This window comes from Halomonas sp. AOP43-D1-4, assembly GCF_052446175.1.
GTDB classification, from domain to species: domain Bacteria; phylum Pseudomonadota; class Gammaproteobacteria; order Pseudomonadales; family Halomonadaceae; genus Vreelandella; species Vreelandella citrativorans.
On record NZ_JBQSVY010000001.1, the window covers coordinates 1 to 57,671 of the forward strand.

General features: G+C 53.8%; 49 protein-coding genes (1 of these 49 running past the window's edge). 18 read left to right on the forward strand and 31 right to left on the reverse strand.

Annotated elements, in window-relative coordinates; all coding sequences use genetic code 11:
* Window positions 1-723 (forward strand): ArsB/NhaD family transporter (locus ACT3RQ_RS00005; RefSeq protein ID WP_444679727.1); only part of this gene is annotated, 723 nt, incomplete at its 5' end.
* A 115-nt stretch (window positions 724-838) separates the two neighbouring features.
* Here ACT3RQ_RS00005 and ACT3RQ_RS00010 read toward each other — a convergent pair.
* From ACT3RQ_RS00010 to ACT3RQ_RS00020, 3 genes are read right to left on the reverse strand one after another with little or no spacing between them, the layout of a single operon-like run.
* Complete coding sequence (locus tag ACT3RQ_RS00010) at window positions 839-3,172, reverse strand: AAA family ATPase (protein ID WP_444679728.1); 2,334 nt, start codon at window positions 3,170-3,172, stop codon at window positions 839-841.
* A complete protein-coding gene (locus ACT3RQ_RS00015; RefSeq protein ID WP_444679729.1) occupies window positions 3,147-3,812 on the reverse strand; it encodes an ABC-three component system middle component 1 in 666 nt (221 codons plus the stop codon). Before ACT3RQ_RS00015 ends, ACT3RQ_RS00010 begins: the two co-directional genes overlap by 26 nt.
* The gene (locus tag ACT3RQ_RS00020; protein WP_444679730.1) at window positions 3,793-5,025 is read right to left on the reverse strand and encodes an ABC-three component system protein; all 1,233 of its coding nucleotides are present in this window, start codon (window positions 5,023-5,025) and stop codon (window positions 3,793-3,795) included. The genes ACT3RQ_RS00015 and ACT3RQ_RS00020 overlap by 20 nt, the downstream gene beginning before the upstream one ends.
* A 594-nt stretch (window positions 5,026-5,619) precedes the next feature.
* On the opposite strand from ACT3RQ_RS00020, the gene ACT3RQ_RS00025 reads away from it, so the two are divergent.
* Window positions 5,620-6,540 carry a ketopantoate reductase family protein gene (locus tag ACT3RQ_RS00025; RefSeq protein ID WP_444679866.1) on the forward strand — a complete coding sequence of 307 codons (921 nt, stop codon included), beginning with the start codon at window positions 5,620-5,622 and terminating at the stop codon, window positions 6,538-6,540.
* Window positions 6,541-6,724: 184 nt separating this feature from the next.
* On the opposite strand, the gene ACT3RQ_RS00030 is transcribed toward ACT3RQ_RS00025, so the two are convergent.
* From ACT3RQ_RS00030 to ACT3RQ_RS00045, 4 genes are all read right to left on the reverse strand, one after another.
* Window positions 6,725-7,351 (reverse strand): glutathione S-transferase family protein, encoded by a 627-nt coding sequence (locus ACT3RQ_RS00030; protein ID WP_444679731.1) that lies wholly within the window; start codon window positions 7,349-7,351, stop codon window positions 6,725-6,727.
* A gap of 136 nt (window positions 7,352-7,487) precedes the next feature.
* Complete coding sequence (gene mmsB / locus ACT3RQ_RS00035) at window positions 7,488-8,393, reverse strand: 3-hydroxyisobutyrate dehydrogenase (protein ID WP_444679732.1); 906 nt, start codon at window positions 8,391-8,393, stop codon at window positions 7,488-7,490.
* A gap of 126 nt (window positions 8,394-8,519) precedes the next feature.
* Window positions 8,520-9,635, reverse strand: coding sequence for an enoyl-CoA hydratase/isomerase family protein (locus ACT3RQ_RS00040; RefSeq protein ID WP_444679733.1), 1,116 nt, complete (start codon window positions 9,633-9,635; stop codon window positions 8,520-8,522).
* A gap of 58 nt (window positions 9,636-9,693) precedes the next feature.
* Entirely contained in the window at window positions 9,694-10,848 is a 1,155-nt protein-coding gene (locus ACT3RQ_RS00045; protein WP_444679734.1) for an acyl-CoA dehydrogenase family protein, read from the reverse strand.
* A 257-nt stretch (window positions 10,849-11,105) separates the two neighbouring features.
* On the opposite strand from ACT3RQ_RS00045, the gene ACT3RQ_RS00050 reads away from it, so the two are divergent.
* The 9 genes from ACT3RQ_RS00050 (at window position 11,106) to ACT3RQ_RS00090 (ending at window position 21,647) form a co-directional block, all read left to right on the forward strand.
* A complete protein-coding gene (locus ACT3RQ_RS00050; protein WP_087108627.1) occupies window positions 11,106-11,537 on the forward strand; it encodes a MerR family transcriptional regulator in 432 nt (143 codons plus the stop codon).
* Between the two features lie 134 nt (window positions 11,538-11,671).
* Window positions 11,672-12,841, forward strand: coding sequence for an isovaleryl-CoA dehydrogenase (locus ACT3RQ_RS00055; protein ID WP_172116429.1), 1,170 nt, complete (start codon window positions 11,672-11,674; stop codon window positions 12,839-12,841).
* Between the two features lie 9 nt (window positions 12,842-12,850).
* A complete protein-coding gene (locus tag ACT3RQ_RS00060; protein WP_172116428.1) occupies window positions 12,851-14,458 on the forward strand; it encodes a carboxyl transferase domain-containing protein in 1,608 nt (535 codons plus the stop codon).
* 10 nt (window positions 14,459-14,468) lie between these two features.
* Entirely contained in the window at window positions 14,469-15,293 is an 825-nt protein-coding gene (locus tag ACT3RQ_RS00065; RefSeq protein WP_172116427.1) for an enoyl-CoA hydratase/isomerase family protein, read from the forward strand.
* Window positions 15,290-17,365 carry an acetyl/propionyl/methylcrotonyl-CoA carboxylase subunit alpha gene (locus tag ACT3RQ_RS00070; RefSeq protein WP_444638918.1) on the forward strand — a complete coding sequence of 692 codons (2,076 nt, stop codon included), beginning with the start codon at window positions 15,290-15,292 and terminating at the stop codon, window positions 17,363-17,365. The genes ACT3RQ_RS00065 and ACT3RQ_RS00070 overlap by 4 nt, the downstream gene beginning before the upstream one ends.
* Window positions 17,366-17,376: 11 nt before the next feature.
* The gene (locus tag ACT3RQ_RS00075; RefSeq protein ID WP_172116425.1) at window positions 17,377-18,300 is read left to right on the forward strand and encodes a hydroxymethylglutaryl-CoA lyase; all 924 of its coding nucleotides are present in this window, start codon (window positions 17,377-17,379) and stop codon (window positions 18,298-18,300) included.
* 53 nt (window positions 18,301-18,353) lie between these two features.
* Entirely contained in the window at window positions 18,354-20,078 is a 1,725-nt protein-coding gene (locus ACT3RQ_RS00080; protein ID WP_444679735.1) for an AMP-binding protein, read from the forward strand.
* Window positions 20,079-20,080: 2 nt separating this feature from the next.
* Complete coding sequence (locus ACT3RQ_RS00085; protein WP_444638954.1) at window positions 20,081-20,899, forward strand: class I SAM-dependent methyltransferase; 819 nt, start codon at window positions 20,081-20,083, stop codon at window positions 20,897-20,899.
* Window positions 20,900-21,074: 175 nt separating this feature from the next.
* On the forward strand, window positions 21,075-21,647 hold the full coding sequence (locus tag ACT3RQ_RS00090) for a hypothetical protein (RefSeq protein ID WP_193054109.1): 573 nt from the start codon (window positions 21,075-21,077) through the stop codon (window positions 21,645-21,647).
* A gap of 32 nt (window positions 21,648-21,679) precedes the next feature.
* Here ACT3RQ_RS00090 and ACT3RQ_RS00095 read toward each other — a convergent pair whose 3' ends face one another.
* Window positions 21,680-23,566, reverse strand: coding sequence for a monovalent cation:proton antiporter-2 (CPA2) family protein (locus tag ACT3RQ_RS00095; protein WP_444638915.1), 1,887 nt, complete (start codon window positions 23,564-23,566; stop codon window positions 21,680-21,682).
* 233 nt (window positions 23,567-23,799) lie between these two features.
* Here ACT3RQ_RS00095 and ACT3RQ_RS00100 point away from each other — a divergent pair, with 233 nt between their 5' ends.
* Genes ACT3RQ_RS00100 through ACT3RQ_RS00110 form a run of 3 tightly spaced genes read left to right on the forward strand, consistent with a single transcriptional unit; the run spans window position 23,800 to window position 26,144 of the window.
* Complete coding sequence (locus tag ACT3RQ_RS00100; protein ID WP_444621446.1) at window positions 23,800-24,072, forward strand: Trp family transcriptional regulator; 273 nt, start codon at window positions 23,800-23,802, stop codon at window positions 24,070-24,072.
* 3 nt (window positions 24,073-24,075) lie between these two features.
* A complete protein-coding gene (locus tag ACT3RQ_RS00105) occupies window positions 24,076-25,488 on the forward strand; it encodes an anthranilate synthase component I family protein (protein WP_444679736.1) in 1,413 nt (470 codons plus the stop codon).
* Window positions 25,485-26,144, forward strand: coding sequence for an anthranilate synthase component II (locus ACT3RQ_RS00110; protein ID WP_444638914.1), 660 nt, complete (start codon window positions 25,485-25,487; stop codon window positions 26,142-26,144). The genes ACT3RQ_RS00105 and ACT3RQ_RS00110 overlap by 4 nt, the downstream gene beginning before the upstream one ends.
* A gap of 77 nt (window positions 26,145-26,221) precedes the next feature.
* Here the strand turns inward: ACT3RQ_RS00110 and ACT3RQ_RS00115 are convergent, their stop codons facing one another.
* From ACT3RQ_RS00115 to cysM, 8 genes are all read right to left on the reverse strand, one after another.
* On the reverse strand, window positions 26,222-26,536 hold the full coding sequence (locus tag ACT3RQ_RS00115; RefSeq protein WP_172116419.1) for a hypothetical protein: 315 nt from the start codon (window positions 26,534-26,536) through the stop codon (window positions 26,222-26,224).
* A 162-nt stretch (window positions 26,537-26,698) separates the two neighbouring features.
* The gene (gene rluF, locus ACT3RQ_RS00120; protein ID WP_444638913.1) at window positions 26,699-27,724 is read right to left on the reverse strand and encodes a 23S rRNA pseudouridine(2604) synthase RluF; all 1,026 of its coding nucleotides are present in this window, start codon (window positions 27,722-27,724) and stop codon (window positions 26,699-26,701) included.
* Between the two features lie 36 nt (window positions 27,725-27,760).
* Window positions 27,761-28,306, reverse strand: coding sequence for a DUF924 family protein (locus tag ACT3RQ_RS00125; RefSeq protein WP_193053718.1), 546 nt, complete (start codon window positions 28,304-28,306; stop codon window positions 27,761-27,763).
* Window positions 28,307-28,380: 74 nt separating this feature from the next.
* Window positions 28,381-31,029: a phosphoenolpyruvate carboxylase gene (gene ppc, locus ACT3RQ_RS00130; protein WP_172116416.1), complete on the reverse strand. Its 2,649-nt coding sequence runs from the start codon at window positions 31,027-31,029 to the stop codon at window positions 28,381-28,383.
* 51 nt (window positions 31,030-31,080) lie between these two features.
* Window positions 31,081-31,902 carry a nucleoside triphosphate pyrophosphohydrolase gene (gene mazG, locus ACT3RQ_RS00135; RefSeq protein ID WP_444679737.1) on the reverse strand — a complete coding sequence of 274 codons (822 nt, stop codon included), beginning with the start codon at window positions 31,900-31,902 and terminating at the stop codon, window positions 31,081-31,083.
* A 14-nt stretch (window positions 31,903-31,916) separates the two neighbouring features.
* Entirely contained in the window at window positions 31,917-34,178 is a 2,262-nt protein-coding gene (relA, locus tag ACT3RQ_RS00140) for a GTP diphosphokinase (RefSeq protein WP_444630135.1), read from the reverse strand.
* A gap of 68 nt (window positions 34,179-34,246) precedes the next feature.
* On the reverse strand, window positions 34,247-35,641 hold the full coding sequence (rlmD, locus tag ACT3RQ_RS00145) for a 23S rRNA (uracil(1939)-C(5))-methyltransferase RlmD (protein ID WP_444679738.1): 1,395 nt from the start codon (window positions 35,639-35,641) through the stop codon (window positions 34,247-34,249).
* Complete coding sequence (gene cysM, locus ACT3RQ_RS00150) at window positions 35,642-36,538, reverse strand: cysteine synthase CysM (protein WP_172116412.1); 897 nt, start codon at window positions 36,536-36,538, stop codon at window positions 35,642-35,644.
* A gap of 91 nt (window positions 36,539-36,629) precedes the next feature.
* Between cysM and ACT3RQ_RS00155 the strand changes: the two genes are divergently transcribed.
* Entirely contained in the window at window positions 36,630-39,350 is a 2,721-nt protein-coding gene (locus ACT3RQ_RS00155; protein ID WP_444630133.1) for an ATP-binding protein, read from the forward strand.
* Here the strand turns inward: ACT3RQ_RS00155 and acpS are convergent.
* The 12 genes from acpS to rpoE all read right to left on the reverse strand — a co-directional run bounded on the left by acpS (window position 39,334) and on the right by rpoE (window position 50,559).
* Entirely contained in the window at window positions 39,334-39,711 is a 378-nt protein-coding gene (gene acpS / locus ACT3RQ_RS00160) for a holo-ACP synthase (RefSeq protein ID WP_193053713.1), read from the reverse strand. The two genes, ACT3RQ_RS00155 and acpS, sit on opposite strands and share 17 nt — an antisense overlap.
* A 3-nt stretch (window positions 39,712-39,714) precedes the next feature.
* The gene (gene pdxJ / locus ACT3RQ_RS00165; protein ID WP_172116409.1) at window positions 39,715-40,551 is read right to left on the reverse strand and encodes a pyridoxine 5'-phosphate synthase; all 837 of its coding nucleotides are present in this window, start codon (window positions 40,549-40,551) and stop codon (window positions 39,715-39,717) included.
* Between the two features lie 35 nt (window positions 40,552-40,586).
* Window positions 40,587-41,279: a DNA repair protein RecO gene (gene recO, locus ACT3RQ_RS00170; protein ID WP_444627300.1), complete on the reverse strand. Its 693-nt coding sequence runs from the start codon at window positions 41,277-41,279 to the stop codon at window positions 40,587-40,589.
* Window positions 41,280-41,287: 8 nt separating this feature from the next.
* Entirely contained in the window at window positions 41,288-42,187 is a 900-nt protein-coding gene (era, locus tag ACT3RQ_RS00175; protein WP_172116407.1) for a GTPase Era, read from the reverse strand.
* Window positions 42,184-42,876 carry a ribonuclease III gene (rnc, locus tag ACT3RQ_RS00180; RefSeq protein ID WP_087109215.1) on the reverse strand — a complete coding sequence of 231 codons (693 nt, stop codon included), beginning with the start codon at window positions 42,874-42,876 and terminating at the stop codon, window positions 42,184-42,186. The genes era and rnc overlap by 4 nt, the downstream gene beginning before the upstream one ends.
* A 65-nt stretch (window positions 42,877-42,941) precedes the next feature.
* A complete protein-coding gene (gene lepB / locus ACT3RQ_RS00185) occupies window positions 42,942-43,745 on the reverse strand; it encodes a signal peptidase I (protein ID WP_444638910.1) in 804 nt (267 codons plus the stop codon).
* A gap of 14 nt (window positions 43,746-43,759) precedes the next feature.
* Window positions 43,760-45,577, reverse strand: a complete 1,818-nt coding sequence (gene lepA, locus ACT3RQ_RS00190) for a translation elongation factor 4 (RefSeq protein ID WP_172116405.1) — start codon at window positions 45,575-45,577, stop codon at window positions 43,760-43,762.
* 194 nt (window positions 45,578-45,771) lie between these two features.
* Window positions 45,772-47,187, reverse strand: a complete 1,416-nt coding sequence (locus tag ACT3RQ_RS00195) for a DegQ family serine endoprotease (protein WP_444638909.1) — start codon at window positions 47,185-47,187, stop codon at window positions 45,772-45,774.
* A 66-nt stretch (window positions 47,188-47,253) separates the two neighbouring features.
* Window positions 47,254-47,700 (reverse strand): SoxR reducing system RseC family protein, encoded by a 447-nt coding sequence (locus ACT3RQ_RS00200; RefSeq protein ID WP_444621432.1) that lies wholly within the window; start codon window positions 47,698-47,700, stop codon window positions 47,254-47,256.
* Between the two features lie 67 nt (window positions 47,701-47,767).
* A complete protein-coding gene (locus ACT3RQ_RS00205) occupies window positions 47,768-48,715 on the reverse strand; it encodes a MucB/RseB C-terminal domain-containing protein (protein WP_444638908.1) in 948 nt (315 codons plus the stop codon).
* Window positions 48,716-48,881: 166 nt separating this feature from the next.
* Window positions 48,882-49,616, reverse strand: coding sequence for a sigma-E factor negative regulatory protein (locus tag ACT3RQ_RS00210; protein WP_444638906.1), 735 nt, complete (start codon window positions 49,614-49,616; stop codon window positions 48,882-48,884).
* A gap of 343 nt (window positions 49,617-49,959) precedes the next feature.
* Window positions 49,960-50,559: an RNA polymerase sigma factor RpoE gene (gene rpoE, locus ACT3RQ_RS00215; RefSeq protein WP_172116400.1), complete on the reverse strand. Its 600-nt coding sequence runs from the start codon at window positions 50,557-50,559 to the stop codon at window positions 49,960-49,962.
* 329 nt (window positions 50,560-50,888) lie between these two features.
* Between rpoE and ACT3RQ_RS00220 the strand changes: the two genes are divergently transcribed.
* Window positions 50,889-51,965 (forward strand): 3-deoxy-7-phosphoheptulonate synthase, encoded by a 1,077-nt coding sequence (locus ACT3RQ_RS00220; protein ID WP_444630128.1) that lies wholly within the window; start codon window positions 50,889-50,891, stop codon window positions 51,963-51,965.
* A gap of 69 nt (window positions 51,966-52,034) precedes the next feature.
* Here ACT3RQ_RS00220 and dinG read toward each other — a convergent pair whose 3' ends face one another.
* Entirely contained in the window at window positions 52,035-54,164 is a 2,130-nt protein-coding gene (gene dinG, locus ACT3RQ_RS00225) for an ATP-dependent DNA helicase DinG (protein WP_444638905.1), read from the reverse strand.
* 5 nt (window positions 54,165-54,169) lie between these two features.
* Window positions 54,170-55,444, reverse strand: coding sequence for an ATP-dependent RNA helicase RhlB (rhlB, locus tag ACT3RQ_RS00230; RefSeq protein ID WP_441677079.1), 1,275 nt, complete (start codon window positions 55,442-55,444; stop codon window positions 54,170-54,172).
* A 145-nt stretch (window positions 55,445-55,589) separates the two neighbouring features.
* Here rhlB and ACT3RQ_RS00235 point away from each other — a divergent pair, with 145 nt between their 5' ends.
* Both ACT3RQ_RS00235 and xthA read left to right on the forward strand, forming a co-directional pair.
* Window positions 55,590-55,838, forward strand: coding sequence for a hypothetical protein (locus ACT3RQ_RS00235; protein ID WP_172116396.1), 249 nt, complete (start codon window positions 55,590-55,592; stop codon window positions 55,836-55,838).
* Window positions 55,838-56,677, forward strand: coding sequence for an exodeoxyribonuclease III (xthA, locus tag ACT3RQ_RS00240; RefSeq protein WP_193056307.1), 840 nt, complete (start codon window positions 55,838-55,840; stop codon window positions 56,675-56,677). The genes ACT3RQ_RS00235 and xthA overlap by 1 nt, the downstream gene beginning before the upstream one ends.
* Here xthA and ACT3RQ_RS00245 read toward each other — a convergent pair.
* On the reverse strand, window positions 56,670-57,671 hold the 3' portion of the coding sequence (locus ACT3RQ_RS00245; protein WP_193056306.1) for a hypothetical protein. 63 nt of this gene lie beyond the right edge of the window; the window shows 1,002 of its 1,065 coding nt (coding positions 64-1,065); its start codon lies beyond the right edge, outside the window — the gene reads right to left on this strand; its stop codon occupies window positions 56,670-56,672. The genes xthA and ACT3RQ_RS00245 overlap by 8 nt on opposite strands.

Consider the following 57,671-nt stretch of genomic DNA (forward strand, 5'->3'; position numbering starts at 1 on the left):
GATAGGGCCAGCGCCGGCACCCTCCCTGCTGTACCGATCAAAGTGAAGCAGAGCATGGGATACCGACAGCTGACTCAGACCCAACGATACCAGGTTCACGCTTGTATTAGGGTAGGCATGGGCCGCCGCATTCCTAAACACTACGCTGTCGAAAACCTCGACCCACCGCGCTCAGCCATAAAGAACCCGCTGATATTTCGAGCAGCGTTTCCGTTGCTGGCAACGCTGCTTGTCGCCTACTTCGTGACCGCCCCGCTGGGCATTCCCATCGCGTTTGTAACGGGAACAGCCGCCGTGCTGTTAATGGCAATTGCCGGACGCTGGTGGCAAGCAGGCCACGGTGCCATCGTCTCCGTATCGGATGCGTTGCGCGGCGCCCCTTGGCAGATAGTGCTGTTCTCAATCGGCATGTATCTCGTCGTCTACGGGCTGGGTAATGCAGGGCTGACGAACTATGGCGCGATGGCGATTGATCAAGCGAACGTGCCTGCCGTCACTCAGGAATTGATGGTCTACGCCAACGTGATTGGTAATGACCTGGGACCCAAGTTCCCCCCCATTGGCAGCCTCGCCACCCTGCTCTGGCTACACGTACTAGCGGGCAAGGGATACAAAATTGGCTGGGGCCAGTATATGAAAATTGGGTTGCTGATAACGCCACCGGTGCTGCTGGCGACGCTGGTTGCCTTGGCGCTTTGGTTGCCGGTGTTGTCTGCGGGGTGAGCTGAATAGGGGTTTAGGCTGGATGGAAGCTAGGCAGGGTTTCTGGCTAGCTTCTGGTATCGGGCAGAAGCGGACTTTTAGGCAGTGCTGATATAGCGACCGAACTCACCGACTTTTACGAAGCTTCTTTAGCCAAGAGCTGCATGTTGAGTGAACTTGTTTTCAAACCTGCTCTGTTGAACCGGTAGCGCATATAGGCAGATATATCATCCTCGTGGGAGGAGATAACCAACTGGCAATGCTTGAGTTCGCAACGAAGTAGGTCGGTCAAGGAAGCAACGTTGATTTCGTCCAGTGATTGCGACGGGTCATCAATCAAAATGAGAGGCACCTTAGCATAGACCTTGTTGAGTGAGAGGAAGAAGGCAAGGCTAAGTGCGGACACCTGACCAGAACTCATGGACATGACTGCATCGTGCTCAGACTTCTCAGCAGTAAGAAACCTCAACTGCGTACCTTCGCGGCTCTCGATAAACAGGCCCAGGCCGCGCTGGTAGTTTTGGATCAGTCGGCCACTGTAGATATGGAATATGAGCTCAATAGCCGAAATCGTCTGGTCGGTATAACTCTGCTCTGTCTCCTTCAGTGTATCGCGGAGTTTTTTGATCTTACCTTGTGCTTTATGGACTGCCAGGATTTCTTTTTCGATAAGTTTAAGTTCGGAAATACAGGTTTGGAGCCGGGCATTTTGAGCCTGGGTAGCTTTAATCGATATGTACTGCTCTTTATCCCTCAAGTCTTCAGCAGTGATTATGTAGAAGTCCTGTAGGTCTTTGAAGGTGTTGTTTGTTGTTTCTCGCCAGTCCTCTGGCAGCGCTAAAGCATCAGATTCAGCCTGTTTTTTATTTCTTAGAATCTTCTTGAGCGTTTCAAGTCGCCCATCTACTACGTCATCAATTTCCGTGAATGAGTCAGTAAATTGAATGCTTTCGCTTTGCAGCTTCTCCTGTAGCTGGGTTATAGCCGGGAGCCGAAGCTTAATTTTGGCAAGTGCCGAATGAAGATTTGGTTCAAATGTAGGTTTGAGAAAGCCCAGACTGTCTTGTATATGGATGTCGATGAGCTTCAGCTCTGCGTCCATAGCAGCGATAAGGTTAACTAAATCCTTGCCGTCTTGGGATAGCGAATTAGAGATCTGCTTGGTTCTTGCTTCAATGGCATCCACCATTGATTTGTGATCTTCCCAACCAGCGCCACAGAGAGGGCAAAACTGATCGTCAGGATAAGACTTCTTATGCTCCTCAAGTAGCTGCCTTTTTAGGCGTTCCAATTCGGCTGCGACGTTCGCGCTTGCGCTGTTTTTTTCTCGTAGGCTGTTTCGAGATTCAATTTTTGACTCAAACCACTCAAGACGCCCATCTGCCCAGTTTGGTAGTGATTGGGCTTCTTCGACCTTGATTATCGAGGCACCGCGCTTGATGATAGCGGCTGAACGCTCTAATTCACCAACCCTCTTCTTGATTGCTTCAAGCCCATCAAGCTTGCCAAGGTCTTTACCGAACCGAGCCAAACTTCTAAGAGACTCCTCGTTACGAGCAATATTGGCTTCGATTGTCTCGTTGTGAACCCTGGTTTTTATCGTGGCTTTGAGTGGCAGAAGGGCAATAATCTTGCGAACTGATTCCTGATAGGTAGCATGGTCTTCCGCTGAATACGTTGAGAACAAGAGTTCTCTGTCCCATCCAGGTTGGATATCAGTCGTCGAGAGCTTTTTGTACTCAACGATCCCAGCCTCTGCCTGCAATGTATCTCTTAGGGTGGCTATCTCTTCTTTAAGTGATAAAGCTTTTGCCTTGCGCTCAGGATTGTTGATGTACCTTGTAAGTTTATTGTATATGGTGTTACAGCTTTCGATCTCAGCTTCGATATCGCTAATATTGAAGAGATTCCCTAGTTTATCCTTACGTTCATCTACTCGTGTGTGTAAAAGCCTGTTTTGCCCTTGCTCCAGATAGTTAAGGAAGGAAAAGTTCTCCCTGAAATTTTTTCCGAAAACTCCATCAAGGAAGTTGTTGTCGCGCTGATTTATCTTCGTGAAGTCAGACGACTCGAACTCTGGTAGCTCGTAAAGCTTAAAGTTTTCGTACTTGTCCGCACGATTATTTGCTGGTTTTTTGAATATCGCGGATGGACAATGTCTGGCCAAAACAAGTTTTCGATCATCATTAATAAATTCAATTTTAATACAGAAGTCGTTATCGCCGGAGCGATTGTTCCAGAATAGATTGTCCGCGTAGTTTTTCTTCTTGCCATTTAATAATGTATTGAATAGGTTTTGTATTCGACTAATCTGACCAGTGAGCAGTAGTTCGATTGCGTCGAAGATGCTTGTTTTACCATAACCGTTAGGGCCATCAAGAGTTAGCAAGGACGACTCACCAAGATCTAAGTAGATATGCTTGAATGCTTTGAAGCTAGAAATTTCAATCTTGGATATTTGCCAGTTCATTGCTAACCATTTCCTTTATAATGTCGTCGGCGTTTTTGTCTGTAACTTTCTTGATAGTCGAATACGTATCGTTCAGGCCGACTTCTGCAACGGCCTCTGCTGCCTGTAACCTCAAGGACACAAGGCTTCCTTGATGGCTAGGTAACTCCAAGAAAGGAAGCTTGATAAAGGTCTTTGCTGCGAAGCTATATTGTGTGGCGGCAAGAGGATTTTCTTTGTAGTTAAGAAATTCCTTTTTGTCAGCAATCACAGATACCAGTTTGTCGTAGGTGAAATTTGTGAGCGCGCTTTCTTCCGCAGCACTGTAATAGAGGATATATTTTTTATAAAAGTGCGGATCTTCTTCGATTGCGAAGATTTCTTCTTCGTGATCCTTGAACTCAGCCAGAATATCAAGGCGATGAATACAAATTAAATCGCAGTTTTTCTTAAAGCTTGGGTTTCTGAGAAATTCCTCAGGAGCAAGGTGATTGATCCTATTATTCAGCTCTGCTGGGTCAGGGAAGTCGTCAAGATTATGTACCACTGCGAACCTGATGGCAGATCCAGACTCGCGAATATAAAAGCTTGTAGTGTCCAGTTCGCGTTTACTCACAAAGTCATGGGCAACAAGTGCTTCATCAATGAGTTGCTTTATCATTCAGTCGCCCCTCCGCGTCATCTTGTGTTATCACGCTAATGCATAGTGACTTGGTGATGTTGCTTTCCAGCTTTTCAGTGGCCTGCTTGTCTTCGAAGTCATCCGAGTTTGTGAATTTTGTATTAAAGGTGAATGAGGCTTCCGCTTTGCTGGCAATTAGATGGTTGTACTCAAAAAGTAGTCTCAGCAGATCATCGTTGTTTTTCATTTCATGGTTCATGTCAGACTCACACTCTTTGCTTTCATCTACGTCAAGCGCTGTAGGCACGTAGAACCGATTTTCGCTGTCGAGATAATGCGGAAGATGGTTGAATATGGGTTCCACCGAAATAGCCTGTATGAGCTTGGTGTATCGCCTGATGTCGTTCGTCTGAACGACTTGAAACCGCTCGGATGGCTTCATCATCTGGCATAGGGTTGTTAATTCGTTGATATGCGTTTCGCGAATGTGCTCACACAGACGCTTGGCTCTCTCATAAGTGACGTCACTCATTGTTGGTAGCGCCTGATCCAGTCTTTCTTCTAGATGGGCTTGGAGCCTAGCTTTTAATTCAACTGTATAATAGTCCCTATTCTGATAAGGGTTTTCGTTCAGAAGGTCATCTAAAATACTTCTGGCCTTGATACGCCCCTCGTATGCGGCTTTATTTTCTGAGAGCCCATCAACTTGATTTAACTTATGGTTATGTATTGCCTTGGTGCTTATTTTTTCTGACAGTAAGCAATAGTTAAAATTTATAAGGTTATCACTGAAAGTAATGGACTGTTTCTCACATATTTTTTTTATAAGCTCTTTGGTCAGCCCTTCAATTTCACCCAGCCCGCAATGATAGTTTTCTCCGTAGCGGTAGAATTTCACTGTTTCTCCGCTAGCGCCTTTGTGATCATCGGTATTGCTTAGCTGGACGGATACATGAAAGTACCGGGTCGTCCCTTTGATTTTGTCGTATTTGATTAAAGTAGCCTGCTCCAGCGCCGGGGTGTAGCCACTACGATATTTGCTAATCTTCGCTTTAACTTGATGGGCGGTATGTAGCTTTCCATCTTTATAAATAGCGAAGTCGTCGCTACTGTCTAGTTGAAGCTCGAAGTCCAAGTCGCCATCGTAAATAAGTTTAAGTGAGTGATATAGCGCAACTTTTCCTTGATAAACGAAGCCGCTCCACGAGGATATGGCGCTGGCTGGATATTTCTCATCATCATCTTGACTCACATGAACTCCTTTCGCCGATATCGAGCTGCTACCTGCCCCCCTCTACGTGCTGTTGTAGCTAACAGTGTTGATCTAGAGTGCACAGCGCCAAAATTTTGCGTAGGTGAATTGCTTCTGCATGCCGACTCCTTATGTGCTGTCATCCTAAACGCGCAGCATTAGCTGCAACATGACTAGCTAATACTGTTCTGGTCTAATGGATCCGGACACTTTATTTAATTAGCGACAATATCAGTCATCTATTGAGGTGTCCGGATCCATTAGACTAGAACACCTTACTCAAAACACTTGCGCAGTTATCCATCTCAATTTATCGCACCGTTATTTTAAACTGTTACTGATAGGCATTCCAATAACTACATGGCCGCTTTGGGTTGAAGGCAGTCAGCCGCTATTCACTGCAGCATCAAAAAGCCACAATTAACCCACGGAAATACGCTACAAAGGCCAAATCCACTTAGCCCTAACGCTAGCAGATTGCACGCCCTCACGTCACTAGAAATTAGCCTTACATACCATTGCTCTTACGCGCCTTCATTTCCTTGTAACAAAAAGGGTAAGCTGAGCAGCAACACCGCCCTGAGTACGCACTTGATGACCTCACACTGGATACTAGGCCCAGGCGCCATCGGTCGCCTGTTAGCCCATTCGCTTTCTCCTCTTGCTGACATCACCTTAGTCGGCCGCCGCACACTGCCTACGCTGCAAACAATAACCACACCCGAAGGCGAGGCGCGTAGCCAGCACTTAAACGTGATAACCACCTCGCAACTAATAGCCAATACGCCAGCGCCTCCTGCTTTTGTACATATCACCACCAAGGCAATGGCTGCTGAAGCGGCGTTGGAAAGCGTGGCGGGCGTTATTCCCGCAACTACCCCACTGGTGCTGTGGCAAAACGGTTTCTTGGCTCAGCCGAGGCTGACTGAACGCTGGCCGGAGCCAGTGTTGTGTGCGACCACGACGGAAGGTGCTTATCTAACCGGTGATGATGGCGTGTTTCATGCGGGGCGCGGGCATACGTTTGTGGGGGATCTGACGAATCGCCATGGTGCGTTGGCACAGCGGTTAGCGCATCAGCTTAGCCGAGCGGGGCTTGCGGCTACGGCAGTGGATGATATCCATAGCCGCCTATGGCAAAAGCTGGCGGTGAATGCAGCGATTAATCCGTTGGTGGCGTTAAATGGGATTCGTAATGGCGAGTTGTGTGGCGCTGCTTACGCAGGCCGTGTTGAGGCGGTTGTTGAGGAAGTAGCGGCGATTATGCGGGCCGAGGGCATTCAAGCGCCCAACGGGGGCAGCGGCTTGGATGCTTGGCTAGCGTTGGTTTGGGACGTTATTGAGAAGACGGCGAATAATAAGGCGTCGATGTTGCAGGATGTTGAGGGTAAGCGGCTTACCGAGCGTGGTGCTATTTTGGGGCCGTTGATTGAGAGTGGTGAGCGGCGTGGAGTGGGTTGTGAAGTGTTGCTCGGGCTGGATGGTGAGCTGGCGGTGTTGGAGGCGGGGTTTTAGGCTTGCTCGGGCTTGGGGCGGCTGCGCCGCCCTTTCGCGCCGGGCTGCGGGTGCCGCGTTTCTCGCTGCGCTCGCTACTTGTTACCGCGCGCTACACGTTTGAAATTTCAAATATTTCAGATTTTGTAGCGCGGTGTAAGCGTTAGCGCACCCGCGAGGGACGCGGCTATTCGTATGAGGCGGTTTAGGTAACCGGGATCATCACAACGTCGCGGAACACGGGGCGCTCGGTTAGCTGCTGATACCAGCGTTCCAGGTGGTGGCGCGGTTGCCAGGTGAGGCCGATGTTCCATAGGTTATAAACGAAGGGCGCCACGGCAATGTCGCCCAGGCCAAACGCTTCGCCTGAGAACCATGCCTGGTTGGCGAGTGCGTTATCCAGCAGTTCAAACAGTTTTTCGCAAGCCTGCATGCCTGCTTCAATGGCGGCGTTATCGCGCTGCGCTTCGGGCGTTCTCACATAGCCCATTAAAATTACTCGGTGCGCAGGGGAAAGCGTGCTGTTGGCCCAGTCCATCCATTTTTCTGCCTGGGCGCGCTGGGCAGGCTCCTCAATCCACAAGTTTCCTTGGCCATACTGCGCGGCCAGGTAGCGGATGATGGTGTTGGATTCCCACAACAGGCTGTCGGTGGCGTCGTCCTTGAGTAACGGCACCAACCCATTAGGATTCATGGCCTGGTATTCGGGTGTGTTGTTGACCCCGTATTGGAGACCCGCCTGAATTTGTTCAAACGGTACTTCCAGCTCGTTAAGCACCCAGCGTACTTTTTTAACGTTGGTGGAGTTATCGCGGCCCCAGAGCGTAATCATAATGTTCCTTATTGATTGGTTTTTTAAGAGTGTACCTGATCACGCCATGAGATAAAGGTGGTTTGGGTGTGGGGCCGCATTTGCTCGTTCCTCACAAGACGCGTACCGCGCGCTACAACGCCTTACCCCTCGCCTATCACCCTTCACCCTTCACCCTTTCCTGATAGAGCTGCATCAGGCTTGAGAAGTCGAGCTGGCCGTTGCCGTTTGCCTTGTGCTGAGTAAACAGCGTGCGGGCGGCGGAACCCATCGGCACGGGTGAGGCACTTTGCTGGCTGATATCCATGGCAAGGCCCAGGTCTTTCATCATCAGGTCCACCAGGAACCCGCCCTGATACGCGTTGGCAGCGGGCACACTCTCCATAACGCCTGGGTAGGGATTGTAAACATTGAGCACCCAGTTGCCGCCGGAGCTTTTTCGCATAATGTCAGAAAGCACCGCAGGGTCGAGGCCATTTTTGACGCCCATGTTGATCGCTTCGCAGGTACCCGCCATCAACACCGAAAGCAGCATGTTGTTACACGCCTTGGCCACTTGCCCTGCCCCATGGTCGCCCGCGTGGAAAATGTTTCTGCCCATTACGCCTAGCACAGGCGTCACTTTTTCAAACTGGGCCTTTGACCCGCCGACAATAAACGTCAGCGTGCCCGCCAGCGCACCGCTAACCCCACCCGATACCGGAGCATCGACAAAGTCGATCCCGCGCTGTTCGCCAATGGCCGCGACGCTGCGCGCCGTGTCGGCATCAATGGTGGAGCAATCAATCACCAAAGCGCCTGGTTTGATCACCTCGAACAACGCCTCATCGCCATCAACGTAAAGCGCCTTCACGTGCTTGCCTGCAGGCAACATGGAGATAACAAAGTCAGCCTCGGCGGCGGCTTCACGCGCCGAGCCTGCCACTTCACAGCCGTGATCTTTAGCGGCTTCAAGCGCTTGTTCAGAAAGGTCATACGCACGCACGGTATGACCCTCTTTCGCCAGGTTAGCCGCCATCGGGCCGCCCATATTGCCTAAACCAATAAATGCCACAGTAGCCATAACGATTGTCCTTATTGTTAATAACAAACAGCTAATAACAAACGGCGAGTAACGAGCTGCTGGTAATAACCGTTGGTCATGAAATGTTGGCAGTGACCATTTTAGCACCCCGGCGGTACGGCTTATTTACTTCAGGTCCGCAAGCGGGCTATCGGGCCACGGCGATGCTAACAGCGCATCCATGAAGTGCTCTTCCACTTCCCCTACCGTTGAATACGTCCAGCCTGGCAATCCATCTTTATCCACCAGTAATGCGCGTACGCCTTCTGGAAACTCCCGGTGACGACAGCACTGCACAGAAAGCGCCAGCTCTGCCTGGAACACCTCAGCAAGCGACATGTGCTTGGCACGCGTTAGCTGCTCATGGATAAGCCGAATGGAGACCGGACTACCATGCGCCAGCGTCTTTTGCGCTTTGCTGAACCATTTATCCTCACTTTCTACAGCCAGTACGGCGGCCACCCTTTGCTCGACGGTATCGTGGTCCATCAGCTCGCGAATTAATGGCGCGAAGTGACGTATGGGTGTTTCCAGCGCGGCAAACTCTGCTTTCGAGGCTTTTTCAAGCTCGCGCAGCGCTTGATTGACCACGCCGTGGGCATCGGTCTTCTCACCGCTTCCCCAAGTGGCACTGGTCAGTTGCTGAAGCAATTCGTCCCGGCGATGGCTGGCAATGCCACGGTCGGCAAGGCCCAGGTAAAGGGCATCTGATGCATTGATCTGCGCGCCGGTCATGGCCAGAAAACGCCCCATGCCGTTCGGCAGGCGGTTTAAAAACCAGCTGGCACCTACATCCGGATAAAGGCCAATCGTCACTTCCGGCATGGCCAGCCGGGAGGTTTCAGTCACCACACGATGGCTACTGGCGCTGAGCAGGCCCATACCGCCGCCCATTACAATGCCGCTGCCCCAGCAAATAATCGGTTTGCGGTAAGTGTGTAGCCGATAATCCAGGCGGTACTCTCTTTCAAAAAAGCGCTCGGGAAAGCTTGGGTCAGCTTCCCCATTAATCGCTTTATACAGCGTGACCACATCACCGCCGGCGCAAAAGGCTTTTTCACCAGCGCTATCCAGCAGTATGGCAACAACCCGCTCGTCCGCCTCCCAGGCACCCAGCTGCGGCAGAATGGCGTCGATCATGTCCAGCGTTAACGCGTTGAGCGAACGCTCGGCGTTAAGCTTGATTTCAACCACCGTGTGGCCGTCCTGGGTGGCGTGTTCGGTAAACAGTACGCTACTCATTCAGCATCCTTACGTATCGGCTCGAATGGCGACCGCGATCATGTCGGCAGCCCTGTTTTTACAGCTCAGCGGCACCTTCGGCGAGTACCCGGCGCGAAATAATCAGGCGCATGATTTCATTGGTGCCTTCCAGAATGCGGTGTACGCGGGTATCGCGCACATAGCGTTCCATGGGGTACTCCTTAATGTAGCCATTGCCGCCATAAAGCTGTAGCGCCTCATCGCACACTTTAAAACCTACATCGGTGGCAAAGCGCTTGGCCATGGCGCAGTAGGTGGTAGCGTCGGCATGACCGGCATCCAGCTTGGTCGCGGCCATTCTCACCAGTTGGCGGGCGGCGACCAGCTCGGTGACCATATCCGCCAGGCGAAACTGTAGCGCTTGAAAATCCGCTAACCGCTTGCCGAACTGCTGGCGTTCCAGCAGGTAATCACGCGCTTTATTGAGCGCCTGCTGGGCGGTGCCAATAGAACAGGTGGCGATATTGATTCGCCCGCCATCCAGCCCTTTCATGGCGATTTTAAAGCCGTCGCCTTCGTTACCCAGCAGATGATTCGCGGGCACGCGTACGTCTTCAAAGGTAATCATTCGGGTGGGCTGGCTGTTCCAGCCCATCTTGTCTTCCTTGCGCCCATAACTGATGCCTTCGGCCTTGGCATCCACGGCAAATGCGGAAACCCCGCCTGCACCTTCGCTACCGGTACGCGCCATCACCACCAGAAAATCAGTGCTGCCCGCGCCGGAAATAAATATTTTGCTGCCGTTGAGCACATACGCATCGCCCTCTCGCTTGGCCGTGGTTTTAAGCGAGGCCGCGTCGGAGCCCGCATTGGGTTCTGTTAAACAGTACGAACCCAGAAGCTCGCCAGTCGCAAGCTTTGCGCCCCACTGCTTAACGGCCACTGGCTGGCCGAAGTCCGCGAGCATCCAGGTCACCATGTTATGGATGGTGAGATACGCCGTGGTAGAGGTGCAGCCCATTGAAAGCTGCTCGAAGATAATGCTGGCATCCAACCGTGAGAGACCAAGCCCTCCGATGCTTTCCGGCGCGTAAAGCGAGCAAAACCCCAGCTCGCCCGCTTTGCGGATAACATCGACCGGGAAGAAGGCCTCTGCATCCCACTGGGCCGCATGTGGCTCAAGCTCTTTTTGAGAAAATGCCCGCGCCAACTCGGCAAAGGCGGTTTGATCTTCACTCAGCTCAAAATCCATGGCGGTGCTCCGCTGAAAAGCCTTTGCCACCCTTCGCCGCCACGCATTACTCAATGGCGCCAGCATCGGCTGATCAAATTGATAGGTTAACGTATACGTCAACCTATCGCCTAAATTATCGCTGTGCAACTGCTCTGCCAGCGTTAACCGTCACAAACAGCACCTTTACGTTAACGTAAACTTGTTTTAGCCTCAGGGTAAGCGCTTCGTAAAAGCAAACCTTTAGAAAAGCAAATCTTTTAAAAAAGAGAACGACGATGAGCAAAACCTACTCGATCAGCGACCTTGCCAACGAGTTTGATATCACCACGCGCAGCATTCGCTTTTATGAAGACCAGGAGCTGCTTTACCCAGCACGGCGAGGCCAAACGCGCATTTACAGCAGCCAGGACCGCGTTCGGCTTAAATTGACCTTACGGGGTAAACGATTAGGGCTTTCACTGGCAGAGATTCGTGAGCTGTTTGAGCTGTGGGATGAAACCCGCGTGGGGAGTGAGAAGCAGCTTTTACTGATGCTGAACAAAATCAGCGAACGCCGGGCCGCCCTTGAGCAACAAATGAAAGATATCGCCATGATGCAGCTGGAGCTTGAGAACGCCGAGATTCGCTGTCGCCAGGCGCTAGATGAGCTTCACGACAAAGAGGAGTTTGACGAAAAACACACCGGAGCGCCCTCGCCCTCCTCCTGACGTTTCATAAACTCTGCCCCGTCGTACCAGCCTGACTCATTGTACAAACGCTAGCGGCGCCTCATTCCCTACCCAACAATTATTTTCGATAAACGATTTCTAATAAACAATTTCTAATAAAAAGGTGATTGACCATGCATTCTCTCTACTCAGAACTGAATTTCGGTTTGGATGACGAAATGAACATGCTGCGCGAGCAGGTCAATGCCTTCGCCGCCAACGAAATTGCCCCGCGTGCCGCGGAAATCGACCGTAATAATGAATTCCCCAACGACTTATGGAAGAAGTTTGGCGACATGGGTCTTTTAGGCATCACCGTGTCTGAAGAGGATGGCGGCAGCGGTATGGGCTACCTTGCCCACTGTATCGCCATGGAAGAAATCTCCCGGGCGAGCGCCTCTGTCGCGCTGTCTTACGGCGCGCACTCCAACTTGTGTGTGAACCAGATCAAGCGCAACGCCTCCGCCGAACAGAAGGCCAAGTATCTGCCCAAACTGATCAGTGGCGAGCACGTCGGCGCGCTAGCCATGTCCGAACCCGGCGCTGGCTCCGATGTAGTCTCCATGCAGCTGCGGGCTAAAAAAGTCGGCGATAACTACATTTTAAACGGCAACAAAATGTGGATCACCAACGGCCCCGATGCCGATGTGCTGGTGGTCTACGCCAAGACGGATCCAGATGCTGGCTCCAAAGGTATTACCACTTTCTTGATCGAAAAAGGCATGCCGGGGTTTTCCACGGCGCAGAAGCTCGACAAGCTGGGCATGCGCGGCTCCAACACCTGCGAGCTGGTGTTTCAGGATTGCGAGGTCCCCGCTGAAAACGTGCTGGGCGAAGAAGGCAAAGGTGTGCGCGTATTGATGAGCGGGCTGGACTACGAACGCACCGTGCTGGCTGCCGGGCCGGTCGGCATTATGCAGGCCGCTATGGATGTCGTAATGCCGTATATCCATGAGCGCAAACAGTTTAATCAGTCGATTGGCGAGTTCCAGCTGGTGCAGGGCAAAGTCGCGGATATGTACACCACGCTGAACGCCTGCCGCGCCTACCTGTATGCCGTCGCGGCCGCGTGTGATCGCGACCAGACCTCGCGCAAGGATGCCGCTGGCGTCATTCTCTACTGTGCCGAGAAAGCCACCCAGGTAGCGCTCGATTCCATTCAGTTGTTGGGCGGTAACGGTTATATCAACGAATACCCCACCGGGCGCCTGCTGCGCGATGCGAAGCTGTATGAAATCGGCGCGGGCACCAGTGAAATTCGGCGGATGTTGATTGGCCGCGAACTCTTCACCGAAAGCCAGTAGAGGCGCGCCATGAGCATTCTCAGCACTCAGATTAATCCGCGTAGCGAGCTCTTCCAGACCAATGAGCAGTCGATGCGTGGCGTGGTTACCCAGCTACATGAACTCACCGCCGCCGTTGCCCAGGGCGGCGGCACCAAATCTCGTGAGCGTCATGAGCGCCGTGGCAAGCTGTTTGTGCGTGACCGCATCGATCACCTGATTGACGAAGGCTCACCCTTTTTAGAATTTTCAGCGCTTGCCGCCCACAAGGTCTATGAAAGCGACGTACCGGCCGCCGGTGTGGTAACCGGCATTGGGCGCGTTTCGGGCGTTGAATGCGTCATTGTGGCCAACGATGCCACTGTGAAAGGCGGCACCTACTTTCCGCTGACGGTCAAAAAACATATTCGCGCCCAGGAAATCGCCCGCAAGCATCGCCTGCCGTGCCTTTATCTGGTCGACTCCGGCGGTGCCTTTCTACCCCGTCAGGATGAAGTCTTCCCTGACCGCGACCACTTCGGGCGCATTTTCTATAACCAGGCCACCCTGTCGGCCGAAGGCATTCCGCAAATTGCCGTGGTGATGGGCTCTTGTACGGCAGGCGGCGCGTATGTGCCCGCCATGGCCGATGAATCGATCATCGTTAAAGAGCAAGGCACTATCTTTCTGGGTGGCCCGCCGCTGGTCAAAGCGGCCACCGGTGAAAGCATCAGTGCCGAGGCGTTGGGCGGCGCTGATGTGCATGCCAAAGTCAGCGGCGTGGCCGACCATTATGCCGAAAACGATATGCATGCCCTGCAGCTTGCCCGCGCCTGTGTCTCGCGCCTGAACTGGCAAAAGCGCGGCAAGCTTGCCATGCAGGCGCCCGAGCCGCCCAAGCTCGACCCGTTGGAGCTTTACGGCATTGTGGGCACCGACCTTAAAAAGCCCTTTGATGTTCGCGAAGTTATCGGGCGCATCGTCGACGGCTCTGATTTTGATGAATTCAAACGCTACTACGGCGACACCTTAGTCACCGGATTTGCGCATATCCATGGCCACCCAGTAGGTATTGTGGCCAATAACGGCGTGCTGTTTTCAGAGAGCGCCGTCAAAGGCGCCCACTTTATTGAGCTGTGCGCCCAGCGCAAGATTCCGTTGGTTTTCCTGCAGAACATCACCGGCTTTATGGTGGGCTCCAGGTACGAGCACGAAGGCATCGCCAAGCATGGCGCCAAGCTGGTCACCGCCGTGGCGTGTGCCAAGGTGCCCAAGTTCACCGTGCTGATTGGCGGAAGCTTCGGGGCGGGCAACTACGGTATGTGCGGCCGCGCTTATGACCCTAACCTGCTATTCATGTGGCCCAACGCGCGTATTTCCGTGATGGGTGGCGAGCAGGCCGCCGGCGTACTGGCCCAGGTTAAGCGCGAGCAGTATGAGCGCGAAGGCAGCGAATGGACTAAAGAGGCCGAAGAGGCGTTCAAGCAGCCAACCCGCGAACAGTATGAGCACCAGGGCCACCCTTACTACGCCAGTGCCCGGCTCTGGGATGACGGCGTGATCGACCCGCTACAAACCCGTGATGTGCTGGGTTTAGCGCTGGCCGCGGCCATGAATGCTGAGATTGAAGAGACACGCTTCGGCGTGTTCCGGATGTAAGGGGCCTATCATGACGAATTCAACGTTAACCATAGATGCAGGTGTTGCCCGCTTAACCCTTAATCGCCCGGACGTTCACAACGCCTTTGATGACCAGCTAATTGCCGAGCTGAACGCACACCTCGACAAGCTTCAGCCGCTGATTAAAAGCGGTGAGGTACGCGTGGTGGTGCTGGGCTCTGAAGGCAACAGCTTCTCAGCGGGCGCGGATTTGAACTGGATGAAGCGCATGGTCGACTACGACGTTGACGACAATCTGGCCGATTCGCGCAAACTCGCCGCCCTAATGCACAGCCTGGATACGCTGCCCTGCCCCACGCTGTGCCGGGTTCAAGGTGCAGCCTTTGGCGGCGCCGTAGGTTTGGCCGCCTGCTGCGATATCGTTATTGCTTCCGATAAAGCCCGGTTCTGCCTTTCAGAAGTCAAAATTGGCCTCTCGCCTGCAGTCATCAGCCCCTATGTGCAGCGTGCACTCGGCGCGCGCCAGATGCGCCGCTACGCGTTGAGCGCTGAAGTCATCGATGCGTCTACGGCGCTCAGCCTGGGCCTGGCCCATCAGGTCGTTGAACACAGCGCACTGGATAGCGCGGTAGATGCCATGCTGGAAACGTTGCTCGCTGGTTCACCGCAGGCACAGCAGGCTACCAAAGCGCTGCTCCAAACGGTCAGCCAGTCGCCTGATTCTGACGCCACGCGCGAACAAACCTGCCAGGTAATCGCCAAACTGCGGGTTAGTGAGGAAGGCCAGGAAGGTCTGGCTGGATTTTTTGAAAAGCGTCGCCCCGCCTGGGCTGAAACGCCTCTATCCGGCAATGCCAAGGAGCGCCGCTCATGAGCCATCTAACGTCGTCTGAATCTAACCTGCGTACCACGCATTTTGACACGCTGCTGATCGCCAACCGCGGTGAAATTGCCTGTCGGGTAATGCGCACCGCACGCCGTATGGGGCTTAAAACCGTTGCCGTGTATTCCGATGCCGACGCCAACGCCCGCCACGTGCGCGAAGCCGATGAAGCCATTCGTATTGGCCCCGCCGCTGCGCGGGAAAGCTATTTGAATATCGAGGCGGTGATTGACGCCGCCAAGAGCACCGGAAGTGGCGCCATCCACCCTGGCTACGGCTTTCTTTCGGAAAACGGTGCGTTTGTAAAAGCGCTCGAAGAAGCGGGCATTACCTTTATCGGACCGCCCGCGTCAGCCATTGCTGCCATGGGGGATAAATCGGCCGCCAAAGCGCGCATGGCTAATGCCGATGTGCCGCTGGTGCCAGGCTACCACGGCGATAACCAGGATGATGACCTGCTCCGGGCCGAGGCCGATAACATCGGTTACCCAGTCATGCTCAAAGCCAGCGCCGGTGGTGGCGGCAAAGGCATGCGCGTGGTCGAAAATAGCGAGGCCTTTCAGGCGGCGTTGGAAGGCTGTCGCCGCGAGTCTAAAGCCGCCTTCGGCGATGATCGTATGCTGATTGAAAAATACCTGGTCCAGCCACGTCACGTGGAAGTACAGGTGTTTTGTGATCACCAAGGCCACGGCGTGTACCTGTTCGAGCGCGACTGCAGTGTTCAGCGCCGCCACCAAAAAGTCCTCGAAGAAGCCCCCGCCCCGGGCATGACGCCGGAACTACGTGCGGCGATGGGTAATGCAGCCGTACGTGCCGCTCAGGAAATTGGCTACGTGGGCGCGGGCACGGTTGAGTTTCTATTGGATGCTTCGCCAGGCCAAGGCGAGGCGTTCTACTTTATGGAGATGAACACCCGCCTGCAGGTCGAGCACCCGGTGACCGAAATGATCACCGGCCAGGATCTGGTCGAGTGGCAGCTGCGGGTGGCAATGGGTGAATCGCTGCCTAACACACAGGAAGATTTAACGATCACCGGGCATAGCTTTGAAGCACGGCTTTATGCCGAAGACCCTGATCAGGACTTTTTACCCGCCACGGGCACGCTTACTCGCTTTGCGCTCGATTTAGCGGGTACCGACCTGAAAGCCGAGCAGGTGCGTCTGGATAGCGGTGTGGAAAGCGGTGATACGGTTTCCATGCACTACGACCCCATGCTTGCCAAGCTGATTGTGCATGGCAGTGACCGGGATGCCGCCCTGGCTACGCTTAACCGTGCGCTAGCGGCCCTCGACATACAGGGCGTGGTCACCAACCGGGCTTTTTTGCAGCGCCTGGCGACTCACCCCGCGTTTAAGAACGTAGAGCTGGATACGCGGTTTATCGAGCGCCACGAGGCCACCCTGTTTGCCGCGCACCACTATCAGTCTGAAGAGTATGCCAGCGCCGCGTTACTGGCGTTACATCAGCTGGCCCAGGAGTGCGAAAGCAACTCGCCCTGGGATCGCCACGATGGGTTTCGGCTTAACGCGCCGCGCACGGTGCGTATTGCCTTGCATGATCCCAAGCATTCTCAGGCATCGGAGGACGCAAGCCCTCTGGTGGTAGTAGAAGGCAAGCGACACCCGGGCGACTCAGAGTGGCACCTAACCATTAATGGGCAAACCTTTAGCGCCAGCCTTCAACCGCTTACCGGCAATGCCGTGGCGATTACTCTTAACGGACACCGCCGCCGCCTGCAGGCCCAGCGCGATGGCAATGTGTTAATCATGGTCGACCCGCAGGGCGAGACCCGCCTTTACTGGCAGCGCATCGATGCGATTGATCACGGCCAGCATGAAGTGCAGGCGAGCTTTACCGCCCCCATGCATGGCACGGTGGTAGCGCTATTGGTTGAAGCCGGTACGAGCGTTGAAAAAGGCATTCCCTTGATGGTCATGGAAGCCATGAAGATGGAACACACCATAACCGCGCCGACTAACGGCCGCGTGGAAGGTTTCCGCTTTCAGGCAGGCGATACCGTTAGCCAGGGCGATGTATTACTCGACTTCGCCCTTGGCGAATAAGGAGCTTTACCATGGCACTGCGCCCATCCAGCCTACCCCAGCGCGTACGCCTGTTCGAAATGGCCCCCAGAGACGGTCTGCAAAACGAGCCGGGGGCCATGGTGCCTACCGCAACTAAAATCGAGCTGATTCATCGGCTTGCCAATGCCGGTATCCGCCATATTGAAGCGGCAAGCTTTGTATCGCCCAAATGGGTGCCGCAAATGGGCGATGCGGCCGAGGTCATGCACGGCATTACCCGCACTCCCGGCGTGGTGTACTCGGCCCTTACCCCTAATCTCAAGGGGCTTGAAAATGCGCTGGCTGCAGGCGCCGATGAAGTCGCGGTATTTGGCGCGGCTTCGGAGGCGTTTTCGCAGAAGAACATCAACTGCTCGATTGCTGAATCCCTTGAGCGATTCGAGCCTGTGCTCAAGCGTGCCCAGGAAGCCAATGTGCGCGTGCGTGGCTACGTGTCCTGTGTGCTGGGCTGCCCTTATGAAGGCGATATTCCTGCTGAGAAAGTCGCTCAGGTAGCCAAGGCCCTTTATGACATGGGCTGCTATGAAATTTCCCTCGGCGACACCATCGGGGTGGGTACGCCGCTGGCGGCCAAACGAATGATTGAAGCCGTATCCGTGCAGGTGCCGATTGATCGGCTGGCAGCGCATTTTCACGATACCTACGGTATGGCTATAGCCAACCTTTACGCGGTCATGGAAGAAGGCATTAGCGTGATTGATGCCGCGACCGGCGGTTTGGGCGGGTGCCCTTATGCCAAAGGTGCCTCCGGCAACGTCGCCACTGAAGACGTGCTCTACCTGCTGGAAGGTTTAGGTATTGAAACGGGGATTGATTTGCAAGCCGTGCTGGATACCGGCAACTGGATTACCCAGGCCCTGGGCCGCAAGCCGACCTCAAACGTTGCCCTGGCCAGAGGCGGACACTCAACCTAACGCCAATCAACGCGGCCTGTTCGATCAGACAATAAAAAATACGGAGAGACATTATGGCGCTACATGACCCCAGCCTATCTACCCAAGCCCTGCCCAGCTATGCCAGCAGTACCGCTGACAAACCGCTGATTGGCATGACTATCGGTGATAAATTTGACCAAATCGCCGCGCAGTATCCCGAAAATGACGCTCTGATTGTGCTGCACCAGAACATTCATTGGCGATATCGCGAGCTTCATGAAGAGGTGAACCGCTGCGCCCGCGCGTTGCTTGCCATTGGCGTGAAGTGTGGTGATCGGGTCGGTATGTGGGCGCCTAACTGCAGCGAGTGGACATTAACCCAGTTCGCCACCGCCAAAATCGGCGCTATTTTAGTCAACATCAACCCGGCCTACCGCACTCATGAGCTTGAGTATGCACTTAACCAATCCGGCGCGCGCTTTTTGGTCAGCGCGGATAGCTTTAAAAACTCTAACTATCGCGACATGCTCTATGAACTGGCGCCGGAGCTTAAAACCAGTACGGAAGGCGCGCTTAAATCGCTAAAGCTGCCCCAGCTTGAGTGCGTGATTAACTTAAGCGTCGACAAGCATCCCGGCATGTGGCGCTGGTCAGATTTGATGCTGGAGTCAGCCAAGGTTAGCCAAACCGACGTCAACGACCTGCAAAGCACGCTTCAGTTTGATGACCCGATCAATATTCAATACACCTCGGGCACCACCGGCTTCCCGAAAGGCGCCACGCTTTCTCACCACAATATTCTTAATAACGGCTTTTTTGTGGCTGAAAGCATAGGCTTTACCAGCGAAGATCGCTTGGTCATCCCGGTGCCGCTTTATCACTGCTTCGGCATGGTGATGGGCAACCTGGGCTGTATGACCCATGGCGCGGCGATGATTTACCCCGATGAAGGCTTTGACCCCGGTAAAGTACTCAAAGCCGTACACGAGCAAAAAGCCACTGCGCTTTATGGCGTGCCTACCATGTTTATCGCCGAGCTGGATCACCCCGAGTTTGCCAACACCGACCTCTCTTCACTGCGTACCGGCATCATGGCAGGCTCGATTTGCCCAGCCGAAATCATGAAACAAGTCATCAACAAGATGAACATGAAGGGCGTACAGATCGCCTACGGAATGACTGAAACCAGCCCGGTCTCTACCCAAACGGGTGCGAATGACACTATTGAAAAGCGGGTTTCCACCGTGGGCCGTACCCAGCCGCACCTGGAAAGCAAAATCGTTGATCCCGGCAATGGTGCCATCTTACCTCGCGGTGAAATCGGCGAGCTGTGTACCCGGGGCTATAGCGTCATGCTTAAATACTGGAACAACGAGCAAGCTACGCGTGAGGCCATCGACGAATCCGGCTGGATGCATACCGGCGACCTCGCTACCATGGATGAAGAGGGTTATATTCAGATCGTAGGGCGCATTAAAGACATGGTGATTCGCGGGGGCGAAAACGTCTACCCCAAAGAAATCGAAGAGTTTCTGTATACCCACCCGGCGATTTCCGATGTGCAGGTCACCGGCGTACCCGACAAAAAGTATGGTGAGGAGTTGGTTGCCTGGGTAAAACCCAACGCCACGGCGGGAGAGATTAGCGGTGAAGATCTGCGTGAGTTCTGTAAAGGCAAGATCACCCACTTCAAGATCCCCCGCTACTTTAAATTCGTCGATGAATTCCCCATGACCGTGACGGGCAAAATCCAGAAATTCAAGATGCGCGAAATCTCGATTCAGGAATTGGGGTTGGGCGACGAGTCATCATTGTGACAATGTCTTTAGCGGCGCATTATCAGCAAGGGCTACGCGATGCCGAGGTGCTAGCGCAGATTCAACGCCATTACCCTGCGGGACCTACTCTGCATCAGTTAGCACCGCTGGACCAACTTCATATAGGCGGCGTAACGGCCTCCGCCCGGCTACTCGCCCTGCTGGACCCAGCCCTTCATCTACGGGTATTGGATATTGGCGCGGGGCTGGGAGGATTAATGCGCCAAGGGTCGGCGTTAGGTTTTCACATGACCGGCCTGGACATCACCCACCGTTTTAACGCACTTAATAAAACGCTTAGCACGCTGGCATCTTCTCAAAGCGCCTCGCTAAATTGGGTAACCGGTGATGCTTGCGCCCTTCCCTTTGCCGATAACAGCTTTGATGCGCTTGTGTTTCAGCACAGCCTGTTGAACGTGCCCAACGTTAACGAGGCACTTACCGAGAGCTACCGCGTACTGCGCCCCGGTGGGCAGTTGGTAATGCACGAAGTGGTTAGCGGCCAAAATGCAGAAGCCTTGCGCTACCCTATTCCCTGGGCGGCAACGCCCGTTCACTCCTGCCTGCTTAGCCATGAAACGCTCATTGAGCAATTAAGCTGCTGTGGTTTTATTGTCGAGCATAACGTTGACTGGAGTGATAGAGCGCTTGAGTGGCGTGAACGCCAGAGAAGAAAGGAGCAAACGCCCCAGGCATCTGTCTTGTCCCCCCAATGGGTCTTTGGTGAGCGCTTTATGGAAATGGGCAAAAATCTGGTGTTTAACCTCCAAAACCGCGCAATTAATTTGGTAGAAGTTAAAGCCTCTTGCTATGCTGGTTAGGCTTTGTACGAAAACTGCTTGCGCTCGACCATACGGCGTTAAAAATCAGCTCAAAATACTCATTTACTCATGTAAACTCCGTTTTTTCGCTGATTTTTGCCTTGTCTGGCCTTCGCTCAGCGACTTTTCGTACAAACCCTAAGATAACAATCAAGACCAAGGATGAGGAACATCAATGAAACGCTTGGCTGGGGTACTCCTGTACAGCGTTGTTGGTTCAACCCTACCTTTACTCACCGCTACCGCCAATGACACGTTGCCGGTGATCGCTTATGCCTCACCCAACAGTGAACTCCTGCAACTGGACAATGGTGTGGTGCTGGAAGGCAGCGACTTAAGCAGCCTGGACACCTACACATCAGGCTTTCGAGTAACCGCTGGTTTTAGCCCTTGGCAACTCCCTCAATTGGATCTTGGCGCTGAAATCGCCTACCGCGAAAGCGAAGAAGTTCCGATTGCCTCCAGCATGTCACCAATGATTATGGATACGCTTAGTTTAGGCGGTGCCATTGTAGCGGGCGTACGTATGGGCGCTTTTAGCATGTACGCTAAATCTGGCCTGACCGAATGGCGCGGCGACACCCATGAGCTTCAGGGTGCAGACGAAGGCGGCACTGCTTGGCTTCAAGGCTTTGGTGCCACCATGACGCTTAACCAGATGGTCACGCGCTTGGAATATGAGCGCGTAGATGCGCCGACGCTAAGCCATCTCAATCAACTCAGCGCCTCGCTGCATTTGCCGTTTTAGTCATTACCTCTCAGTACGTTTGCGTTATTAACCTACCACTGGTCTTCTACAGGTACCGTCCAAATCGGCACATCCTCACGCTTGGGTTCCTGCCAGTCCTGCTGCATCGCGCTATTAAGTGACTCCTCCAGTTTCATAAATAGCTCACCATAACGCGGGCTAAAGCTGATGCCGCCTTCGATCTCTTTCCAAGCCTCAAACAGTTCGTCTTCATGGGCTTCTTCATTTTGTACAAATGACCAGGTCATTTGCTTGGCCCGCATGGGATGTACGCCCATGGCCGATAGTGCATGGCCGCCAAGCTCTAGTGCGGAATGATACGTTTCACTCACCACATCATCGGCCCCGGCTTCACGCAGTTGATAACCATGCCCACGGTCAAAAGCGCGCGCCAGCACCCACACGTTGGGATAGTAGTGTTTTACGTGTTGAGTCATCTGTACAGCACGCTCACGATCATCAATGGCGACCACCAAAAGGCGGGCGCTTTCAATCCCCGCCCTTTCCAACAGGTCAGAACGGCTGGCATCGCCGAAGTAGCTTTTAATATTGATTCGACGTGAGTTTTCGATCTGCTCCAGCTCAAGATCAAGCACTACCATCGGGATATTATTGGCCCGCAGCAGGCGGCAGATGATTTGCCCAAAGCGCCCTACTCCCGCAATGATAACGGGCGCCTGTTCCTCAATGGCATCGGCATCTCGGCCCTCTTTTGCAACCAGATAGTGCGGCAGCACCAAGCGGTCATAAGCAATAAACAGGAGCGGCGTTAAAAACATTGAAAGGGCGACGACCAGCGAGAGCACTTGCGCGGTATCTGCTGGTATCACGCTGCTTTGTACGCTGTAGGTCAGCAGTACAAAGCCAAACTCGCCTGCTTGGGCCAGGCTCAGCGCAAAGAGCCAAAAGTTGCTTCCCTTGATCTTGAATAACCAGGCAAGCGCCAATAACACGACCGCTTTAACAACAATGACGGCAATACCCAACGACACGACGGTGGCCCACTCGGCCGCCAACACATCGAAATTAATGCCTGCACCAACAGTGATGAAAAATAGCCCCAGCAGTAAACCTTTAAAGGGCTCGATATTGGCTTCCAGCTCATGCTTAAACTCACTGTTGGCAAGCACGACACCGGCCAAGAATGCCCCCAGTGCTGGTGATAAATTCACCAGGCTCATAAGTGCTGCAATACCGATAACCACCATCAGTGCCGTGGCGGTAAATACTTCGCGAAGCCCTGCGCCCACCACATAACGAAAGAGCAACGGCCCCAGGTAATACCCACCAAGTATCACCGCAGCAATGGAGCCTACCACCACTAGCGCATGGGTCCAGCCAGTCAGGTGCGCGACCAAATTGAAGCTACCATGGTCGGGCTCACCACCTGGTGCCCCCATTAATTCGGGCAGCGCTAAAAGCGGAATAAGCGCCAGCATCGGGATAACCGCTATATCCTGAAAAAGCAGAACGGAAAATGCGCTACGCCCGCCTTCGGTTTTCGCCAGGCCTTTTTCATTGAGGGTTTGCAACACAATAGCGGTAGAAGAGAGCGCAAAAATCAACCCGACGGTTAGCGCGGTTTGCCATACCAGACCTAACCACCAGGCAATCAGCGTACCTGCCGCTGCGGTAATGATTACTTGCAAGCCACCAAGGCCGACCAGGCGAACCCGCATCGCCCAAAGGCTTTTGGGGTCAAGCTCCATACCGACCAGAAACAGCATCATGACTACACCAAACTCGGCAAAGTGCTGAATGGTGTTGGTTTCCTGCCCAACCAAGCCAAATACCGGGCCAATGGTAACCCCGGCGATAAGATAGCCCAACACTGACCCCAAACCCAGCCGCTTGGCCAGTGGCACCGCAATGACTGCCGCCAAAAGGTAGATAAATGCTTGAATAAAATAGGCCGTCATACCGCACTCCTTAAACGAGATATCGCTATATTAGACGATGAGCGCCCGTTAATGCTTCGCACTTGATACGCCAGTGCCCTGCCCTTGCTGCACCAAATTACTCGTAGGGCTATTCCATCGAACGACTTGCTCTTTGAGTGACTTGCCCCTCGAACGACTTGACTTCTTCGCCAACCAATATATCGTACTAGTACACTAGTACACTAGTACGGCATTCAACTATTGGTGCGCGCATGTCTATATCCAGTTCTACCGATGATGTTTACCAAACTGAATTGATTAATTACCTTGTGGCCATTGATAGCTCTGAGGCCATGAATGAAGCACTTGAAAGCCTTCTGACGCCTGCAGAGTACCAGGAAATCAGCAAACGCCTGCAGATTTTTAATTTACTGCGTGATGGCGTACCACACCGCAAAATTGCTGAATTGCTGGGAGTCGGCATTGCGACGGTTTCTCGCGGCTCGCGCGCGCTAGGCACTTCTCACTCATTACTGGATCGCTGAATCATGACTATCCACGCTCAATCAGATGCTGGCCCGCGTCCGTTTACTCTGTCGCGTAAGCCCCACTACGTCACGCTTGCCGCAGACTGTGACTTTTTTAGCCTATTCAAAAAAATAGAGAAGCAGTTCGATACCTGTTACATGCTTGAATCGCTGGGTGAAGACAGCCACATCGCCCGTCATTCAATCATTGGATTTGATCCTGAATATACCATTTACGCGAATGGCCAAACGCTGACCATCGAGGATCGTGCCGGCAAGGCCGAGCACTACCCAAGCGATAATCCTTATGAATTACTGCGCAGCCTGATCCCGCAAAATATTATTTCGCGCAAGTATGCCGGCGGGCTAAGCGGCTATTTAGGCTACGATGCGATGCAGTATTTCGAGCCTACGCTTTCTTTAAAAGCCAATGATGACTTCGATACGTTTCGGTTTGGACTTTATAAAGATGGGCTTATCCTCGATAAGATGACCGGCGAGGTAACCTACTTCTATTACGACCATAGCCGCTCTGATTTCCTGCAAACGCTTATCGACGCTAAGGATATTGAGAGCGACGACCTAAAAATCACCGCGCTTGGCGACACCATGAGCCAAGCAGAACACGCCGCAGCGGTCGCCAAGGTCAAGCAGGATATTATCGATGGCAAGGTGTTCCAGTGTGAAGTCGGGTTTAAAAAGCGCTTTCGTATCGAGGGCGATACGGTCGCTCTGTACGACCAGCTGCGCACGATTAACCCTTCTCCTCAGATGTACTACATGAAGTTTGGTGATCAGAAGCTGATCGGTGCAAGCCCGGAGCTTCTCTTCCGCTTGCGCCAGGGTGAAATGGAAACTTTCCCGCTAGCAGGCACCACCACCCGAGGCCAAACGCCTCAGGAAGATACTCAGCTGGCCCGTACCCTGCTTAACGATCCTAAAGAGATTGCCGAGCACAATATGATCGTTGATCTACATCGCAATGATATTGGTCGGGTTGCCCAGTTTGGCACGGTCAAGGTGCGCAGCCTGATGGACATTAAGCGCTTTAGCCATGTTCAGCATATTTCCAGCGAAATCGTCGGCATTATTGCCGAGGGCGAAGACATGTTTAGCGCCTTGGCCAGCAACTTCCCTGCGGGCACGCTTACCGGTGCGCCCAAAATTGAAGCCATGAAAATTATCGATGACCTGGAAAACGATGGCCGGGGCCCTTACGGCGGCGCGGTTGGCCAGTTTTCGTTTAACGGTGACTGCACTTTTGCGATCCCGATTCGCACCGTGTTTGTCAACGGCGAGCGGGCCTATGTGCAGACCTGTGGTGGCAACGTGTTTGATAGTAACGCCGCCGATGAGTATGAAGAAATACGCCGTAAATTTGCCGGCACGCGTAAAGCCTTAGCCCCCTTTATGGATTCGGAGAGCCTGGCATGAAAGTGTTAATCATCGATAACTACGATTCGTTCACCTACAACCTGTACCAATTTATTGGCGAGATTCTCACCACAGAAAAAAACCGTGGCGCGGTGAATAACTTTGAGATCGTGGTAAAGCGTAACGACCAGGTTCAATTTACCGATATTGTGGCAATGGCGCCGGACCGTATTATTATTTCGCCGGGGCCTGGCTCGCCAGACGACCCACGCTACTTCGGCGTCTGCGCAGAGGTCATCAAAGAACTGGGGAAGACCACACCGCTGTTAGGTGTCTGCCTCGGGATGCAGGGAATTGTTCATGTGTTTGGCGGCCAAGTGGTGAAAGCACCGCTCCCCATGCACGGCAAGATCAGTCCCGTTACGCATACTCAGCAGTCGGTATTTAAAGGCGTGCCGGACCAGCTTGAGGTGATGCGCTACCACTCGCTAATTGCTGATGCAGGTTCGCTACCCGAGTGCCTGGAAGTGACCGCTGCGGTGGGTAGCCTGGAGGCGGCCCACTTTGAACAGCGAGAGCACTGGGAAGCCGCTGGGGAGTTCGAGCTGATGGGCGTCAAACACCGCGACTATCCGATCCACGGCATTCAGTTTCACCCCGAATCCTTTGCCACCGAAGGGGGTAAAGAGCTGATTGCCAACTTCTTGCTGGCATAATTCATTTTAAAATACGCCACAAAAAAAGCGGGAGGCCGTTTAATGACGTCTCCCGCTTTTTAATGTTGGCGAGTGGTTTAACGCCCCTTACCTTCATCGCCTAATGTAAATGAGGGCGGATCACTGGCTGGAAAGGTGTCATCAACCGTGTCGTCCACCCCTCCTTCCGTCCAGTCACCATTGACGTTATCAGCCGAGTAAACCGTGTAATTTTCAGCCAGTGTCCATTGACCATCACACTCTTTCAGGTCATGCCGTTCGACCCAGATACGGCTTCCCCCTGCCTTGAGTATCTCAACTTTTGTTTCAGCACTATCATCTGAAACCGTGCCTAGCGCACTACCGTCCTGGGTATAAACGGTGGCATCTTGAAGATTATGCTCTGCCATCATAAGGTCCTCCAATGATATCCAAGTATCAATACCTTAGTTGGCACTTTCACGAAGGGACAAGGTGTTTTCAGCAACTTTACCTTATCGCAATTTTTTGATTCCCAAGTCTCCTTCGCTTATTTTGAATGTTTCCTGGCTAATCCATGCAAGCGCTTAAAAAGCCTAGCGTTTCGTTTTGGGACGCGGCGCTTTTCCTCGCGCGGCTGGTTTACCTGCCCCGGGCTGCCCTTTACCAAAAGACTTACTACTACGCTTGCCTTGGGCTGCAGGTTTGCCCCCTGCTGCGGTTTTTGCGTTAGGGTGCGCTTTGGAAGTACCGGGCTTGCCCTTGGTGTTTGAGCGCGTTTTACTGCCCGCCGCTTTGCCAGCACTAGCGGATTTTGCCCCCGCTCCCGGTTTTCCCTTACGTGGACGTTGCCCACTAGGTGCCCGAGGCTTGGCTTTCGGCTTAGCCGGCGCTGCACTACCGTCAGCGCTCTCCGTCAGGGCAATGATGGTCTCCACCTCTTTGGGCGTTAAATCACGCCAGTCACCCAGTGCCAACCCCTTCAAAGACACATTCATGATCCGCGTGCGTATTAATTGGGTAACGTCATAACCGAAGTATTCGCACATCCGGCGTATCTGGCGATTTAACCCCTGCACTAGCGTGACAGTAAACACAAAAGTGGACACTTTCTTCACCTGGCACTTCTTGGTGACCTGGCCAAGAATCGGCACACCCTTTTGCATCCCCTCAACAAATTCCTCCGTAATCGGCTTGTTAACCGTTACCTGGTACTCTTTTTCGTGATTGTTGTTGGCACGGAGAATTTTATTAACCAGATCCCCATTATTGGTTAAAAAGATCAGCCCTTGGGAGTCTTTATCCAGCCGACCAATGGGGAAAATACGTGCTCCATGCTTTACAAACTCAACAATATTGTCTTTTTCACTCGATTCAGTCGTGCTCACAATACCGACAGGCTTATTGAGCGCAATCAGAATAAAGTCCTCTTCCTCCTGGGGCTCAATTTCCTGACCATTCACCTTTACACGATCACCAGCCATTACCTGGTCACCGGTTGTCGCACGACGGCCATTGATCCAGACATTGCCCTGCTCTACATAGCGGTCTGCCTCACGGCGCGAGCAAAGGCCGCTTTCACTAATATACTTATTGATTCGAGTCGATTTTCGTAATGACATAACACGCCGTAAGGCTAAAAGTGGATAAAAGCGCCGCTAGAAAGAGGAGCCAGGCTGTTCTAGAAAGGCGATTTCTTCATCGCTGGACGCTCTCCCCAATAGCATATTGCGATGAGGATAACGACCAAAGCGGTCAATAATCGCCTTATGACGAACTTCAAAATCAAGATTATTTTCAAGCCCGGGCTGGTCGAACAGCACCATTGCCTGGGCATGAATCGTTTTCGATTCACTATGCATATAGGGCATATATAAAAAGCTGCGCTCTTCAGGCGTTAACGCCATGTCGGCACCTGCTGCCACGGCTTCCTGGGCGAGAGCAAGCGCGAGCGCATCAAACGCAAACGCGCGGGCATTATCGCGGTACATATTGCGCGAAAACTGATCAAGCACAATAATTTCGGCCAAACGCCCCTGCGGTGTATCCCGCCATGTATAACATTCGCACTGGGCAACATGGCCGTGCAGCTCTCCAAAACGCGCCATGATAGCGGCGTCCATCTCGGCGTCTTTCTTAAACCACTGCGCCGGGGTTAGTTCATTAAACCAGAACTGCAACACCGCTTGAGCATCCAAATTCATTGCCGCCTCCTAAGAACATACATAAATGCCGCCAGCCGTACTGGCGGTATACGCACTTCTAATGTTGCCGCTAATTAACCCGTATTGCGCAGCCCCGCCGAGATACCTGCCATGGTCACCATTAGCGCCCGGGAAAGATCGCCGCTGATTGCACCATCGGCGTCGCGGTTACGCTGTAAAAGCTCAGCCTGCAACCCGTGCAGCGGGTCAATGTAGGGGTTACGCACATCAATGGCCTGGCGGATCAGTGGCGTCTTCTCAAGCAACTCATCCTGCTCGAGTATTTCCAGCACCACGTTTTCCAACCGCTCAAAACGCTCGCGAAGCTTTTTGCCCAGGGCTTTTAAGGATGGCTCATCCACTAGCCGGTGCTCATAGTACGCCGCAATGGCCACATCAGCTTTGGCCAGTAACATTTCCAACATATCCAGGTAAGTGCCAAAAAATGGCCATTGATCGCGCATGTCCTGGAGCAGCTCGCGTCCGCCGGGCTCTTCCAGGCGCTGCAGGAACGCTTCGCCACTGCCTAGCCATGCGGGCAGCATTAGGCGAATTTGGGTCCAGGCGAAAATCCACGGAATCGCACGCAGCGTTTCAACGCCACCGTCCTGGCGCCGCTTGGTGGGGCGTGACCCCAGCGGCAACCTACCGAGCGCCCCCTCTGGCGTTACCGCACGGAAGTAAGGCACAAAGTCAGGGTCCTCGCGCACCACGCCCACGTAACCGACGTGCGCAATGTGGGCGAGCTTATCCATCTCTTCGCGCCAGCGGGGGTCAGGCGCCGGTGGCGGTAGCAAGGTAGCCTCAAGCACCGCGCAAGCGTAAATCTCCATTGACCGCAGCGCGATATCCGGCTGGCCAAACTTGAAGCGAATCATTTCCCCCTGCTCGGTCACCCGCAAACTGCCGTTTACCGAGCCCGGCGGCTGCGACAAGATCGCTGCGTGAGCGGGGCCGCCCCCACGACCGACGGTGCCGCCGCGGCCGTGGAACAGGGTCAGGTCAACACCGTGTTTTTCACACACATTCACCAGCGCTTCCTGAGCCCGATACTGCGCCCAGGCCGCCGCCAGTTGCCCGGCATCCTTGGCAGAGTCGGAGTAACCGATCATGATTTCCTGCCGGTCATTAATCAGTGCTCGGTAACCAGGCAGCGACAGGAGCTGTTCGATAACCGCACCCGCGTGATCCAGGTCGTTGAGGGTTTCAAACAGAGGTGCAATGGGCAGCGTGACTTGGCCACCCACCTCTTTCATTAACAGCGCAACGGTCAACACATCTGACGGTTCGCCCGCCATGGAAATAATGTAGGTACCCAGTGCCTCTGAATGCTCCTGAGCGATGACCTTAAAGGTATCCAGCACTTCACGACACTCGGCAGAGCACTCCCAACGGCGTGGGATCAGTGGTCGACTAGACGCCAGCTCTTCCAGTAGGAATGCTTGACGCTGAGCTTCGTTCCACTCCTGGTAGTGTCCCAGGCCTAATGTGCTGGTGAGTTCTTCGATCACTTGGGCGTGGCGGCTGGCTTCTTGACGTAAATCCAGCTTGGTCAGCGTGACTCCAAACACGGCGACGCGGCGCAGCGTATCGAGCAAGGCGCCATTGGCAATGGTGTCCAAACCCACATCGCATAAAGAGCGGTAGCAAGCCAGCAGCGGCGCATAAAGTTGGTCGCGGGTTTCAATAATCGGCCCGCCGTCGTAGTTGCGGCCATCCAGCTTCGCCTTGGCCCAGTCCCGGGTTGCTTCCACCTTGGCTAAAAGGCGTTTAAGCAGTTCACGATACGGCTCAGCGACATCGCCCACTTCTGCTTTTAGTGCGCTATTGGCCTTCCACATGGAAAGCTCGGTTTTAAGCTGTTCCAGGTCGCGCAGGTAAAGGTCTGCGGCCATCCAGCGCCCCAGAAGTAGCACTTCCCGGGTGATCCGTGAAGTAACATTAGGGTTGCCGTCCCGGTCGCCCCCCATCCATGAAGCATAGCGAATGGGTGCGGCATCCAGCGGAAGGCGCTCACCGGCAGTATCCAGCAGTAAATTATCCAGATCACGATGGAAGTCAGGCACGGCTTGCCATAGCGAGTTCTCGATAACCGCAAACCCCCATTTGGCTTCATCAACCGGGGTTGGCCGCTCATGGCGAATTTCATCGGTATGCCATGCCTGGCTAATCAATTCTTCTAACCGCCCGTGAGCGCGCTTACCGCGCTCTGGATAGTCGCCAGAACCTTCGATGGCGGTTAGGCACTCATCAATTGCGTCGTATTTTTGGATTAGCGTACGGCGAATAACTTCTGTCGGGTGGGCAGTAAGCACCAGTTCCACCCGCATATTGGCGAGTGTTTCGACCAGCTTACGCGGTGAATTACCCGCCAGTTGGGCCCGTTCAAGCAGCCCGTTGAGAGTCGGCTGGGTACCGGGTTTGTAGTCTTCTACACGGCGAAAACGTGCGCGATAGTGCTGCTCGGCAATATTGGCAAGATTCAAGAACTGGTTAAAAGCACGTGTAACAGGTAGCAGGTCACGCTCAGGTAACTGGCGTAAATACTCAATAAGTGCGCGCTGCTGGAGTGAGTCACCTTGACGACCTTGCTTGGCATGCGCTCGGATCGTCTCAATTTTATCTACAAATGCCTGTCCCAGGTCGTCCGCTATGGTGCGTCCCAGACTATCTCCTAAAATGCGTACGTTATCGCGCAGCGATTCGTGCAGGTCGTGACTCATTGGCAAGGCCTCCTAGCGGGGTCGCGTCATTATTAATGATCAATTTATGCTTTATTCTTGATGTTTAGCCGCCTGCCAGTGAGCTTCCATCTCGTCCAGCGAGGCTTCCGTTATCGGTCGATGGGCCGCGTTTAAGGCATGCTCAACATAGCGAAAACGGCGTTCAAATTTACGATTGGTGCCACGTAAGCACTGTTCAGGATCAGCACCCAGACGGCGGGCCAAGTTGGTTACCGCAAACAATAAATCACCGACTTCTTCCTGAGCATGGCGTGTATCCCCTGTCGCCAGTGCTTCTTCTACCTCATCCAGCTCTTCACGGATTTTATCCAGAACGCCCTGCGTATCGGGCCAATCAAAACCTGCCCGGGCCGCGCGCTTTGAAAGCTTGTTCGCACGGCTTAACGCGGGCAACGTACAAGGTACGTCATCAAGTACCGAAGGCGCCTCAATGACACGTTGGGCGCGCTCTTCCGCCTTAAGTGACTCCCAGCGCTGATTAATCTGTTGGGTCTGTAGCGCTTCAGCGCTAACACCTGGCGGCCTACGCGAGCCAAGCGTACCCTCCGGAAACACATGCGGGTGCCTGCGCAGCATTTTAGCCGTCAACGTATGTACGATATCGTGAAAATCAAAGCGCTGCTCTTCTGCACCAAACTGAGCGTAATAGATGACTTGAAAGAGTAAATCGCCAAGCTCCCCCGGCAGCTCATCAAAGGCGCGCCGCTCAATGGCATCGGCAACCTCGTAGGCTTCTTCCAGCGTATGGGGAACGATGCTGTCCCAGCCTTGCTTAATATCCCACGGGCACCCTTGCTCGGGGTCGCGCAGTACCTGCATCAATGTCAGCAGGTCATCCAGATCATAGCGCATCAAGCCGCTCCATATTAGGCACCTTTTTCAGGGTCTGCGTTTCGCAGGCGGCGCACTTCGGTCACATTGGGCAGTTGCTGAATACGTGAGAAGAGCCGCCCCAAAGATTCAAGTCCATCCACTTCTAACGTAATCCTCAGGCGAGCGATGCCTTCGTTGGTATCCGTTAGCGTATTCACCGCCAGCACATTGACTTTCTCATTGCCTAGAAGGCCCGTCACATCGCGCAGTAGGCCCGAGCGGTCCCAGGCCTGGATTTCGATAGTGACCGGATAACGCGTATGGGCGCGCTCGCCCCACTCTACTTCGATGATACGTTGGGGCTCTTCCATACGCAGTTGGAGGATATTGTTGCAGTCCTGACGGTGTACGGTAACCCCTCGCCCTTGGGTGATAAACCCCACAATCGGCTCGCCCGGAACGGGGCGGCAGCAGTTAGCCATGCTGGTTTTAAGATTGCCCACGCCAAGCACGGTAATGTCACTTTTAGAGGGCTTGCTCGGCTGCTTACGCGGTTTGGCAAGTAAACGTTCCAGCTGTTCCTGATCGTCAGTCTCGCCAAATAACTGCTGGGCCTGGTGTAGTACCTGCCCAATACGCAGGTCGCCTGCCCCGATAGCGGCATACATATCATCAGCGTTTTGATAATTAACCGCGTCGGCCAATTTGGGTAGATCCAACTGGTCGACATCAAGACGGCGCATTTCTCGCTCAAAAAGTACCCGGCCCTCTTCCAGGTTTTGGCCTCTGGCCTGATGCTTAAACCATGCCTGAATTTTGGCGCGCGCTCGTGACGTGCGCACATAGCCAAGATTAGGATTGAGCCAGTCGCGGCTTGGCCCGGCTTTGGTGGCGGTCAGAATTTCCACTTGCTGGCCCGTTTTAAGCTCATAGGTCAGCGGAACAATGCGCCCGTTAATTTTGGCGCCCCGGCAGCGGTGGCCAATTTCGGTATGAACCCGATACGCAAAATCAATCGGGGTGGCAATACGCGGCAAGTCGATCACATGACCGTCAGGCGTAAAGACATAGTTGCGGTCGGGGGCCACGTCACTTGAAAGCCCTTCGCGCAGATCACCAAAATCGCCCACTTCATCCTGCCACTCAAGCACTTGACGCAGCCAAGCAATTTTTTCTTCGTAGCTACGGCTTTTCGCGTTGGTGTCGTGCCCTTTATAGCGCCAGTGGGCACATACCCCGAGTTCTGCGTCGTCATGCATGGCGAACGTGCGGATTTGAATTTCGAGGACTTTGTTCTCAGGCCCGACCACTGCGGTATGAAGCGATTGATAGCCGTTCTTTTTAGGGTTGGCGATATAGTCGTCAAATTCGTCTGGAACATGGTGCCAACGCGAATGCACAATTCCTAATACGGTGTAGCAGTCGGCGACTTCTGGCACCAAAATACGCACCGCACGAACGTCGTGTACGTCAGAAAAATCGATCCCTTTGCGCTTCATTTTACGCCAGATCGAGTAAATATGTTTGGCTCGGCCACTCACGTCATGATGGGTAATATGCTGAGCTTCCATCAACGTTTTAATCGTTTCGACCACGTCGTGGATATAGTGCTCTCTATCCAGGCGCTTCTCAGCAAGCAGCTTGGCGATCGCCTTGTACTCATCTTCGTGCAAATAGCGAAACGACAGGTCTTCAAGTTCCCACTTGATTTGCCCCACCCCTAAGCGATGCGCGAGAGGCGCATAAATGTCGGCGACTTCGCGGGCTACCTGCAGACATTTTTCAAGCGGAGCATCCTTGACCTGACGTAGCGCACAGGTGCGCTCGGCGATTTTAATAAGCGCAACGCGAACATCGCTCACCATGTTGACCAGCATTTTACGCAGGTTTTCCTGCTGGTTATGCTGGGCCATACCGTGGTTGGGCGCGAGTGGATAGCTGATGGCGGCCATTTGCAGGACGCCGTCAATTAACCTGGCAACTTCACTGCCAAACCGCTTGGAAACGGCCTCCAGACTCAACAGACCTTCGCGCACGGCGCGATAGAGCACTGCCGCTTCCAGGGTCGCCTGGTCAAGCGTTAGGTCTGCCAAAATGTCTGCCATTTCAAGCCCCATACGAAAGCTTGAACCAGGAGATAACCATTCACGATGAGTACGAGGCGCCTCACGTTCGAGTTGCTCTGCCAGTTCGCAGGCTTCAATAAGGCGCTCAGGATCACTTAGACGCACATCTTCTTGCAGGCGCGTTAACCATTGTTGTATGTCTACCCTGCCGCTATCCATTAGCGGCTGGTCTTCACGCACTTTCACCATGACTCTTACTCATCCCTTCAGGGTATTCATCTTGACGGCGAATACCGTGGCTTGATGCGATAGGCGGACTAGCCTTCGTACTCGAAAAGCATAAGCGATTCCATATGTGCAGTGTGCAGGAACATATCCGCCACTGCTACTTGCTTAATACGATAGCCTGCACGAACCAGATGCGCCGCATCACGGGCAAGCGTTGCCGGGTCACACGACACATACGCAAGCCTGGGTACGGGGTAACGGCCCAGTGCCTTGCACACTGTTTCTGCACCGTTACGCGGTGGGTCCAGCACCAGTGCGTCCAAGTGCTGCTGAGTTTTCAACAAGGCTTCAACCGCTGCGCTATCGCTTAAATCAGCCTGTTGAGCACTTACCTCTAGCCGGTTACGCGCTGCATTGCTGCTGATGCGCGCCACCATTGAAGCGCTACCTTCAACGGCATGTACCCTGGCACCGCTTGAGGCGATGGGCAGGCTAAAGTTGCCCATTCCGGCAAACAGGTCCATAACATGCTGGCCAGGCGCAGGAGCCAGCCATTTCACCACGTGCGCCACCATTTGTTGATTGACGTCAGCATTGACCTGTAAAAAATCGCCGGGAGCAAAGGTGAGCGTGAGCGATGGTTGGCCTTCTATCTGCAGGGTCTCTTCCAGCACCGGTTCAGCGCTGTACCAGTGTAGGCTGGCAGACTCGCGGCCCAGCCACGCGCCAAGCGCAACCCCTTGCTGCTTGGCAAACGCCTGCCAGCGCTCGGCATCCAGCGCATGTGCTTTCAACTGGCGAACCAACAGCACGCATTCCGACGTGGTCGCCAATAGCTCGATGTGGCCCACCAGACGCGGCGCCTCAAGCGTTGCTAACAAGGCCCTCAAGGGAGGCAAAAGCGCTTGTAAGGGCTCCACCAATACGTGGCACTGATGAATATCGACTAACCGATGACTATGGGCTGCGCGAAAGCCCAGCAACACGTTACCCTGCCCATCTATTTTGACGCCGAGTCGCGCCCGGCGGCGATAGTGCTCCGTACTGCCATGAAGCAGATGGGGGGTGCCAAGTTCAATACCCTGACGAGCAAACAGCTCGCACAGTACGTCTTGTTTATGCGTGCGCTGCGCCTCAATCGCCATATGTTGCAATTGGCAACCACCGCACTGGCCAAAATAAACGCAGGGGGGCTCAACGCGCTGTTGCGAACGGTGCAGCAGCGCTTTTACATGCGCTTCATCAAAGCGTTTGCGGTTGACATGCACGGCAGCGTCAACACGCTCGCCGGGAAGCGCCCGGTCAATAAACACGGTTTTACCTGTGGCGTCATGCGCAACTCCCCGGCCATCATGCGCCAATCGCTCAACCACCAGCGCATCACTAGTGTCAGAAGCGCTTGTTGACTTAGCAGCGGGCTTGCGTACCAGCCCTGACTTGCCTGATGCAGCGCGCGATGGGCGCCGCTTACCCAGCATGGCCATTTATAGCTCCGGGCCGAATAGGCCCATTGAGAGGTAACGATCCCCCCGATCACACACAACAAACACGATGACCGCGTTTTCGACCTGTTCCGCAATACGCAACGCACCCGCCAGGCTGCCGCCCGATGAAACACCCGCCAGAATGCCCTCTTCACGGGCCAAACGGCGCATGTTGCTTTCAGCCTCTTGCTGGCTAATATCCAGCGTAATATCTACTCGCGGAGCTTCAAAAATCTCGGGCAGATACGCCTGCGGCCAACGGCGAATACCGGGAATGCTGGCGCCATCGGAGGGCTGCAAGCCGACAATCTGAATAGCGTCGTTCTGCTCTTTAAGGTAGCGAGATACGCCCATGATAGTGCCGGTGGTGCCCATGGAGCTTACAAAATGGGTAACCTCCCCCTGGGTTTGCTGCCATATTTCAGGCCCCGTTGTACGATAGTGCGCCAAGGGGTTGTCTGGATTGGAAAACTGGTTCAGCGGCTTGCCTTCGCCCCGTTCAATCATGGCATCGGCAATATCCCGGGCCTCTTCCATACCACCGGCCTTACTGGCAGAAATCAGCGTGGCGCCGTAAGCCACCATGGCCTGCTTACGCTCCTCGGAGGCATTTTCAGGCATCACCAGGACCATGGTGTAGCCTTTGATAGCCGCCGCCATGGCGAGCGCAATACCGGTATTTCCCGAGGTTGCCTCGATCAGGGTATCGCCTGGCTTTATTTCTCCACGCGCTTCCGCTTCATTCAACATCGAAAGCGCGGGACGATCCTTTACCGAACCAGCGGGATTGTTGCCTTCAAGCTTCGCCAACAGCGTATTGTTGCGCCCGGCAGTGATCCGCTTCAAACGCACCAAGGGAGTGTTGCCAACCACATCCTCTAGCATGGGATAATTCATCACACGTTCCTTATCATTACCGTTATGCTGCATTATATCGGTGCTGTCGTACGCTGGACAGGCAACCACATTGAATCAACGAGTTTCTTCCATGTCTTTAAACACGCGTTTGCTGTTCGCGCTACTTGGCTTTCCGCTTCTGGTGTACGCCATGATGGCTATTTTGCTCATGGTGCAAAGTGATACGGCTGAACGCGCGGCGCTTCACGAGCGACTTAAAGATGCCGGTGAACTATTAACCCCAAGTTTCCAGCTTGCCATGGCAGACGCAGACTTCCAGCGTATGGAGAGGCTTTCTCGACGGCTGCTGGACCGCTATGGGCTTAGTTCTGTCAGCCTCTTCGATGAGCAAGGTAACCGTTTGTTCGTGCTAGGCCGCTCCACCCCGCCTCAGCTACGCTTAACAGCGCCCAGCGCTCCCCTGATAGAAGAAGAAGAGCATATTTGGCGACTTCTAGTCCCTCTTGATAGCGTGCTCCCCAACATAAACCCGACCGGGGTGGGCTGGCTTGAAGCCGAGGCAAACGCCCGCCCTTTGACGCTTGAACGCTACAAACTGTTGGCCAGTTTAAGCCTGGGCGGCATGCTATTAGGGCTACTGCTTTTTCTGGGTGCCTTTGCTGTCAGTCGGTATATTTCCCGGCCTATTGAGGAAGCTAACCAGGCCTTATATCGCTTATCTCGTGGCGACTATCGGCTGCAATTAACGCCTGCACGGCCAAGCGAACTTCGCCAACTAGCCGTTCATGTGAACAGCCTGGCTGAGCACTTTCAGCAGTCGCAGCGCGATATGCAGACCCAGATTGAGCAGGCGACCAGCGAATTGCAGGAATCAATGGAAACCATTGAAGAGCAAAATATCAAGCTCGACCTGGCCCACCGCAGCGCGCTCCGTGCCAATGCCGTTAAATCCGAATTTTTAGCCAATATGAGCCATGAGATACGCACGCCACTCAATGGCATTATCGGTTTTTGCCGGTTACTGAGCCGCTCCAGGTTGGATAACCGCCAACAGGGGTGGTTAGAGCACGTTCACCGCGCCTGCGACAACCTGCTAATGCTCGTCAATGACGTGCTCGATTTTTCCAAGCTTGAAGCAAATCGCCTCACTCTTGAAGAAGTCGACATTGATATTGTATCGCTTTTGGATGAAGTAATTGGCCTGCATGCGCCTGAGGCGCAACGTAAACATCTGCACCTGGTGGCAATGATTTACGATGATGTGCCTACGCCGCTTAGCGGCGACCCGCTGCGTATTCATCAGGTGCTTAGTAATCTGGTCGGCAATGCCCTCAAGTTTACCCACGAAGGCGACGTTATTGTTCGTGTGATGCTCGACACCCAAGAAGGCCAGCACGTGGTACTGCGTATCAGTGTTAGTGATACCGGCATTGGTTTGAGCGAAGAGCATCAAAAACAGCTTTTTAGCGCTTTTTCCCAGGCAAAACCCAGCCATTCACGCCAATTTGGCGGTAGCGGGCTGGGCTTATCGATTTGCCGCCAGTTGATTGAGCGAATGGGCGGCACTATCAGCGTGGAAAGCGAGGTAGGCCACGGCTCAACGTTCTCCTTTACCCTTCCACTCTTGGCTAACCAAAGCGGCGAACGCCCCGCAGAGCTTACTCTGAAAAGCCCAGTCGTACGTCTTTATGAAACCCATACGCCTACTCGCAATACGCTTGAGTACTTGCTAGAGCGCTGGGGGGCTATTCCCGTCGCCTTTACCGCTAATGAGCCCGAAGACCTACTGATGTTATGCCTGGATCAAGATGAGTTCGAAATAGAGAGGAGAGACTACTGGCGAGATTTGATTGAGCAAGCCGCCTGCCCCGTATTGATTCTGGCAAACACCACCAGCTATGACTTACCGCCTTGGGAGCTTCCTCATGGCGGGGAAATGCTCTGCAAACCTTTCACTCGCGCTCAGCTGGTCACGACATTGCGCCATTTACTGCAGCCTGCAGATAAAGAAATAGCGTCCGCTCAATCAAAAGCGCCTCCGCCTACGGACCCTTCCGTCATTGATATTTTGATTGTTGACGACAATGCCTCCAACCGTGAGCTGCTTAAGGCGCTGCTTGAAACAGATCAACTGCGTATTACGCTTGCCGATAGCGGGCATGAAGCGCTTGCCTTGGCAGTTAATTACACGGCTGACATGGTGCTAATGGATATTCGTATGCCGGGTATGGACGGTGTTGAAACCAGTCAGGCACTGCGCCGTATCAATAATCACTGGTCACGCTGCCCTATTATTGCGGTAACCGCTCATGCTTTAAGCAGTGAACGTCAGCAGTGGCTGGCGGCTGGGCTGGATGATGTACTGATAAAACCTGTTGATGAGGCGCAGCTACAACAGCTGTTGCTGCGTTTTTTGGCCGTCCCCCCTTCTCTGCCTACCGTGACATCAACGGCAGCCTTGCAACGAAAAGGCACTACTGAATTTGCCAGTGAAGCACTCGCGGCCGTCGATTTAACCATGGGCACACAGCTTGCGGGCGGCAAAGAGAGCGTTGCCTATGCACAGCTTATACGCCTGATTGACAGCCTGGATGAAACAGAAACGCAAATGCGTGCCGCCTATGCCCAGAAAAACCTGGCGATGCTACTTGACTGGGTGCATGGGCTCAATGGAGCAAGCCGTTACTGCGGCGCACCTGAGCTAGCCCTATTGGTAGAAACCCTTGAGACGCGGTTACGCACCAGCGGGCTCAGTCATGTGGAGAGCCTTCTGGAAGCGTTGTACACCGCAATGGCACGCTTGCGTACTCATCGAAGCAGGCTGGCCGATGGGTCTAACGCTCCAGAATGACAAAGGCAACCGCGTACTCCGCTTCATCACTTAGCGTGATATGGCTGGTCGTCGCGCCGGATGCCTGCATTAGCCGCTTGGCCTCATGGCTCAACTGCAAAAAGGGCTTCCCCAAGGGGTCATTAACCACTTGGATGTCCCCCCACTGCATGCCGCCTCGCAGGCCAAGCCCTAGTGCTTTTACAAACGCTTCTTTAGCGGCAAATCTTTTCGCCAAGTAAGCCACCGGTTCGCCTTTTTGCTGCCATATCGCGTATTCGTCAGTTCCCAAAATACGCTGGGCAAAACGTGGCCCATGACGCTCAACTGCCCGGGTAAAACGCGCTACCCGGGCAATATCGGAACCAATCCCCACAATCATCTGTTAGTGACCACAGCAGTCATGATGACCATGCGTATGCTCATCTGCATGCTCATGGCTATGTTCATGATCGTGAGCATCTAAAGCCGCCATCAACCCCGCTTCCTGGCCTGCAATAATAAGCCGCTTCATTTCCTGAACAGCCTCTTTGAGGCCAACAAACAGCGCGCGAGCAATAATGGCGTGTCCGATATTCAGCTCATTCACCCCAGGCAGTGCGGCTATCGCTTCTGCATTATGGTAATGAAGCCCATGCCCAGCGTTAACCACCAGCCCCAAGGAAACGGCCTGAGTCGCTGCTGCGGTTAAACGCTGATACTCAGCATTTGCGGCGTCACTCCCCAGCTTCTCTTCTGCATAAGCACCGGTGTGCAGTTCAATCGTTGGGGCACCAGCGCGATGAGCCGCATCAATTTGCGCTTCATCAGGATCAATAAACAGCGATACGTCGCAGCCTGCGTTTTTCAGCCGCTCACACGCTTTGGCAACCGCATCAAAACTACCGACCACATCCAGACCGCCCTCTGTGGTAAGCTCTTCGCGTTTTTCAGGTACCAGGCATACGTGTGCTGGGCGCACCTCTTCAGCCAACGCGAGCATCTCTTCGGTCACTGCCATCTCTAAATTCATACGGGTATTCAACACGTCCGCCAACAGTCTGACATCGCGAAGCTGTATATGGCGGCGGTCTTCGCGTAAATGCACCGTAATGCCATCTGCACCCGCTTCTTCAGCCAACAAAGCAGCCTGTACCGGGTCCGGGTAGCGGGTACCACGTGCCTGACGCAGCGTGGCGATATGGTCGATATTAACGCCCAGTAGAATACGCGGAGGATGCATAACTATCTCCATTCCAAAAAAGTCATAAGCATGAACTATGGCTGACGCCGGCGGGCCAGTGCCATCATTAGCTCCCGAGAGCGCAGTGCAGCAGACCCCAAATGCGGTGCTAGTGCCGCCCGCATGACTGACTTAAGAACGCTTGCTAGCCCCGCATGTTGCCAGTCACCCTGCTCAATATAACGCAATGCACGCCCTTCAAGCCCCTGCTCTGCGGGAAGAAAAGCACGGCTTTGTGCATCAAACCGATAGCGGGCTTGCGGGTCCAGCACATTATTATCTGGCGTACAAAAACGCGGGGTAGCTTCAAGCGCATCCAACAACGCCCACTCATACCGCCGCAAGGCAAGAGCGCGCCTGGAAGGCATTGGCAGCGCTTCAAGCAGCGCCGTATAGAAGGCAAAAACATCGGGTGCAGCGAGTTCCAGGGGCAGCAGTCGGGTGGCGATTTCATTCGCGTAAAGACCGCATAGGAGCCCCTCACCTGCCAGTAATGCCGTTTGTCCACGCGACTCCATCAACGTGAGGCGTTTCAAATCGCGTTCGCCGCGCCAGCTAACAAACAGCGGCGTAAACGGCTGTAGTCGTTGACGCGACTTGGACCCCGGCCGCTGCCCTCCGTGGGCAACGGCGCGGATACGGCCATTATTAAGCGTCAGTAAATCAACTAACGCGCTGGTTTCACGATAGGGTTTACGATGCAGTAAAAAAGCGGGTTCCGCAGACATTGCGACACTCAATCGAGGTCGTAACCCAGGCTTTTCAGGGCACGCTCGTCATCGGACCAACCGCGCTTCACCTTGACCCACATATTAAGCATGACCTTGGTACCCAGCACGCGCTCCATATCCAGGCGCGCCTCGCGGCCAATGCTCTTGATCCGGTCACCGTTTTCGCCGATCAGGATGACTTTCTGCCCTTGGCGTTCCACCAGAATCAGCGCGCTGATATGCGTGACGCGCCCGGCTTCACGGAACTCTTCAATTTCAACGGTCATCTGGTAGGGCAACTCGTCACCCAACTGACGCATGACTTTTTCACGCACCAGCTCAGCGGCCATAAAGCGCAGGCTCTTGTCGGTAATCTGGTCTTCCGGAAAGAAGTGCACGCTTTCTGGCAGATGTTTAGCCACTTCCTCTTCCAGCGTTTCTACCTGAGTGCCGTGCTTGGCTGAAATAGGCACAACGGCTGCAAACTCACGCCGCGCGCCCACTTCAGCAAGCCAGGGTAGTAAGTCGCCCTTATCCTGTAGACGATCCACCTTATTGACGGCCAGAATAACCGGTGCCTTAACATGCTCAAGACGCTTGAGCACGGCCTGGTCTTCGTCAGTCCAGCGGGTACGATCAATAATAAAGACCACACAGTCAACATCACGGAGTGCTTGGGTAGCCGCCTGGTTCATAAAGCGGTTGATGGCTTTATTACGGTCTTTGGACATGATGTGCATGCCCGGTGTATCCACGTAAATAAACTGCGTATCTTCAACCGTTTTAATACCCATTACCTGATGGCGCGTGGTTTGCGGACGCCGAGAGGTAATCGAGATTTTTTGCCCCAGAATACGATTCATGAGGGTTGATTTGCCTACGTTAGGCCGTCCAACAATGGCCACAAAGCCGCAGGATTGGCTCATGATTTGTCTCCTGGTTTTTTCTCAAGGTACGAAAGCGCTTCTTCTGCCGCTTGCTGTTCAGCATGGCGGCGACTAGGGCCTTTACCGGTGGTATGCTTGCTTAGTAGCTCAATGTAGCACTCCACGGTAAAGGTCTGGGCATGCGCCTCGCCCTTTACAGAGACCACTTCATAGCGCGGCAGCGCTGACTGACGCGACTGCAAAAACTCTTGTAAGCGTGTTTTAGGGTCTTTCTGGGTATCTTGTAACGAGATATTCTCTAGACGCTCGGCGTACCAGGAAAGCACGCGTTCCCGGACAACATCCATGCCGGCGTCCAGGTAAATGGCACCAATTATCGCTTCAACCGCATCGGCGAGAATCGACTCACGGCGATGCCCTCCGCTTTTCATTTCCCCCGACCCCAAGCGCAAGCATTCTCCAAAGGTCATTTCACGGGCGAGCTCAGCAAGCGTTTGGCCTTTCACCAAACGCGCGCGAAGGCGCGATAACTGCCCTTCCCGCGCTTGAGGGAAACGTTGAAACAAGGCTTCTGCGATAACGAAATTAACAATTGAATCACCCAGAAATTCCAGGCGCTCATTGTTACGACCACCGTAGCTTCGGTGCGTCATGGCCAGTTCCAAGAGCGTTTCGTCGCCAAAGGTATGGCCGATTCGTCGGCAAAAAGCGTTTAAAGGATTACTCACAAGGCTCCTACGTCATTGACGTTAACTATTAGTGACATGACTAACCAGGGCTGACATAAACTTATTCATTCAATGCGTCGCACCGTATTAAAGCTGGGCAACCCGCCGTCCCAATGCATCCAAACAGCAAATGCACGACCCACGATATTCTCTTCCGGCACAACCCCCCAGTAACGGCTATCGTTGGAGTGATCGCGATTATCGCCCATCATGAAGTAGTGACCTTCAGGCACTTCAACTTCGCGCATTTGCGGTCCTGGGTCGCGGGGGTTGTTGTAGATAGTATGGCGCACGCTACCCAACTGCTCTTCTAATAATAGCTCTTGTGGCGAGGCATCGGGGCCTTCTTCCAATAACGTTTTAGTGACCAGTTCGCCGTTCACATAAAGCTGTTTATCTTCGTAGCGAATACGGTCGCCCGGAAGGCCTACCACCCGTTTGATAAAGTTAACCGATGGCTCATCCGGGAAGCGAAACACCATCACATCGCCACGCTCAGGCTCACCAACCTCCAAAATACGGTTGTGAACCACCGGCAAACGCAAGCCGTAGGCAAACTTGTTCACCAGGATAAAATCGCCTACTTCCAGCGTAGGCCGCATTGAACCCGAGGGAATTTGAAACGGTTCGACAATAAAACTGCGTACTACCAATACCACCAGAAGTACCGGGAAAAAAGAGCGCGCATAATCGACCGGCCAAGGCTCTTTTAAAAGTTTTTCCTGTGTTGGTGCGTCGATGTTCCCAGCAGCGGCTTCCTCTGCTTTCGCCAACCGCTCACGACGCTTAGGCCGCAGCCAAATCATATCGATAAAATAAACGACCCCTGAAATTACAACGGCCAGTACCAGCAGTAATGAAAAATCCATAAAGGAAACCTTCCCTAGTCGTTAACCTTGAGCACAGCGAGGAAGGCATCCTGGGGAATTTCAACGCGCCCCACCTGCTTCATCCGTTTTTTACCGGCTTTCTGTTTTTCCAGCAGTTTTTTCTTACGGCTTACATCACCGCCATAACATTTTGCCGTTACGTTTTTACGCAGGGCTTTTACGGTAGAGCGCGCCACTACCTGACCACCGATAGCGGCCTGAATGGCCACGTCAAACATCTGGCGCGGAATCAGCTCTTTCATTTTTTCGACCAGCAGCCGGCCGCGGCTATGGGCATGATCACGGTGAATAATCACCGCGAGGGCATCTACCTTTTCGCTATTGATCAGCACGTCCAGGCGCACCAGCTTGGCCGCTTCGAAACGCTCGAAATTGTACTCAAGCGACGCGTAACCGCGGGAGATGGATTTCAGACGGTCGAAGAAGTCCATGACCACTTCCGACATCGGCAACTCATAGGCTAACTGAATCTGGTTACCCAGGAACTGCATGTCTTTCTGGGTACCGCGGCGCTGCTCACACTCGGTAATGACGTTACCCACAAACTCCTGAGGCACCAGAATACTGGCCCTCACGATGGGCTCACGCATCTCATCCACGTCTGCCATATCCGGCAGTTTGGAGGGGTTGGAGATGTAAGTGACATCACCATTCTTCATCGCAAGCTCGTATACCACGGTCGGTGCAGTGGTAATCAGGTCAATATTGTATTCGCGCTCAAGCCGCTCCTGGATAATCTCCATGTGGAGCGTGCCCAGGAAACCGACGCGAAAACCAAAGCCCAGGGCATCCGAGTTTTCCGGTTCATACTCTAAAGAGGCATCGTTAAGCGCGAGCTTTTCAAGCGCATCCCGGAAGTCTTCGTAGTCATCAGCACTGACGGGGAACATCCCAGCATACACCTGAGGCTTCACCTTCTGAAAACCAGGCAGACGCGGCACGTCGGGCGTTTTGGTATGCGTGATAGTGTCACCCACCGGCGCACCGTGAATCTCTTTAATGCCTGCGACAATAAAGCCCACCTCACCCGCGCGCAGGATATTGGTCTCTTTGCGCAATGGAGTAAAAATGCCCACTTCAGTGGCGTTCCAGTCGCGGCCCGTTGACTTGATACGGATCTTGTCGCCCTTGCGCAGCGTGCCATCAAACAAGCGCACTAGCGAGACTACGCCCAGATAGTTATCAAACCAGGAGTCAATGATCAATGCTTGCAGGGGGGCATTCCGATCACCTTTAGGCGGCGGAATATCACGCACCAAACGTTCAAGCAGTCCTTCAATGCCGATACCGCTTTTGGCGGACACCTGGCAAGCGTCTGTGGCGTCGAGACCAATGATTTCCTCAACCTCTTGCGCCACCTTGTCCGGGTCGGCTTGGGGTAAATCGATTTTATTGAGGACCGGCAATACTTCCAGGCCCTGCTCGATGGCGGTATAGCAGTTAGCTACCGACTGCGCCTCAACTCCTTGGCCCGCATCTACGACCAGCAGCGCCCCTTCGCAGGCATACAGTGAGCGCGATACTTCGTAGGAGAAATCCACGTGGCCTGGCGTATCGATGAAATTAAGCTGATACACCTCGCCATCGGCCGCAGTGTAATCGAGCGTCACCGATTGCGCTTTAATGGTGATACCACGCTCGCGCTCAATGTCCATGGAGTCGAGCACTTGCTCTTTAAGCTCACGCTGGGTCAATCCACCGCAGGTTTGGATCAAGCGATCAGAGAGCGTTGATTTCCCGTGATCGATATGAGCGATAATTGAGAAGTTTCTTATATTCTTTAAATTACTGCTAGAAACGTCGTGGGACATCGAGAGTGGTCTGCCTTAGTGGTACGTAAGCGGCTTTATTACCAGCCGCCTCGAGAGTTTAAAGCCCGAAAACAGCTGGCATGTTGGCCACTTTGCCTATTTCCGTTAAAAAGATAAGCGCTATTGTAGCGATATGTGCGGGATAGGAACAGCAGTCCGGCGAGAACCGCCGGACTGGGTAGGCAGAGAAGGTCTTATTCCAGGCGTAAAGCTAAAAACAGTGAGCGCCCCTCACGGTAAACACGCACTGGAATTGCCCGATCACTGGGTAGCTGTTCGACAATGTCTAACAACTCATCCGGAGAAGACACGCTGCGGTGATCAACACTTACCAGTACATCGCCAACACGGAGGCCCGCTTGAGCGGCAACGCTACCAGGCTCAATCTGACGCACTGCAACGCCCCCCTCAATATTTAGGCGCTCTCGCATCGCGTCATCCAACTCGGCAACCGAAATGCCCAAACGCACCTGATTGTTGCTTTCATCACCCTGTGTGGCTGCTTCGGAATCGGGCCAATGTCCCAGCGCTACCGTCTCCGTTACCTCTTCGCCATCGCGCATTAAGGTAAGCTCCACATCACTTCCAGGCGTAACACGGCCAATTAAGCGCGGCAGCGTGCTTGAGCGATCAACCTCTTCGCCATTGACGCCAGTAATCACGTCGCCAGCACGCAAGCCGCCTTGCGCCGCAGGGCCTTCCGGGTCAAGATCAGCAATGAGCGCCCCACTTGCGTTTTCCATACCAAAGGATTCGGCCAAATCCTGAGATACAGGTTGAATCATGACGCCTAGCCAACCGCGATCAACGCGCCCCTCTTCACGCAGTTGATCAGCAACGTCCATGGCGACATTAATGGGTATCGCAAATGAAAGCCCCATAAAGCCGCCGCTACGGGTAAAGATTTGCGAGTTAATCCCGACGACTTCTCCGTCAAGATTAAACAGCGGCCCACCGGAATTACCTGGGTTGATCGCCACATCCGTTTGAATAAAAGGAACGTAGGCATCACGCGGCAATGTGCGATTAATCGCGCTGATAATGCCTGCAGTGACGGAATGATCAAACCCGAACGGAGAGCCAATCGCGGCTACCCACTCACCCACTTTAAGATCGTCAGAATTGCCAAGATTCAAGACCGGTAATTCAGAAGCATCAATTTTTAAAAGTGCAACGTCGGTCTGAGCATCGCTGCCAACCAACTCAGCGGAAAGCTCTCGATGGTCATTCAAGCGCACCAATATCTCGTCAGCATCCTGGACAACGTGGGCGTTAGTCATGATATAGCCATCATCGCTAATCACGAACCCAGACCCCAGCGACTGACGCTCTTCACCACGCCCTTGTCCGCCACTACCTGGCGGGGCTGGAAAACTATCGCCGAAAAAATGCCGGAAAATCTCAGGTATCTCTTGCCCACCGAACCCACCCATTGAAGGGCCACTACTGCGTTGCACGGTACGGCTGGTTGAAATATTGACAACGCCTGGCGCGGCCTCTTCAACCAACTCTGTGAAATCGGGTAAATTATAGGCATAGGCATTTTGGCCTATCATCAATAATGTGGCCATGCATAGCCATAATGCGGAAGGAAGAACCAAGCGCTTCATGTAAGAGCTCCTAATAAAGCAGACATCAAACGAAGGAAGTGCAACTCACCATGAGATGCAGGACGCCTAACTGACCAATTGAGGGCGAAAGCGTTCCGTTCGCCCGCTAAGCAATTTTTTTAAAATCCCACACCCAATGAACAACGTCATAAAAAAACTGGCGGGTGCCCACCACTCAGCCCCGCCTAACGCTGCAACCCCTCCTGATAACAGTAGCGCAACCAATAACGGCAGCGCATAGACAAGCAAGGCTAACAGGGTAATATCGGAACGGCCAAGAGTAAGCGTTACGCTTGTGCCAAGCGGGTAGTGTTCGCAAAGTTGAGTGGGGGCATAAGGGGTTTTGACTTCAATACGCTGATGCTGCTGACGCGCCAACACGCCCATGCCACATCCACGGCCCTGGGCACACTGCTGGCAACTCTCTTTAACCGACACATCGACTAACAGCCCTCGCGGGGTGTAGCCAACAACGCGACCGGCACGCAGCAAGGCATCACTTTCAGATTTCATCAACGCATTAATACCTTGGCTGGACTGATTGAGCTGTAGATCATGCGCACAATGTAAATAAGAAAATTTAGTCAAACTCAACCGATTGAACAATACGCTGAAGCATTGAAGGGGGAACTTCACCAATACCGACGAGCTGCCAGTACTGCTCGCCTTCAGCATATTCGTCAACCGCTATCGACGAAACACCAATTTGGTGGACGCCGCGATTCAAATCTTGCGGCCCCGCTTGAGGCTCGGCAAAAATGCTAATGGTGGCCAAACCGTCGCTATACAAACGCTGATGCGCCTCGTCATCCTGGGAGAATGTCGGCTGAGCGACAAACCCTTCGGGCAGCCATGAAGGCTGCCAAGCGGGCTCTGTGCTGACGGGCAACGCATCAATGACAACCTGACCTGCATAACGCTCGGGCTCATTTAATTGTGTTATTTGAAAGGTTTCTAAAATACGACCCGTTGAATCGCTTAGCACGTGTTTTAACAATAAGCCAGTTGCATTATCCAACCACCACTCATGGGTATAACGCTGCTGGTCATGCGGCTCAAATCGAAGCGTTGCCGCCTCGCGCCCAGCGACTCGGACGTCTTCATCCAGCGAAATATCGTAAAACTGAGAAGCGTGGTCAACCCACCCTTCCAGAGAAGGGAACGCACCGTTTTCGCTTTTTTCTGACCAAGCCAGCTGTCCTACGCGGGAGCGACGCTCGACGCTTACAGAAGGGCCATCAAGCTGCTGAACAACTTGCTGACGAACACCATCCTGAATGCGATGAGAAAGCGCTAGCGTGCGCACATCAATGGCATTAATCGCCACGGCCCGCGCTTGAAACGTATAACAATGGCTCGCCTGTAAACTTCTTTCCAGCCACACCTGAACATTGCCAGATGCATTTTCAGAGGGCACATCCGCACACATGCCCCGTTCATCAGTTTGTGCATAGAGCTGTAAAGGCAACAGGCTAATGCTCAATAACGCAGCAGAAGCCATCCACCTGTTTCGCCAGGTCACCATCATGCGGGTTTATTCCCTTGTCTATCGGTAGCCACTCTTAGCCTGCTGTTACCTGCCATCTTTCAAATGCCTATCTCGAAAACAAGGCATTTTCCCGAGTTATACCTTACGAATACGTGTTTAAAATGCGTATTCAGGTGCCTCACTCCGGAAACATTGTCATAACAGGTTAGCGTTGGCCTAGCGGTTCAGTGACAGAAGAACGCATCAATGGCATCCAGCTTTCGCCATTGCCATAAGCGGCACCCTGAGAATGCTGCTCCAGATACGACTGCAGAAGCCTGATCTGATCAACATCAATAGTGGTACCTTGCTGTGCGGGAGCACTTTGAGCCACGGCGGCTGAAGCGAAACCCGTTTCGCTTACGTTCATTAGCCCGTTTTGCGCTTGACCATTAACCCGAAAAGGCGTTGGTTCAAACATCGGCATACTGGCAGAGGTCATTGACGCTGGCTGCGAGGCGGCAAGGTTGACAGGCTGAACCTGATCCGCTGCACCTCCGCCCGTCGAGGACGTTGCCGCAATAGTGTTGCCTGGCTCAATACTTTCACCGTCAGCACCAAAGAACTGAACACCAGTAATCACCATAAGTGATACCGCTGCTGCAACACCGGCGCCGCGAGCAAAAGAGATGTTACTTGACCGAGCAGGGGTTGACGCTGGGGCGTCAGCCATCATCGGAGCAGGTTCATCCTGTAAACGCGCCATAATACCGGCGGAAAGGTCGGCGCTCACATCAACACTCCGCTCACGCTGCATCATGCTACGAGCCAAGTGGTAACGTCGCCACGTATCTGCCGCATCAGCATCATTTGGCAGTGCCTTCAACACTCGGCGTAGTTCCAGCTCATCACTTTCGCTATCCATTAATGCTGAAAGCGATTCCCGTGTGTTTTGACTCATACTTCACACCCTCACACTGTGTTAAATGAAGCCTTACCGCAGCACGGCAAATAAGCAGCGACCGCTGTAACAACTCCACTGGCCAAGATCTGATAACAACTCGCTTAGTGCAACGCACCTCGCATGATGCTGCCTCATTCTTTGGTACATCAGCCGCTTGATGCGACATGGTAGCTCTAAAGCGTCACGGCTGCTTGTTCTCATCCGTTCAACGGAAGCAACTGATGAGTATGACGCTTTGCCTGCCAGACAGTTCACAAAAAAAGGAAAAACGTAATTTTCTGTGTCCTGACCGTTACCTGCAACTTCCAGCAGCACTGTGTTTATTCAGTTCTATCGACCACTATTCGTCGCGACTGTTCCGTGCAGTCGTCACTAACGGTCGAATGTGTTCATCCACCGCTTCACGCGCGCGAAAAATCCGCGAACGCACAGTCCCCACTGGGCACTGCATTACCTGAGCAATATCTTCGTAGGCAAGGCCATCCAGTTCGCGCAGCGTAATGGCCGTACGTAGATCGTCCGGCAACTTTTCAATCGCCTCAAAAACGGCGGCTTCAAGCTGGTCACGTGCGATAGCGGCTTCTGGCGACTCGGCATCCGCCAATCGGCCACTCTGGTCGACAAGCTCTGCATCCACGATGTCCAGGTCGCTACCAGGTGGTCGTCGGCCCCGAGACACCAGATGGTTTTTAGCCGTATTGATAGCAATGCGATACATCCATGTATAGAAAGCACTTTCAGCACGAAACTTACCGAGCGCTCGATAGGCTTTGATAAACGCTTCCTGGGCCACGTCCTGGACCTCAGAGTGATCGTGTACGTAGCGACCGATCAAACCAATAATTTTATGCTGGTATTTTTTTACCAGCAGATCAAACGCGCGCGTATCACCTTTTTGGGCACGTTCGACAAGCTGTTGATCCGTTTCCCGAGTGCCCATTCACACGCCCCTCCAGCTCGTACGACATGCGTCGAGCCCTATTTCTGTCACCCCATTTGAGCGGGCCTTCACAGCAAGCAGCATAGCGTCCCTTGGGCATTAATTAATGACAATGATGACAGCGGCGACCAATATGCCGCTGTGTTTATGATTCATAACGCTAAGTGTTACGCGTTCTGTACGAGGCATCAAGCGCTTACACACTACTTGCAAAATCTTGAAGCTGACACTGCCCAACGCTTTCAAGTTCCTCAAGAATTGATTTTTACCACCCTGACACGCCATAGTAGGCGTTATTTTTCGCTCACTGCGCACGCATAGGTAGCTAGATGTCAGAACAACAGGTCCATAACCTTAACGTCCTCGCTCAGGATGTCCTCACCACGCCCGACGCACTCAAGCGGGCGGTTCCTCTTACCGATACCGCTGAACGTACGGTCATTGAAGGGCGTCAAACCATTCAGAATATTCTGGATGGTAAAGATCCACGCCTGTTAGTTGTCGTCGGCCCCTGCTCTATCCACGATGTAGACGCAGCGCTGGATTACGCCCGCCGCTTGCGCAAACTGGCCGACCAGGTCAACGATAGTCTTTATATCGTGATGCGCGTGTATTTTGAAAAGCCTCGCACAACGGTCGGCTGGAAAGGCCTTATCAACGACCCGCACCTCAACGACTCCTTTGAGATTGATGAAGGCCTGCATATTGCGCGCAAGCTGCTGGTCGACCTGGCGGACATTGGCTTGCCGCTGGCGACCGAAGCACTCGACCCCATTTCGCCTCAATATCTGCAAGACTGTATCAGTTGGTCAGCGATTGGTGCACGTACCACTGAGTCACAAACCCACCGCGAAATGGCCTCAGGCCTCTCCTCACCGGTCGGTTTTAAGAACGGAACCGATGGCAGCCTGGACGTCGCTATCAATGCGCTGCAGTCCGTGGCGAGCCCGCATAATTTCCTGGGCATTAACCCAGCCGGTCAAGTAGCCATTATTCGCACCCGGGGTAACGCATACGGCCACGTCGTTCTACGGGGCGGTAACGGCAAACCCAATTACGACAGTGTTAGCGTGACGCTGGCTGAAAAAGAGCTTAAAAAAGCCAATCTTTCTGCCAATATCATGATCGACTGTTCTCACGCCAACTCTAATAAAGACGCGGCTTTACAGCCATTGGTATTGGAGAACGTGACCAACCAAATCCTTGAAGGCAACACCTCTATCATCGGCCTGATGGTGGAATCCAATATCGGCTGGGGCAATCAAAAAGTCCCCGCGGACCTAAGCCAACTGCAGTACGGCGTCTCCATTACGGATGCCTGCATCGACTGGGATACGACGGTAGAAACGTTTACCCGCATGAACGATAAGCTGGCACCGGCACTTGCCAAGCGCATTGCGCAGTAACCTGACTGCATGCACATGCCCCGCTATGGCGTATGCCATAGCGGGGGGGGGCAGATGATTACAGGTGGCTTATGGGTGAATCTCGCGCCTGAACGGTGGTAAAGCATCCAGTAGCGCCTGACCGTAGCGCCGGGTAATCACACGCTTGTCCAACAACGTAATGACCCCTTGGTCGCTCTCTTTACGAATCAGCCGCCCACAGGCCTGCACCAGTTTAATCGAGGCATCCGGCACGCTAATACGCATAAACGAGTTCCCGCCCTGGCTCTCGATCCATTCGGCAAGCGTCGCCCCTACGGGGTCATCCGGCACTGAAAACGGCAGCCGCGTGATCACCACGTGGGTCAAATAGTCACCAGGCAGATCAATCCCTTCAGCAAAACTGGCTAGCCCAAAAATAATACTGCCTTTGCCCTTGTCGACCGCCGCGCGGTGCCGCTCAATTAACTCTCTTTTGGGCAGCGCATCCTGGGCAAGCACCCGCTCTCTGATGGCCGCTGGCAGACTTTTCTCTACCGCGCGAAGCTGCGCACGAGAAGAAAACAGCACCAGGGCCGCCTCTTTATCGGTCAATTGCGTGACAAACTGAGCGATCGCATTTTCATGTGCATCGCGATCACCCGGGTCCGTCGCCTCCTTTGGCACACGCAGCACCGCATTGGCATAATCAAACGGGCTGGGCAACGCCTGGTAGCGGTACCGATTAGCCAACCCGGCGCGCTCCTGAATGCGTTCAAATCGACCCAGTGCAGTAAGCGTTGCCGAGGTGACCACTGCACCATGGCAGCGCCCCCACAAATGCTTGGCAAGCGTATGGGCCGCTGATACAGGGCTTGCAGAAAACTCAATCTCAGGCTCACCCGCCACCCGACTTAGCGTAAGCCACCGGGCACTTGGCGGCGCGTTAGGAGCATCCTGTTCACTAAACGCTTGCCATAAGGCGTGGGCCTCCAGGGCGCGGCCATGCAGCAGAGCGACCAGTGGCAACCAGCTTTCCGCTTGCTCGCGATCAAGCCCGGTCTGTTTATCAGGATCAAGGCTTTCACGCAGAATCTCGCTGATGCTTTCCAGACAGCGTGAGAGCGTGGCAAACATCACCAGCAGTTGCTGCGCCTGTTCACGCAGTGCATCAGGCACCTGGCCTTTTTCAAACCGCGATTGCAGTGTGTTTTCTTCATCGGACAGCCCATTGGGCCGCCCTGCCAGCTGGTGCCCTACGCTAAACACATCGCCTAGTACAGGTTCCAGGCCATGGATGGCCTCGGGCAGGCTTGCCAGTAAGCGCGCGATGGTGGGCTGCACCGCCAACGCCTGATTCAGGTCGGTCAAACTGCTTTTAAGCGTGTTTAACCAACGCACACAGCCGTGTACGGCAAACCGGTGGGCGAAATGCGAAAGCGCCTTATCAGGCAGGTGATGGCCTTCATCAAAGACAAAAATGCAGTCGGCAGGATCCGGCAAAATCGCCCCACCTCCCAGCGCCAAATCCGCCAGCACCAGGTCATGGTTGGCAACGATAACATCCGCATTTTCAAGATCACGACGCGAGCGAAAAAAAGCACAGGCGCCAAAGTGGCCACAGCGCCTACCGGTGCATTGGCGGTGGTCTACTGTTAGCCGCCGCCAGTGGGCATCATCAATGGTGGTGGGCCAGTTATCGCGGTCGCCCTCCCACTTACCCTGCCCATAGGCGTCCGTCATATCAGTAGCAAGCACGGTAAAATCGCTGCTTTCAGTTTGCAGCGACTGCTCGAATAGCGAAAGCGTCGGGTTAGGCTCAGCGCCTTCCATTACCTGGTCCAGCTTGGCCACACACACATATCGGCCGCGACCTTTCGCCAACGCGTAGCGAAAGGCAATGCCACTATGGCTGGCAAGCGCGGGCAAGTCTTGGTTCAGCACTTGCTCTTGCAAGGCAACCGTAGCGGTCGAAATGACCAGCCGCTTACCACGCGCTTTCGCAATAGGTAATGCAGCGATCAGATACGCCAGCGTTTTGCCGGTACCGGTGCCTGCCTCCAGCACACAGACATGACTGTCGCTGGTGCGCTTGCCTTCGCTATCGCTTTCGATGTCCCCTAACGTGCGGGCAATCTCAGCAATCATCAGGCGCTGCCCGTAGCGTGGCGTCAGCTCAAGCTTTTCCACCACGCGACGATAAGCGTCCTGAATATCGCTTTTTAGGGCATCATCAAGCATGTGCTTTACAGCATACCTTCCGGCGGATGTTCGCAGGGCAGTTTGCCGTTGATATAGCGTTCGATCTCAGGCAATGAGAAGGCATCTTCTTCGCCCACAAAGCTGATGGAAACGCCTTTGGCGCCTGCACGACCGGTACGACCAATACGGTGAACGTAGTCTTCCGGGTCTTCAGGCAGCGTGTAGTTGATGACGTGGCTTACGTCTTCAATGTGAATTCCGCGGCCTGCCACATCCGTAGCAACCAACACTTGAATATCACCTTCGCGGAAACGCTCAAGCGTAGTGATGCGCTGGTTTTGCGGTACGTCACCCGACAGCATGGCCGCACTGATACCGGCTTTTTTCAGCAGGTCATCCAGCTTACGAACCAAATCGCGGCGATTACCGAATACCATCACACGCTCAAAGCTCTCTTGCTCAAGCAGGTTTACCAGCAGGCGCTGCTTATCGTCGTCCGAGACGAGATAAACACGCTGGTCAATATCCGCCTGGTTTTCAACCGTGACTTCAATCTCAACGTGGGCTGGGTTAACCGTCCACTGATTGGCCAGATTGAGAATATCGTCGGTAAAGGTGGCAGAAAACAGGAACGTCTGGCGCTCTTCTGTCTTCGGCGTGTAGCGAATAATACGCTTCACGTCAGGAATAAAGCCCATCGACAGCATACGGTCGGCTTCATCCAATACCAGCACTTCCACTTCAGAAAGGTCGATATCACGCTTTTGATGGAAATCCAGCAAGCGGCCTGGCGTTGCGACCAGGATATCAATCTTTTTGCCCAGACTTTCGCGCTGCTTTTGATAGTCCATCCCACCAACAACGCTGGCCACGTTCAACTGCGTAAAGCGAGCAAGCGCCTTGGCGTCTTTTTCGATTTGCAGGGCCAACTCACGCGTAGGCGCAATAATCAGTGCTCGCGGCGCACCGGGCTTTTGACCATCAGGTGCAGGCTCTTCAAGGAAGTACGCCATTACCGAGATCAAAAATGCAGCCGTCTTGCCGGTACCGGTTTGCGCTTTACCCACTATATCGCCACCCAGCAGCGTTGCACGTAGCGCTTCAGCCTGGATCGGTGTGCAGTATTCAAACCCTTGGGCATGAATGGCGCGCATCAACGGTAGCGGCAGATCAAAGTCATGAAAGCGCCATTTGCCAGCCACGGCAGGCACCTGAAACTGACGAAGATCCCAGCTAGACTGGCGGCGACGCGGTTTCCGACGGCGACGTTTCGGCTTGCGGTTCTGGGCCGATGCTATGGTCTGTTCCGACTCGCTCATAGGCTATGTATCTGTCCATTACTGTGAATGTTAGGCATCACGAAGCGCGTATTGTATCAGGGGTTGGCGCTAAGAGCGCGTCCTGCTGTCGAAGGTAGGCCAGAGCCTGTTAGAATATGGCTTAATTCGACATAAGGAGCGCGACATGACGCGTAAGAAAAAAACACGTTCTTTGGCTGACAAGGTGACGATTCGCACCGGGCGCCGCAAAGACTATAAACAGTGGCGCCATGATAACCCCGACCAAGTGACCTCATCACGCCGTTTTGTCGCCAAAAAGCAGCAGCAGCGTAAACTTCAGGCAGAGCGCAAGCTGGCGCGCCAACAGGAGGGCCAAAGTATCGCCATCCATCCTGACAAAGAGGCGGATCATACGCCAGAGGATAAATCGTAATGCGATTGGTTTCTTTCAACATCAACGGCATCCGCGCTCGGCTTCATCAGTTGCAGGCCTTGATTGATACCCAGCAGCCTGACGTTATAGGCCTGCAGGAAACCAAAGTACAGGACAGCGAGTTCCCCCTGGCCGATGTAGAGGCTATGGGCTATCACGTCTATTACCATGGGCAAAAAGGCCACTATGGGGTGGCGTTAATGTGCCGCCAAAAGCCCCAGGACATCTTTTATGGCTTTCCCGATGATGGCGAAGAAGCGCAGCGGCGCATGATTGGCGTACGCTTGCTGGCTAACGACGGCGAATCAGTCACCGTTTGGAACGGCTACTTCCCACAGGGTGAAAACGTTAGCCATCCGACGAAATTTCCCCATAAAGCGCACTTTTACCGCCAACTCACAAGTCTGCTCAACAAACATTACCGTGCGGACGAGCGTCTAGCGATTATGGGTGATTTTAACATTTCACCTGAAGATCAGGATATCGGTATTGGCGAGGCAAGCCGCAAGCGCTGGCTGCGTGAAGGCAAAGCAAGTTTTCAGCCGATTGAGCGCGAATGGCTGGCGGGCATCAAAGCCTGGGGACTAACCGACAGCTATCGCCTTTGCTACCCAGAGAACAATGAGCGGTTCAGTTGGTTTGATTATCGTTCCAAAGGCTTTGACCGCGAGCCCAAACGTGGCCTACGGATCGACTATATTCTAGTAACACAGCCGCTTGCCGACTGCATTCAGGCAGCGGGGATCGATTATGAGCTGCGCGCTATGGAACGCCCCTCCGACCATGCACCGACCTGGAGCGATTTTGCGATTACGCTCAGTACTTCTGACGTTAATTGAAATTGGCCAGCCACTGGCTGGCTTCTTCATCGCCCAACTCAGCTGCCTGAAAAAGTGCCTGCTCGGCCTGCTCTTCATTTCCCCAGGCATAAGCCAACTGCCCATATTGGCGCCAGTCCTTGGCCGCTTGGGTATATTCAGCCAATGCCTGCCAGGCACTTAGCGCATTGTCGACGTGCCGGGCCTGTTGCCAGGACGTGGCGAGCAAGCGTAACGAGTGCTCATCTCGCTCAAGCTCCCCCTTCGCCAAGGCATTTTCCACATGTTCAGCGGCCCGCGCAGGCGTTCCTCCGCTTCGATGCAACTGAACCAGTAGCCAAAAGTCATCCTTTGTTTCCAGCTTGCCCAACTGCCACGCCATTTCCCACAAGCCAGCGGCAACGCCTGGCTGGCCTGCCTGCTGGGCAAGCCCCGCTGCCTGCTGCCACGCGTCTCTATCGCTTTGTGGGCCCAGGCCTTCAACCAACCAGCCAAGCGCCTGCTCGCTTTGCCCTGAATGTCGTAGTACGGCAAGCGCCAGTGCTTGCTGGCTCTCATCAAGCGCTTGTGTTTGCTCAACGGCCTGATTCAGCCGCTCAGCGGCAGCATCCCACTGCGCCTCTTGCGCCATCAGACGCACCAACTGCCATAGCGCGGCGATATCCTGCTCGCTCTCTAGCCATTCGCTCAATAAATCAATGGCCTGCTCATTTTGCCCCGCCACACGCCGCAGCGACGCTTCTTCACGCAACCAACGCGCTGCCTGCTCTGCACCCACACCGCTGGTCTGACGCGCCAATGCGAGATGATCAGCGGCCTGAGCAGGCTTTTCCTGGCGAGCCAAAGCGCTTGCCGCCAGCTGATGGTAGAGCGCACTGGCCCAACGATCAGAAACATTTCCTCCAGCCAATCGATTCGCCTGGGCGGTGGCGCGTTCAGCCACGGTCTCAAACGCACCACTTTGCAACTGCTCTTGCTGCATTTTCAAATCACGAATGATGTCACCCGAAAGCGG

Bases quoted from the DNA above. Each gene is read 5' to 3' on its own strand.
- ACT3RQ_RS00010 (WP_444679728.1), bottom strand. From the start codon at position 3,172: ATGAACTGGCAAATATCCAAGATTGAAATTTCTAGCTTCAAAGCATTC.
- ACT3RQ_RS00015 (WP_444679729.1), bottom strand. From the start codon at position 3,812: ATGATAAAGCAACTCATTGATGAAGCACTTGTTGCCCATGACTTTGTG.
- ACT3RQ_RS00025 (WP_444679866.1), top strand. From the start codon at position 5,620: ATGACCTCACACTGGATACTAGGCCCAGGCGCCATCGGTCGCCTGTTA.
- ACT3RQ_RS00030 (WP_444679731.1), bottom strand. From the start codon at position 7,351: ATGATTACGCTCTGGGGCCGCGATAACTCCACCAACGTTAAAAAAGTA.
- mmsB (WP_444679732.1), bottom strand. From the start codon at position 8,393: ATGGCTACTGTGGCATTTATTGGTTTAGGCAATATGGGCGGCCCGATG.
- ACT3RQ_RS00040 (WP_444679733.1), bottom strand. From the start codon at position 9,635: ATGAGTAGCGTACTGTTTACCGAACACGCCACCCAGGACGGCCACACG.
- ACT3RQ_RS00045 (WP_444679734.1), bottom strand. From the start codon at position 10,848: ATGGATTTTGAGCTGAGTGAAGATCAAACCGCCTTTGCCGAGTTGGCG.
- ACT3RQ_RS00050 (WP_087108627.1), top strand. From the start codon at position 11,106: ATGAGCAAAACCTACTCGATCAGCGACCTTGCCAACGAGTTTGATATC.
- ACT3RQ_RS00055 (WP_172116429.1), top strand. From the start codon at position 11,672: ATGCATTCTCTCTACTCAGAACTGAATTTCGGTTTGGATGACGAAATG.
- ACT3RQ_RS00060 (WP_172116428.1), top strand. From the start codon at position 12,851: ATGAGCATTCTCAGCACTCAGATTAATCCGCGTAGCGAGCTCTTCCAG.
- ACT3RQ_RS00065 (WP_172116427.1), top strand. From the start codon at position 14,469: ATGACGAATTCAACGTTAACCATAGATGCAGGTGTTGCCCGCTTAACC.
- ACT3RQ_RS00070 (WP_444638918.1), top strand. From the start codon at position 15,290: ATGAGCCATCTAACGTCGTCTGAATCTAACCTGCGTACCACGCATTTT.
- ACT3RQ_RS00075 (WP_172116425.1), top strand. From the start codon at position 17,377: ATGGCACTGCGCCCATCCAGCCTACCCCAGCGCGTACGCCTGTTCGAA.
- ACT3RQ_RS00080 (WP_444679735.1), top strand. From the start codon at position 18,354: ATGGCGCTACATGACCCCAGCCTATCTACCCAAGCCCTGCCCAGCTAT.
- ACT3RQ_RS00085 (WP_444638954.1), top strand. From the start codon at position 20,081: ATGTCTTTAGCGGCGCATTATCAGCAAGGGCTACGCGATGCCGAGGTG.
- ACT3RQ_RS00090 (WP_193054109.1), top strand. From the start codon at position 21,075: ATGAAACGCTTGGCTGGGGTACTCCTGTACAGCGTTGTTGGTTCAACC.
- ACT3RQ_RS00095 (WP_444638915.1), bottom strand. From the start codon at position 23,566: ATGACGGCCTATTTTATTCAAGCATTTATCTACCTTTTGGCGGCAGTC.
- ACT3RQ_RS00100 (WP_444621446.1), top strand. From the start codon at position 23,800: ATGTCTATATCCAGTTCTACCGATGATGTTTACCAAACTGAATTGATT.
- ACT3RQ_RS00105 (WP_444679736.1), top strand. From the start codon at position 24,076: ATGACTATCCACGCTCAATCAGATGCTGGCCCGCGTCCGTTTACTCTG.
- ACT3RQ_RS00110 (WP_444638914.1), top strand. From the start codon at position 25,485: ATGAAAGTGTTAATCATCGATAACTACGATTCGTTCACCTACAACCTG.
- ACT3RQ_RS00115 (WP_172116419.1), bottom strand. From the start codon at position 26,536: ATGATGGCAGAGCATAATCTTCAAGATGCCACCGTTTATACCCAGGAC.
- rluF (WP_444638913.1), bottom strand. From the start codon at position 27,724: ATGTCATTACGAAAATCGACTCGAATCAATAAGTATATTAGTGAAAGC.
- ACT3RQ_RS00125 (WP_193053718.1), bottom strand. From the start codon at position 28,306: ATGAATTTGGATGCTCAAGCGGTGTTGCAGTTCTGGTTTAATGAACTA.
- ppc (WP_172116416.1), bottom strand. From the start codon at position 31,029: ATGAGTCACGACCTGCACGAATCGCTGCGCGATAACGTACGCATTTTA.
- mazG (WP_444679737.1), bottom strand. From the start codon at position 31,902: ATGCGCTATGATCTGGATGACCTGCTGACATTGATGCAGGTACTGCGC.
- relA (WP_444630135.1), bottom strand. From the start codon at position 34,178: ATGGTGAAAGTGCGTGAAGACCAGCCGCTAATGGATAGCGGCAGGGTA.
- rlmD (WP_444679738.1), bottom strand. From the start codon at position 35,641: ATGGCCATGCTGGGTAAGCGGCGCCCATCGCGCGCTGCATCAGGCAAG.
- cysM (WP_172116412.1), bottom strand. From the start codon at position 36,538: ATGAATTATCCCATGCTAGAGGATGTGGTTGGCAACACTCCCTTGGTG.
- ACT3RQ_RS00155 (WP_444630133.1), top strand. From the start codon at position 36,630: ATGTCTTTAAACACGCGTTTGCTGTTCGCGCTACTTGGCTTTCCGCTT.
- acpS (WP_193053713.1), bottom strand. From the start codon at position 39,711: ATGATTGTGGGGATTGGTTCCGATATTGCCCGGGTAGCGCGTTTTACC.
- pdxJ (WP_172116409.1), bottom strand. From the start codon at position 40,551: ATGCATCCTCCGCGTATTCTACTGGGCGTTAATATCGACCATATCGCC.
- recO (WP_444627300.1), bottom strand. From the start codon at position 41,279: ATGTCTGCGGAACCCGCTTTTTTACTGCATCGTAAACCCTATCGTGAA.
- era (WP_172116407.1), bottom strand. From the start codon at position 42,187: ATGAGCCAATCCTGCGGCTTTGTGGCCATTGTTGGACGGCCTAACGTA.
- lepB (WP_444638910.1), bottom strand. From the start codon at position 43,745: ATGGATTTTTCATTACTGCTGGTACTGGCCGTTGTAATTTCAGGGGTC.
- lepA (WP_172116405.1), bottom strand. From the start codon at position 45,577: ATGTCCCACGACGTTTCTAGCAGTAATTTAAAGAATATAAGAAACTTC.
- ACT3RQ_RS00195 (WP_444638909.1), bottom strand. From the start codon at position 47,187: ATGAAGCGCTTGGTTCTTCCTTCCGCATTATGGCTATGCATGGCCACA.
- ACT3RQ_RS00200 (WP_444621432.1), bottom strand. From the start codon at position 47,700: ATGAAATCTGAAAGTGATGCCTTGCTGCGTGCCGGTCGCGTTGTTGGC.
- ACT3RQ_RS00205 (WP_444638908.1), bottom strand. From the start codon at position 48,715: ATGATGGTGACCTGGCGAAACAGGTGGATGGCTTCTGCTGCGTTATTG.
- ACT3RQ_RS00210 (WP_444638906.1), bottom strand. From the start codon at position 49,616: ATGAGTCAAAACACACGGGAATCGCTTTCAGCATTAATGGATAGCGAA.
- rpoE (WP_172116400.1), bottom strand. From the start codon at position 50,559: ATGGGCACTCGGGAAACGGATCAACAGCTTGTCGAACGTGCCCAAAAA.
- ACT3RQ_RS00220 (WP_444630128.1), top strand. From the start codon at position 50,889: ATGTCAGAACAACAGGTCCATAACCTTAACGTCCTCGCTCAGGATGTC.
- dinG (WP_444638905.1), bottom strand. From the start codon at position 54,164: ATGCTTGATGATGCCCTAAAAAGCGATATTCAGGACGCTTATCGTCGC.
- rhlB (WP_441677079.1), bottom strand. From the start codon at position 55,444: ATGAGCGAGTCGGAACAGACCATAGCATCGGCCCAGAACCGCAAGCCG.
- ACT3RQ_RS00235 (WP_172116396.1), top strand. From the start codon at position 55,590: ATGACGCGTAAGAAAAAAACACGTTCTTTGGCTGACAAGGTGACGATT.
- xthA (WP_193056307.1), top strand. From the start codon at position 55,838: ATGCGATTGGTTTCTTTCAACATCAACGGCATCCGCGCTCGGCTTCAT.